A 55,616-nucleotide genomic window follows, 5' to 3' on the forward strand; every position below is an offset into this window, starting at 1 on the left:
TCGGGTGTGTAAGCGTAGCGATACGTTGAGCTAACCGATACTAATGAACCGTGAGGCTTAACCTTACAACGCCGAAGGTGTTTTGGCGGATTTGAGACGATTTTCAGCTTAGATTCAGAGTTGAGTACGCAATAATTTGCGCAGCAGCAAGGCGGCAAGCGAAGGAAAGGAAGGAGCATACTGAAGTATGTGACTGAGTTTACGAGCGCAGGCAACGCGGCTGATGCGATAAAGAATTGCGTACTGAGCACAAAGAATTTGCCTGGCGGCGACAGCGCGGTGGTCCCACCTGACCCCATGCCGAACTCAGAAGTGAAACGCCGTAGCGCCGATGGTAGTGTGGGGTCTCCCCATGTGAGAGTAGGGAACTGCCAGGCATCAAATTTGCAGTAAAACCGGGGCATTAAACCGGTAGATGTAGAAAAAATTCGGTGGAGCGGTAGTTCAGTCGGTTAGAATACCTGCCTGTCACGCAGGGGGTCGCGGGTTCGAGTCCCGTCCGTTCCGCCACTTATTTAAAGCCCTGAGCATTCGCTCAGGGCTTTTTTGTGTTCTCAATAACCAATTATTGCTAAATCAGCAAAAATCCTCTGCATTTATCGATCTTTTTCCCAACCCAACCTTCACCCATAATGGCCTCAGTTAAGCGAAACGAATAATTAACGAGGAACATCAATCATGACAATCCCTGCATTTGGTCTTGGCACTTTCCGTCTGCAAGACGACGTAGTCATCAACTCTGTAAAAATGGCGCTGGAGCTGGGCTATCGTACTATCGATACCGCACAGATCTATGAAAACGAAGCCGCTGTTGGCCAGGCTATCGCGGAAAGCGGCGTGCCGCGTGATGAACTGTTCATCACCACCAAAATCTGGATCGAAAACCTGAGTAAAGACAAGCTGATCGCCAGCCTGAAAGAGAGCCTGCAGAAGCTGCGCACCGATTATGTTGATCTGACGCTGATTCACTGGCCGTCGCCGAACGATGTGGTTGCTGTTGAAGAGTTTATGGCTGCGCTGATGGAAGCGAAGAAGCTGGGTCTGACCCGACAGATCGGTATCTCTAACTTCACTATTCCACTGATGGAACGTGCGATCGCTGCCGTTGGCGCTGAAAATATCGCGACCAACCAGGTTGAACTGTCTCCGTACCTGCAGAACCGTAAAGTGGTCGATTGGGCGCATGAACACGGTATCCACATCACCTCTTACATGACGCTGGCCTACGGTAAGGCGCTGAAAGATGAAGTGATTGCCCGTATCGCGGCGAAACATAATGCGACCCCGGCACAGGTTATTCTGGCGTGGGCGATGGGCGAAGGTTATGCGGTTATTCCATCTTCCACCAAGCGTGAAAATCTGGCGAGCAACCTGAAAGCGCTGGATCTGAAGCTGGATGATGAAGATCGTAAAGCGATTGCCGCGCTGGATTGCAATGACCGTCTGGTAAGCCCGGAAGGTCTGGCGCCGAAGTGGGATTAATCCACCGATTCCGGCAGGCGGTTGACGCCGCTGCCGGACGATAGTTTCTTACAGCTCCTTCGGGAGCTGTTTGACGTGCTCACTCAGAAAGTCAATAAATGCCCTGATACGCGTGCTGACGGCTCTGTCGCTGTAATACACCGCACTGAAAGGCATCTCCACCGGCAAGCGCTTGTCGGCAAGTAGCTCCACAAACTCCCCGCTGGCAATCTCTTTATCCACCATATAATCCGATAGACAGGCAATACCATTGCCGCCAAGACAGAGCTGTTTTAGCGTTTCGCCACTGTTAGAGGTAATTTCGCAACCGACTTCCAGTAATTGGCCATCGCTGGCGGCAATAGGCCAGGTATTTAACGAGACAGGCTCGGTGAACCCCAGGCAGAGATGATCCGCAAGATCTTCCGCATTCACCGGCGTGCCGTAGCGGGCGATATAATCAGGCGAGGCGATGATCTTGCGATAGCTGGTGAACAGCGGGCGGGCGCGCAGGCTGGAATCGGTTAGGGTACCCACGCGGATCGCGACGTCGACTTTACGTTCTATAAGATTAATGAAGGTTTCCGAGGAGACCAGCGAGAGCGTCATTTCTGGATAACGTTCGCGAAACGGTTTTACCAGCGGCATTAAAAAATGCAGCATCACCGGGGTGGCGGCATCAACGCGAAGCAATCCGCGAGGGGTGGTGCGCGTCTCCAGAAGCTCGTTCTCAGCAGCCGCCATCTCCTGCAACACCACCTGCATGCGGCGGAAATAACGCTCGCCTTCTTCTGTCAGGCTCAGCTGGCGCGTGGTCCGGTTTAACAAACTAACGCCTAGCTTTGATTCCAGCTTTTTGACTGCCCGGCTGACGGCAGAGTTTGCCTGCCCGAGCTGCTCGGCCGCCCGGCTAAAACTGCCGCTTTCCACTACGGCGACGAAGATAGCGATCTCTTCTGACGTGGCTCTCATTGTTGCACCTATAGCAAAATTCTATTGAGATTTTGATGGTTTTTGTTATTTAAACATCCCTTCATACTACGTGTCATCTTAATCCTGATGCTACGGAGTAAATTATGCCACTGGCGCTACTTGCATTAACCATCGGTGCCTTTGCTATTGGCACTACCGAATTTGTGATCGTCGGCCTGGTACCGACCATTGCTGAACAACTGGCTATCTCGCTGCCGTCTGCGGGCCTGCTGGTTTCCATCTATGCGCTAGGCGTGGCGATTGGCGCCCCGGTGCTGACCGCGCTAACCGGGCGCATGCCGCGTAAGCAGCTCCTGCTGGCGTTAATGGTGTTGTTTACCGCCGGTAACCTGCTAGCGTGGCAGGCTCCGGGTTATGGCACTTTGATTGTAGCCCGCCTGCTGACCGGACTGGCGCATGGCGTATTCTTTTCTATCGGCTCGACGATTGCCACCAGCCTGGTGCCAAAAGAGAAAGCCGCCTCGGCCATTGCTATCATGTTCGGCGGCCTGACGGTCGCGCTGGTAACCGGGGTGCCTTTCGGGACGTTCATCGGTCAGCATTTTGGCTGGCGGGAAACGTTTCTCGCGGTATCGATTCTGGGCGTCATTGCGCTTATCAGCAGCCTGATCCTGGTGCCAAATAATATTCCGGGCCGCGCCGGCGCCAGCCTGCGCGATCAGATGAAAGTCTTGACCCATCCGCGCCTGTTGATGATCTACGCGATTACCGCGCTGGGCTATGGCGGCGTGTTTACCGCATTTACTTTCCTCGCGCCGATGATGCAGGAGCTGGCTGGCTTTAGCCCGTCTGCGGTCAGTTGGATCCTGCTGGGTTACGGTATCTCTGTCGCTATCGGTAACGTGTGGGGCGGTAAGCTCGCCGATAAACATGGCGCTGTCGCCGCGTTGAAATTTATCTTCGCTGCGTTGGTGGTGCTGTTGCTGGTCTTCCAGTTCACGGCCAATCTGCACTACGCCGCTCTGGCAACGGTACTGGTGATGGGGATTTTCGCCTTCGGCAACGTTCCGGGTCTGCAGGTCTATGTGGTACAAAAGGCTGAACAATACACGCCGGGCGCCGTTGATGTTGCTTCTGGTTTGAACATCGCTGCCTTCAATATTGGTATTGCCCTCGGTTCGGTCATTGGTGGACAGACGGTCGAGCTGTACGGTCTGGCCCAGACGCCGTGGATCGGCGCGGTAATTGTGTTGGTCGCATTGCTGCTGGTCGTACTGAGCGGTCGTTTAGATAAATCTCCACGCCGTTCGGCAGCCGTTTCTGTCGAAGGATAAGGCTTTCTCGCAAATTGCATTGAAAGTGTATGGGAAAATCCCTATAACAGAAGAACCAGCCGCAGTCGGGCTGGTTTCCTGTTATCGAGGTTCAATGCCCAAATTGCGAAAGAATACCTATGCCATGCGCTATGTCGCCGGACAACCTGCGGAGAGAATCTTGCCTCCGGGGGCGTTTGCGGGCGTCAGTCCGGTTTATCCCGCCGGCGCGCCGTTAAGCAGCGATGAGAAAATTCGCGTGCTGGTGTGGAATATTTTTAAGCAGCAGCGTGCTGAATGGCAGTCGGTACTCAAAAATTTCGGCAAAGACGCGCATCTGGTCCTGTTGCAGGAGGCGCAAACTACCCCGGAACTGGTCAGGTTCGCGACTTCAAACTATCTGGCCGCCGATCAGGTGCCGGCCCTGGTATTGCCGCAGCATCCTTCCGGCGTGATGACGCTGGCCTCCGCTCACCCCATCTATTGCTGTCCGTTGCGCGAGCGCGAACCTATTTTACGTTTGCCTAAATCGGCGTTAGTGACCGTTTATCCGCTGCCCGATGCGCGGCTGTTGATGGTGGTGAATATTCACGCGGTTAATTTTAGTCTCGGCGTCGATGTTTACAGTAAACAGCTGCTGCCAATTGGCGATCAGATTGCTCACCACAGCGGGCCGGTAATCATGGCTGGTGATTTCAACGCCTGGAGCCGCCCGCGGATGAACGCGCTGTATCGCTTTGCGCGTGAGATGTCGTTACGCGAAGTTCGTTTCTCTGACGATCAGCGCCGCCGCGCGTTTGGTCGCCCGCTCGATTTTGTGTTCTACCGTGGATTAAGCGTGCACGATGCTTCCGTGCTGGTGACCCGCGCCTCCGATCACAACCCGCTACTAGTCGAATTCAGTCCCGGCAAGCCTGATTAATTAAGGTATGTCAGGCCTGCCATCGGGCAGGTCTGCGTTCAGCACGATGCTGCCCTTTATTACTCAAACCACCGAAGGACAACACAATGACAACACGCTCTCATCATGACAACGTCGAAAAGCAGTTTGGCTCACAGGCAAGCGCCTATCTGACCAGCGCCGTGCACGCCTCCGGGCGCGATCTGCAGCGTCTGGCGGAACGGCTGGCGAATTTCCCGCAGGCAACGTTGCTGGATATGGGATGCGGGGCAGGGCACGCCAGCTTTACCGCTGCCGGCCAGGTAGCGCAGGTTACCGCGTATGATTTATCGAGCCAGATGCTGGAGGTTGTCGCTCAGGCGGCAAAAGACAAAGGCTTTACCAACATTGTGACTCAGCAGGGGTATGCTGAAAAGCTGCCGTTTGCCGACGCCAGTTTTGATGTGGTGATTAGCCGCTACTCTGCTCACCATTGGCATGATGTCGGCCAGGCGCTGCGCGAGGTGAAACGCGTGCTGAAGCCGGGCGGGGTGATGATCATCATGGACGTGATGTCTCCGGGGCATCCGGTACGTGATGTCTGGCTGCAAACCGTAGAAGCCCTGCGCGACACTTCGCACGTGCGTAATTACTCCAGCGGCGAGTGGCTGGCGCTGGCCAACGACGCAGGTCTGGCGATTAATCATTTATTGACCGACCGTCTGCCGCTGGAGTTTAGCTCCTGGGTCGCGCGGATGCGCACGCCCGAGGCGCTGGCGGAGGCGATTCGCTTATATCAGCAGAGCGCATCGGCGGAGGTTAAAGCCTACTTCGAATTACAGCAGGACGGATCGTTTACCAGCGATACGATCATGTTTGAAGCGCATAAAGCAGTGTAACGCTGGCAATAAAAAAGGCACCGGGGAATCGGTGCCTTTCTCATTATCCTGACATCAGGATTCAGGTCTGTCGTTGTTCTTCACAAACAACGTCAGCTGATCCCCTGGCTTCAGGTTATCTGTATCGCTGTTCCAGCGCATAACGTCGCGGATATTGACGCCGTGGCGTTTTGCGATGCTCGACAGCGAGTCGCCCTTACGAACACGATAGGTGATGCTATCGCTGTTGTTCGCCAGACGTTGCGCGCTGCTGCCTGCACCGACAACCAGATTTTGCCCGACTTTAAGCCCAGAACCGCGCAGGTTGTTCCACTGCTGTAGATCCCTGGTGGTGACGCCGAGACGCGAAGCAATCCCGGAAATCGTATCGCCAGAACGTACCTTATAACTACGGCTGGTCAGCGGCGTATTGTCAGCAAGCAGCGTCGGCTGTACGGCGGCAATGTCGCCAGAGGCCAGAGATTCACGCAGTTGAGCCGCGTGCTTCTGAGGCACCATAACGTACTTTGGCCCGCTAGCGCCAAGCGTTGACCCCTTTACGCCGGCGTTAAAGGTTTTCAGCTTGCTGACCGGCATTCCTGCCATGTCCGCGAGCTGAGAAATCTCAACCGGACTATCGAGGCGAACGCGCGCCAGCGCACGGCTTTCATCAGCCGTTGGCAGCTTCACGCCGTAACGCTTGCTGTTTTTGAGAATATCGCTCAAAGCCAGCATTTTTGGCACGTAGACCTTGGTTTCACGCGGCAGCGAGAGCGACCAAAAATCGGTGGGTTTACCACGCGAACGGTTCGCCTTCACGGCCTTCATTACCCGGCCTTCGCCGCTGTTATATGCCGCGACGGTCAGTAACCAGTCGCCGTCGAACATTTTGTTCAGACGTTGCATCATGTCCAGCGCCGCGGTAGTAGACGCAACGACATCACGACGCGCATCGTAACTGCGGGTCTGTTTTAAACCATAATTGCGCCCTGTGCTCGGAATGATCTGCCAAATGCCTGCGGCATTGGCGCCAGACGTCGCGTGTGGGTCAAAAGCGCTCTCCACTATGGGTAGTAATACCAGTTCCATTGGCATGTTACGTTTCTTAACTTGCCCGGCTATCCAGTACATATACGGTTCAGCCCGTAAAGTTACATCGTGGAGATAGCTCTTATTACGTAAGTACTTCTGTTTCTGTTCGCGAATCCGGGGGTTTTCCGGAATTCCCATCTTTAGCTCGTCGCTTATGGAAGTCCACAGATCCTGGTCTTGCGCGTAGAGGGTTCCATCATCTAACCATCGCGCCTGACTTGTGAACTTGCCTGCTTCCCCTTGACCAGCTGCAGAAAGGCTCTGTGCTCGCTGTTCTACGGTGCCGTCGTGCTTCGACGCCTGGCACCCTACCAGCAGGACAGAGGCGAGTAATATCGCTCGTGCCTTCATGTGTGTGTCAATAGTTGCTTAAAAGACGAGCAAGGATAACGGTGAAGGCCGAGGATGACAAGCGTTAAATCTCAGAAGTCATCTTTCTTTGACCTTAACCATGCAAATCTCTGCGCTGAGTGTTGCAAATTTGTTTCTTTGGATATTTCTTTAATTAAATCATTGTCATCCGTACGTAAAAATAAATTTATACGGCGTTCATTTTTCAGAGTAACGGGTAGTGTCTTTAGGTTTTTTGCGCGTAACTCCTTAACTTTATGGTAGTAATCCTTTATATCCATATCATCTGGCAGGATACTCAATGCAAACTTCATGTTTGCTAAAGTGTACTCATGTGCGCAACAAATTAGGGTGTCAGCGGGAAGGGCATTTATTTTCATAAATGATTGATACATTTGATCTGCTGTACCTTCGAAGAGCCTGCCGCAGCCGCCGGAAAACATTGTATCGCCACAAAATAGATAAGGTTTGCTGTAGAAACAGATATGTCCTAATGTGTGACCTGGCGTGGCGAAAATAGAAAATTCGTGACCCAAAAGAGTAATGCTATCGCCATCAGATACAATATCCGTGCTTCCCTTATCCTGGGTTTCTGCCGGCCCGTAAACCACAAGTTGCGGAAATTTTTGCCGCAGTTCTTTCACGCCGCCAACATGATCATGGTGATGGTGGGTTAACAAAATCGCTTCTGGCTGCCAGTTGTTTTCTTCAATGGCCGCGAGTACCGGCGCGGCTTCACCGGGATCGACTATCACACAACGACGGCTATCGTCGCTAACAACCCAGATGTAGTTGTCCTGAAATGCAGGAATACTGATAAGATTCATAAATTACCTCTCAAAGCGTTGCGGAAGGTTGCGATGAAGCCGGCAAGGATACCTCATACAATTACAGCTCCAGAGCATTGGTCCAGTATGCCGTGGGGTGAATACTATCGCGAGTCGCTGGAACGACATATGAAACCGTGGCTGGCTAAATTATATGGCTTTCATCTACTTAAGATTGGCAATCTGAGCGCGGAAATCAATACCGAAGCCTGCGCGATCTCCCATCAGGTGAACGTTTCGCTGGGGGGAAGTCCGATCCAGGTCAAAGCCGACCCGCTGTCTCTTCCTTTCGCCGCCAAATCGGTGGATGCCTGTTTACTGGCGCATACTCTGCCATGGTGCAGCGATCCGCACCGGCTGTTGCGGGAAGCTGACCGCGTGCTGATTGACGATGGCTGGATGATTTTGACCGCCTTTAATCCGATGAGCCTCGTCGGATTGCGCAAAGTGACGCCGGTTCTGCGAAAAACTATCCCCTATAACAGCCGGATGTTTACCATGACGCGACAGCTTGACTGGCTGGCGCTGCTCAATTTTGAGGTGCTGCACTACGGTCGCTATCAGGTGCTGCCCTGGTCGAAGCAGGGGGGAAAAATGTTAAGTACACATCTGCCGGCTTTGGGGTGTTTGCAGATGATCGTCGCGCGGAAAAGAACCATTCCGCTGACGCTAAATCCGATGAAGTCCGGGAAGGCGAAGACGCAGCTGCGTCCGGCCGTTGGCGCCACCAGGCAGTGGCGCGACGGGGGAAATTAGCTTTCCGGCTGGTAGCCGACGTCGTCCAGCGTGGGGTTAGACGCCGCAGCGCGCGCGAGTTCGTCGCAGCGTTCATTTTCCGGGTGTCCGGCATGGCCTTTGACCCATTCCCATTTAATCTGATGCTGGCCTAGAGCGGCATCAAGGCGTTTCCACAGATCGACATTTTTAACCGGCTTTTTGTCCGCCGTTTTCCAGCCGCGTTTTTTCCAGTTATGGATCCACTGGGTTATCCCCTGGCGGACGTACTGGCTATCGGTACTTAGCACCACTTCGCAGTGCTCTTTAAGCGCTTCGAGAGCGACGATGGCAGCCATCAGTTCCATGCGGTTGTTAGTCGTCAGGCGGTAGCCCGCGCTGTAGGTTTTTTCATGCTGGCGATAGCGCATAATAGCGCCGTAGCCGCCAGGCCCTGGATTCCCCAGGCAAGAACCATCGGTGAAAATTTCTACCTGTTTGAGCATCTCTGGTAGACTTCCTGTAATTGAAATCGATATGTAAACGACAAGTCTGACATAAATGACCGCTATGAGCACTGCAATTACACGACAGATTGTTCTCGATACCGAAACCACCGGTATGAACCAGATCGGCGCCCACTATGAAGGGCATAAGATCATCGAGATCGGCGCCGTAGAGGTGATCAACCGTCGCCTCACCGGTAATAACTTCCATGTTTACCTGAAGCCCGACCGGCTGGTGGACCCTGAAGCCTTCGGCGTTCACGGTATTGCCGATGAATTCCTCATGGATAAGCCGACATTTGCCGACGTTGCCGATGAGTTCATGGAGTATATCCGTGGCGCGGAGCTGGTCATCCATAACGCATCGTTCGATATCGGCTTTATGGATTATGAATTCAAAAAGCTGAACCGCGGCATTGAGAAAACGGAAACCTTTTGTAAGGTCACCGATAGTCTGGCGCTGGCGCGTAAGATGTTCCCCGGCAAGCGTAACAGCCTCGATGCGCTCTGTTCACGTTATGAAATAGACAACAGCAAGCGTACGCTGCACGGCGCGTTGCTCGATGCCCAGATTCTGGCCGACGTCTATCTGATGATGACCGGTGGGCAGACCAGCATGGCGTTTTCGATGGAAGGAGAAGGCCAACAGCAGGCCGGCGATATTGGAATACAGCGCGTTGTCCGCGCCGCCAGTAAATTACGCGTGGTTTATGCCTCTGACAGTGAGCTGGCGGACCATGAATCGCGTCTCGACCTGGTGCAAAAAAAGGGCGGAAGCTGCCTGTGGCGCGCCTGATTGCCGACAATATGCGCTAAAAATAGGCGGGTGGGCTAATTTTGCAGCAAACGATTCAAAAGTGAAGAAAAAGCGTTGACGACGATGTAGGGAAACCGTAATATTCGCCTCGTTCCCAACGGAACAACAACGCGGAGCGGTAGTTCAGTCGGTTAGAATACCTGCCTGTCACGCAGGGGGTCGCGGGTTCGAGTCCCGTCCGTTCCGCCACTATTCAGAAGGCCTGAATCAGAAATGATTCAGGCCTTCGTCGTTTGGGGGAATTATCATTTAATCCGCCCCTAACGCCTCTTCAACACACTGCATAAATACCCGCATTGCCGGGCTAACTACTTTACCGGCGTGATGAGCGCATATCGCGTTAATAGTGAGCGGAACAGCGCTAAACGGTAGCTCAACCAGCGTACCGCGCTTAAGCTCTTCCTCAACGGCGAAACGCGGCAGATAGCTGACGCCAAGATTGCTCGCCACGCACTGCTTAATACTTTCGATACTCCAGAGCTCAATGGTATTTTCCAGGGTAATGGCGCGCTGGCGCAGCGTGCTTTCAAAAATTTGCCGAAATACGCACTGTGGCTCATTGATAACAAAGCTCAGCGGGATATGTTGCCCGCAGCGGGTAAAATCGACCGCCGGATGCTGCGGCGAGGCGACCAGCGTCAGCGGCTGCTGGCCAAAGCTTGTCATGGTTAACGCGTCATCGTTGCCAACCCGATAAAACACGCCCAAATCGGCGCTATCGTTGAGTAGCGCATCACGGATGACATAACAGTTAAGTGATTGCAATGATAAGCGTACCTGCGGCGCTCGTTGTTTAAAGCGCTGTAGCACCTGCGGCATTTTATAGGCCAGCAGGGTTTCCCCACAGGCAACGCGCAGCTCGCCAGCCGGTTCGCTATCCTCGCGAGCCGCCTCACGAATGGTTTCCATCACCCTCGCCAGTTCATGGACGTGCGGCAGCACCTTTTTACCGGATTCGGTCAGGCACATGCGGCGGCCTATTTTTTCAAACAGCTGAACGGCAAGTTCTTGCTCAAGCTGTTGAATATGAAAGGTCACGGTGGATTGCGTACAGCATAGTTTTTGCGCCGCGCGTAAAAACGAGCCTTCTTCCACTACCGTCTTGAGAGTAATAAAACGCCGCAGATCCATTTCGCCACCAACTATCGAAATTATCGAATTCAGAATCAGAAAACATTCATTTTTTTAAATGAATAGCTTCGGGTACTGTCTGCCAAAACGAAGGAGAAGACAAGTGACCCCAGCTTTGATTAGTGCTTTTTTGACTTATACCCTGATAACCGCGCTGACTCCCGGCCCCAATAATATTCTTGCCCTCAGCAGCGTCACCGCCCATGGCTTACGCCGCAGCCTGCGGGTGCTGGCGGGGATGAGCATTGGTTTTATTATCACTATGCTGATTTGCGCGGCTTTAACCTTTTCGCTGGTGGAACTCGACTCGCGATTTACCCGGATATTGGGATGGATTGGCGCGGCGTATATCCTGTGGCTGGCCTGGCAGATAGCCAAAAGCAAACCGGGGGCAGGTGCGCTGAGTACAGAGCCGGTGGGTTTCTGGGCGAGCCTGGGCCTGCAGTTCGTCAACGTAAAAATTATTCTGTATGGCATCACCGCGCTCTCTACCTTTGTCCTGCCCGTTACCCGCGAGCCGATTTGGCTCATTAGCGTGAGTCTGCTGCTGGCGGCGATTGGTGCGCTGGGAAATCTGTGCTGGGCGCTGGCGGGGCATCTGTTTCAGCGCCTGTTTTTGTTGTACGGGCGGCAACTGAACTGGGTATTGGCAGCGTTATTGGTCTACTGCGCTTTGCGGATCGTGGTGGAATAAAAAGGGAGCGCAGCGGCTCCCGAAAAGTGTTTAGCCGATCGTGAAAGGATCGGCATCCTGCCAGGCCGGAAATTTCTCGCGATACTCCTGCAGCGCGGCCAACGACAGATCGGCATCGAGCCGCGTCGCCTGATGCGGTTCGGCGGTGGCGATAATCTCTCCCTGCGGGCTGATGATACGGCTATCACCCCGATAGTGGTGGCCGTTGCCATCGGTGCCGACGCGGTTGCAGCCGGCGACGTAGGCCTGGTTTTCAATAGCTCTGGCGACCAGCAGCGATTGCCAGTGCAGCGAACGCGGGGCAGGCCAGTTAGCAACATACAGGGCCAGGTCGTAATCGTTGTGGTTACGCGACCATACCGGGAAGCGCAGGTCATAGCACACCAGCGGCAGAATCCGCCAGCCGCGCCATTCAAAGACCACTCGTTCGGTTCCTGCCTCATAATGGTGATGTTCATCCGCCATGCGGAACAGGTGACGCTTATCGTAAAAATGCGTTTTACCGCCGGGCTCTACCAGCAGAAAGCGGTTCACCGGGCCGCGTTCGGTCTGCAATGCCGCGCTACCGGCAATCAGCGCGTTGGTCTGCTCCGCTTTCGCCTGCATCCACTCAACGACCTCTTCCTGCGGCATCGACTGCTTCGCCGCTTCCATGGCAAAACCGGTAGTAAACATCTCAGGCAGTACAATGATGTCGCGCCCGCTCACTTCTTCCAGCTGACGATCGAAATGGCGCAGGTTGGCGGGACCATCCATCCACACCAGCGGTTGCTGCAACAGCGTAATTTTCAAGCCAGGCACAGTGGTGAACTCCATTATAAAGAGGGCGTTTAGATAATTTTAATACCATATCAGCAGCGGGAGGCGGCATGGAATATTTTGTTAAAAAAATGCTAACTTCGGCGAGTAACAATAAAAGAAAGGCGGGGAAATTCCCCGCCTTCGTCGTGATGTGGAGTATTGCAGCTATTATGCCGCTTCAATCTTGCGGATTTTTTCCGGCAGCTTTACCGGTTTGGTCGCCAGTTCATCCGCTGCGAAATCATCAACGTTAATACTGCGCAGACGGCTGGTTTCCGCACGGGTCAGAATCGAGGCTTCCTCCTGATTAATTAACCCTTTGGCCAGGGCATTAGTGGCCAGCTCATCCAGGCGGGTGAACGGCAGATTTTTACCCAGCTCTTTGCAGATGCGCTGGTGGATTGGGTCCGCCGCCATCACATCCAGCAGCGCTTCTTCCAGCAGGCCAACCGGGTTATGTTCGCTTGGCGTCAGGTACTGGCCGCGACCGATACGAGAGCGGGTCGCGCTCGGAACCTGCAGAATTTTCGCCACTTTATGATCCAGCTTGTCGGACGGCGCATCGTAGTGACGGCCGGTCGGGAAGATGGCGAGACGCAGCGCGCCGGCGACAAAGCGGTTCGGGAAATTTTTCAGCAGGTCATCGATAGCCTGCTCTGCCTGATACAGCGCATCCTGCACGCCCCAATGGACCAGCGGCAGATCCGCTTCATTACGGCCTTCATCGTCATAACGTTTCAGCACCGCCGATGCCAGGTAAAGCTGGCTCAGCACGTCGCCGAGACGCGCGGAGATACGTTCGCGACGCTTCAGGCTGCCGCCCAGTACCGCCATTGATACATCCGACAGCAGGGCCAGGTTGGCGCTCAGGCGATTCATGTGCTGATAGTAGCGGCGTGTAGTATCACGGGTCGGCGCGCTGCTGGTGCGGCCGCGAGTCAGGCCCAGCCAGAAGCTGCGTACTTTGTTGCTACCGACATGGCCGATATGTTTAAACAGCAGCTTATCGAAGGCGTTAACGTCATTGTTCTGCGCGGCGGCCATCTCATCCAGTACATACGGATGGCAACGAATCGCCCCCTGACCAAAGATCATCATGCTGCGGGTGAGGATATTCGCCCCTTCAACGGTAATGGCGATCGGCGCGCCCTGATAAGCGCGGGCAAGGAAGTTGCCTTCGCCCAGCATGATGCCTTTACCGCCGGTAATATCCATAGCGTCTATGATTGAACGCTGGCCGCGGTGGGTACAATGATATTTAACGATCGCCGACAGCACCGCCGGTTTCTCGCCAAGCATAATCCCGTAGGTAATCAGCGAAGCGGCGGCGTCCATTACGTAGGCGTTGCCTGCGATACGCGCCAGCGGCTCTTCGATCCCTTCCATTTTACCAATCGAGATTTTGAACTGACGGCGAATGTGGGCGTAGGCGCCGGTCGCCATAGCGACGGATTTCAGGCCGCCGGTGGCGTTGGACGGCAGAGTAATACCGCGACCCACGGACAGGCACTCAACCAGCATACGCCAGCCCTGGCCGGCCATGCTCGGGCCGCCGATGATGTAATCGATCGGTACGAAAATATCTTTACCACGAGTGGGGCCGTTCTGGAACGGTACGTTCAGCGGGAAGTGACGACGGCCAATTTCCACGCCCGGCGTTGAGGTAGGGATCAGCGCGCAGGTGATACCGAGTTCTTCCTCGCCGCCCAGCAGACGGTCCGGGTCTGAGAGTTTGAAAGCCAGGCCCAGTACGGTGGCGATTGGCGCGAGGGTGATATAGCGCTTGTTCCAGGTCAGGCGCATCCCCAGCACCTGCTGACCCTGCCAGTCGCCCATACAGACTACGCCGGTATCCGGGATCGCGCCGGCGTCGGAGCCCGCTTCCGGGCTGGTCAACGCGAAGCATGGGATCTCCTGACCACGCGCCAGGCGCGGCAGGTAGTGATTTTTCTGCTCTTCGGTACCGTAATGTTGCAGCAGTTCGCCCGGCCCTAAGGAGTTAGGCACGCCGACGGTGATCGCCAGGATCCCGGAAACGCCGGACAGCTTTTGCAGTACGCGAGACTGGGCATAGGCGGAAAACTCCAGGCCGCCGTACTCTTTCTTAATGATCATCGCAAAGAAGCGATGCTCTTTCAGGTACGCCCACAGCTCCGGCGGCAGATCAGCCATTTCATGGGTAATTTCGAAGTCGTTCGCCATGCGGCAGGCTTCTTCTACTGGGCCGTCGATGAAAGCCTGCTCTTCGGCGGTGAGGCGCGGCTGCGGATAGTTATGCAGCTTGTGCCAGTCCGGGTTGCCGCGGAACAGATCGCCTTCCCACCAGGTGGTGCCGGCATCGATGGCCTCTTTTTCCGTACGCGACATCGGCGGCATTACTTTGCGGAAGGCGCGGAATGCCGGGGCGGAGAAAAGGGATTTACGCATCGGCGCAAAGTTGAACGGCAGCAGGATAATCGCCAGCGGCAACAGCAGCCAGATATTCCACAGCCCCGCCACGCTGAGCGCCGCGGTCCAGGCGAGCAAAATCACGCTGCTGAGAAGCAGGCTGACTCGGTGATAGAAGAGCACGCCGAGTAACACTACGGTTGCAACAATACTCAAAATCATCATAGAGAAATGCTCCCTTATCTTGTAGGAGGTCTGACCACTTGTGATGTATTGGTTGTAGTGGATGTAATTTGTTTTAGCAATGTGTTTACAAAATAATTACAACCTTGCTCACATTGTTGGCTGGAAAAGCGGCACGTAAAATCAAAAGGACGAGGGATAACGTTGCCTGCTGCTTCTCGCTTCGGCGGCTATCCGGTACACTGCCAGGGTTATTCCAACCAATACTGAAGGATTATCCTCATGTACCAGGATCTTATTCGTAACGAACTGAACGAAGCCGCGGAAACGCTGGCCAACTTTCTGCAGGACGAGGCCAACATTCACGCTATTCAGCGCGCGGCGGTACTGCTGGCGGATAGCTTCAAAGCTGGCGGTAAAGTGCTTTCCTGCGGCAACGGCGGTTCTCATTGCGATGCGATGCATTTTGCGGAAGAGCTGACCGGGCGTTATCGCGAGAACCGCCCTGGTTATCCGGCGATCGCTATTTCTGACGTCAGCCATCTGTCCTGCGTGAGTAATGATTTTGGCTATGAATATGTCTTCTCCCGCTATGTTGAGTCGGTTGGCCGCGCAGGCGATGTTCTGCTGGGCATTTCCACCTCCGGCAACTCCGGCAACGTGATCAAAGCGATTGAAGCCGCGCGCGCGCAGGGAATGAAAGTGATCACCCTGACCGGTAAAGACGGCGGCAAAATGGCGGGTTCCGCCGATGTGGAAATTCGCGTACCGCATTTCGGTTACGCCGATCGCATTCAGGAGATTCACATTAAGGTGATTCATATTCTGATTATGTTGATCGAAAAAGAGATGGTTAAAGCTTAACTTGCCATGATGACGGCGCCGTGGCTTCCATGTTGAGGAGCCGCGGCGACAAGGCTTTAGCGGCAGGATATTTTGTGCAGTGGTATGAGGTGATCTATGTGCGAATTGCTCGGGATGAGCGCCAATGTGCCGACCGATATCTGTTTTAGCTTCTCCGGGCTGGTTCAGCGCGGGGGCGGCACCGGGCCGCATAAAGACGGCTGGGGTATTACCTTTTACGAAGGGAAAGGGTGTCGCACATTTAAAGATCCGCAGCCGAGCTTTCAGTCGCCAATAGCCAAACTGGTACAGGATTATCCCATTAAATCCTGTTCCGTCATTGCCCATATCCGTCAGGCCAACCGTGGCGAAGTGGCGCTGGAGAACACCCATCCGTTCACCCGCGAACTGTGGGGCCGCCACTGGACCTACGCCCATAACGGGCAGCTCAAGGGTTATAAATCGCTGAAGACGGGAAATTTCCGCCCGGTGGGCGAGACCGACAGCGAAACGGCTTTCTGCTGGCTGTTGCACCGTTTAACCGAGCGCTATCCGCGCACGCCTGGCAATATGGTCGGCGTGTTTAAATACATCGCGACGCTGGCGGGCGAAATGCGCGAGAAGGGCGTGTTTAATATGCTGTTATCGGACGGGCGCTATGTGATGGCGTACTGTTCAACCAACCTGTACTGGATCACCCGTCGGGCGCCGTTTGGCGTGGCGAAGCTACTGGATCAGGATGTGGAAATTGATTTTCAACGTGAGACCACACCAAACGATGTGGTCTCCGTTATCGCCACTCAGCCGCTGACCGGCAATGAGGCCTGGAATAAAATCATGCCAGGCGAGTGGGCGTTATTTTGCCTCGGGGAGCGTATAGTTTGAGGCCAGCTGCGGCTGGATAACCTCGTGGCTGAGCGGCTTGCTGACGATATAGCGGCCATCCATCACCGACACCACCGGCGGTTTGTGGGTCTGCTGGAAGTAGTCATAGCCTGGCTTCAGTTGCTTCCAGAAATCCGCATAGTACGAGAACTTATGTCGCGCCATGTTGGCGTCGGTCATGCGGAACGGGTAGATGCTGACCTGCACGCTTGGCTGGCCAAATACCAGCGCGCCGGTGACAAACTGGAAGATCTCGTCAATGCCGGTATCGGTCATCGCGTAGCAGCCGACGGAAACGCAGGCGCCGTGGATCATCAGGTATTTACCTTCATAGCCGTGCGCGCGATCGTAGGCATTCGGGAAGCCGATATTGATCGCTTTATAAAAGCGGCTGTCTGGTTTTAGCTGACTGCGCGAGACGTTATAAAATCCTTCCGGACTTTTGAAATCGCCCTGGCGTTGCTTCGGCCCGAGGCCGCCGGAGTAGTTACAGATCCGGTAGCTATCGAGAAGCTGGTAGGTTTCGCCCATTTTGACGTAGAGATCGAGCATCCGCTCTTCTTTGAAGATCTCGATATAAACGGGAGAGCCCATTAACTGCTGTTTATATTCTTTGCTAACCGGCGTTGTCGGGCTGTTACTGCTGAGTAACCCAGCAAATGACACGCACGGCAACAGAAGCATCGCAATAAAGAATGCGATTTTGCGCATACTGCTTGTTCCTTGATAAAACAAAAAACCACATGCCAGGACGGCAAGAGATACCCGAAATCAGAGTTTTCTGGATTTAGAGCGCTCACATTAGCATCACGGCAGTTTTTCGCAAGCACGGTGTGGCTGCGTTTACAATTTAATGTTCCTTTATAGCGAATATTGCCGCAAAGCGCAGTGAGAACTTTGCGCAATAGCTCGCATTTTAGAAGCACTTATTGGCGCTTTTCCTACTTCTGCCACTCACAAAATGTTACACTCCCGCCGTTTATGACCAGGGTAAGAAAGGATGCTTCTCTCCCGTCTTGTGCCCCCGTGGCACCGCTATTCCTTTCTTATTCTGATATTCCATCAATAATGCTGGCCTCGGCTTGAGCCGGGGTTTAGGTTACGGATACCTGCTAACGATATGATTAAAATCACGAAAGGGCTGGATTTGCCCATAGCTGGCATGCCATTACAGCAGATCTCGCCCCGGCCTGCGGTGAAACGCGTCGCGCTGCTCGGCGAGGAGTACGTCGGCATGCGCCCCTCGATGGCCGTGAGCGAAGGCGATCGGGTGCAAAAAGGCCAGGTGCTGTTCGAAGATAAAAAGAACGCCGGGGTACGTTTTACCGCGCCAGCCAGTGGGGTGGTCAGCGCCATTCATCGCGGCGAGCGCCGGGTGCTGCAATCGGTGGTGATTGATATCGACGGCAGCAATGAGGCGGTGTCGTTTACCCGCTATGCATTAGAAGATCTTAACGATTTGCCACGGGAAGCGGTGCAGCAACAGCTGCTGGAATCCGGGCAGTGGACGGCGTTTCGTACCCGTCCTTTCAGCAAAATTCCCGCGCCGGGTAGCGTTCCGGCGGCTATTTTCGTCACTGCTATCGATACCAACCCGCTGGCGGCTGAACCGCAGCCGATTATCCTCGCCCAGCGTGAAGCCTTTGATGCCGGTCTGACGGTGCTAACGCACCTGACGGACGGTAAAGTCCACGTCTGTCAGGCCAGCGGCGGCAAGCTGGGCGGCCATCCCGCCGGGCAGGTGACATTCAACCAGTTTAGTGGCCCGCATCCGGCAGGGCTTGCCGGTACGCACATTCACTTCCTTGAGCCGGTCAGCCTGACCAAACAGGTCTGGCATCTCAACTATCAGGAGGTCATCGCCATCGGCAGACTGTTCCTCGACGGCGAGCTGTACAGCGAACGCGTCATTGCCCTTGGCGGCCCGCAGGTAAAACAGCCGCGATTGCTGGAAACCTGTCTCGGCGCCAGCCTCGATGAGCTGCTGGCGGGCGAGCTGGTGGATGATGAAAACCGGGTTATTTCCGGTTCTGTCTTGAGCGGCACCCACGCCTGCGGCCCTCACGCCTTCCTCGGGCGCTACCATTTGCAGGTCAGCGTGGTACGAGAAGGCCGTGAAAAAGAGCTGTTTGGCTGGGTGATGCCGGGCAAAGAGAAGTTCTCGATTACCCGCACCACCCTTGGTCATTTCTTTAAGCGCAAGCGCTTTAATTTTTCCACTGATACTAACGGCGGCGAGCGGGCGATGGTACCGATCGGCAACTATGAGCGGGTAATGCCGCTGGATATTCTGCCGACCATATTGCTGCGCGATCTGCTTGCCGGCGATAGCGATAGCGCCCAGGCGCTGGGCTGTCTGGAGCTGGATGAAGAAGATCTGGCGCTTTGCACCTACGTTTGTCCGGGCAAATATGAATACGGCCCGGCGCTGCGCAGCGTGTTAACCCAGATTGAGCAGGAAGGATAAGAGATGGGCTTAAAGCACCTGATTGAGAAACTTGAGCCGCATTTCACGCACGGCGGCAAGTTAGCAAAATATTACCCGCTGTATGAAGCGGCGGCGACGATCTTCTACACCCCGGGTTTAGTCACCCGCGGCGCGGCGCACGTACGTGACTCCATCGACCTCAAGCGGATGATGATCCTCGTCTGGTTTGCGGTGTTCCCGGCGATGTTCTGGGGCATGTATAACGTCGGCTTGCAGACGATTCCGGCGTTGCACAAGCTATACGGCGCCGAACAGTTACAGCAGGTAATAGCCAACAACTGGCACTATAGCGTTGCCCAGTGGTTAGGGGTGAGCTTCAACGCCGATGCCGGGTGGCTCAGCATGATGACGCTGGGGGCGGTATTTTTCCTGCCTATCTACCTGACCGTATTCATCGTCGGCGGTTTTTGGGAAGTGCTGTTCGCGATTGTGCGCAAACATGAGATCAACGAAGGCTTTTTCGTTACCTCGATTCTCTTCGCGCTGATTGTGCCGCCAACGATGCCGCTATGGCAGGCGGCGCTGGGAATCTCCTTCGGCGTGGTGATTGCCAAAGAAATTTTCGGCGGCACCGGGCGCAATTTCCTCAACCCGGCGCTGGCGGGGCGCGCGTTTCTGTTCTTTGCCTACCCGGCGCAGATTTCTGGCGACCTGGTATGGACGGCGGCGGACGGTTTTTCCGGCGCGACGCCGCTCTCCCAGTGGGCCAGCGGCGGCGGTGAAGCGCTGGTTAACGTCGCCACCGGCATCCCGGTGAGCTGGATGGACGCCTTCCTCGGCAACATTCCCGGCTCGATTGGCGAAGTGTCGACGCTGATGATCCTCATCGGCGGCGCGTTCATTATCTTTGCCCGTATCGCTTCCTGGCGCATCGTCGCCGGGGTGATGGTCGGTATGATCGCTACCGCTACGCTGTTTAATTTCATCGGTTCTGATACCAACCCCATGTTCTCGATGCCGTGGTACTGGCATCTGGTGCTCGGCGGTTTCGCCTTCGGCATGATGTTTATGGCGACTGACCCGGTATCGGCTTCCTTTACCGATAAAGGTAAATGGAGCTACGGCCTGCTGATTGGCGTGATGTGCGTGCTGATTCGCGTCGTCAACCCGGCCTATCCGGAAGGGATGATGCTGGCGATTCTGTTCGCCAACCTCTTTGCGCCGCTGTTCGATTACCTGGTGGTGCAGGCCAATATCAAGCGGAGGAAGTCGCGTGGCTGATAAGAAAAGTAACGATAGCATCGGCAAAACGCTGCTGGTGGTGCTGGTGCTTTGTCTGGTGTGCTCCATTGTGGTTGCTGGTTCCGCCGTGGGCCTCAAGTCACGTCAGCAGGAACAACGCGCGCTGGATAAACAGCGCAATATCCTGGCCGTCGCCGGCCTGATGCAGCAGGGGATGGATGCTGACGCGGTGGCGGAAACCTTCGCCGCGCGCATTACCCCTCGGCTGGTCAATCTGGCGACCGGCGAACTGCTGGATAAAGACCCGGGCAAATTTAATCAGGCTCAGGCGCTGAAAGATCCGCAGCAGAGCATCGCGCTCGACGCCAGCCAGGATCCGGCCGGGATTAAACGCCGCAGCAACCTGGCGGAAATTTACCTGGTGCGTGACGCGCAGCAGCAGATTCAGGAAGTCGTGCTGCCTATCTATGGCAATGGCCTGTGGTCAATGATGTACGCCTTCGTGGCGCTGGACGTCGATGGGCGTACGGTGAAAGGCATTACTTACTACGATCAGGGCGAAACGCCGGGGTTGGGCGGCGAGGTGGAAAACCCGAACTGGCGTCAGCAGTTTGTCGGTAAGCAGGTGCTGGATGACAACGGCATGCCGTCGTTGAAGGTGGTAAAAGGCGGCGCGCGCGCAGGCGATCTCCACGCGGTTGACGGTTTATCCGGCGCCACGCTGACGTCAAACGGCGTGCAGCATAGCTTTGATTTCTGGATGGGCGAACTGGGCTTTGGTCCGTTCCTGAAAAAGGTTCGTGAGGGAGAGCTGAATAATGGCTGAACAGAGCGATATGAAAGAGGTGAAGCGCGTGCTGGTGGGGCCGCTTATCGCCAATAACCCCATCGCCCTGCAGGTGCTCGGCGTCTGCTCCGCGCTGGCGGTGACCACCAAACTGGAAACCGCCTTCGTGATGACCATTGCGGTGACGCTGGTGACGGCGTTTTCCAGCATGTTTATCTCTATGATTCGCCACCATATTCCCAATAGCGTGCGCATCATCGTGCAGATGGCGATCATCGCCTCGTTGGTTATCGTGGTGGATCAGCTGCTGCGGGCTTTCGCCTATGAGACCTCTAAGCAGCTGTCGGTGTTCGTCGGGCTTATCATCACGAACTGTATCGTGATGGGGCGTGCCGAAGCTTATGCCATGAAATCGCCGCCGCTGGCCAGCTTTATGGATGGTATCGGTAACGGTCTCGGTTACGGCGCGATCCTGATTATCGTCGGTTTCCTGCGCGAGCTTATCGGCAGCGGTAAGCTGTTCGGTATCACCGTACTGGAAACGGTGCAGAACGGCGGCTGGTATCAGCCGAACGGCCTGTTCCTGCTGGCGCCGAGCGCGTTCTTCATTATCGGTTTGCTGATTTGGGCCCTGCGTAGCTGGAAGCCTGAACAGCAGGAAAAGGAGTAACCGATCATGGCTCATTACATTAGCCTGTTTGTCCGCGCGGTGTTTGTTGAGAACATGGCGCTGGCCTTCTTCCTCGGGATGTGTACCTTCCTCGCGGTGTCGAAAAAGGTTTCCACCGCGTTTGGCCTCGGCGTTGCGGTCACGGTGGTGCTGGGTCTTGCCGTACCGATCAACAACCTGGTCTATAACCTGGTGCTGCGCGACGGCGCATTGATGGAAGGCGTAGACCTCAGCTTCCTTAACTTCATCACCTTTATCGGGGTGATTGCGGCGCTGGTGCAAATACTTGAGATGATCCTCGATAAGTACTTCCCGGCACTCTATAACGCGTTAGGGATCTTCCTGCCGCTTATCGCCGTTAACTGCGCTATTTTCGGCGGCGTGTCGTTTATGGTGCAGCGCGATTACAACTTCCCGGAATCGATTGTTTACGGCTTTGGTTCCGGCATCGGCTGGATGCTGGCGATTGTCGCGATGGCGGGAATCCGCGAAAAAATGAAGTACGCCAACGTGCCCGCCGGTCTGCGCGGGTTAGGGATCACCTTTATCACCACCGGACTGATGGCGCTGGGCTTTATGTCATTCTCCGGTGTGCAGCTATAAGGGCGGAAAAGTATGGAAATTATTCTTGGCGTGGTGATGTTCACGCTGATCGTGCTGGTCCTGTCGGGGCTTATCCTGGTGGCGCGCTCGAAGCTGGTGAACGCGGGCGACGTGGTTATTGAAATCAATAACGAAGCGGATAAACAGATCCGCACGCCGGCGGGCGACAAACTGCTGAACACGCTCTCCAGCAACGGTATCTTCGTCTCTTCCGCCTGCGGCGGCGGCGGCTCCTGCGGCCAGTGCCGGGTGACCATCAAAGAAGGCGGCGGCGATATTCTGCCGACAGAGCTTTCGCATATCACCAAACGCGAAGCCAAAGAAGGGTGCCGCCTGGCCTGCCAGGTGGCGGTGAAGCAGAATATGAAAATTGAGCTGCCGGAAGAGATTTTCGGCGTGAAAAAATGGGAGTGCGAGGTTATCTCTAATGATAACAAAGCGACCTTCATTAAAGAGCTCAAATTACGGGTGCCGGATGGTGAAGCGGTGCCGTTCCGCGCCGGCGGTTATATTCAGATCGAATGCCCGTCGCATAAAGTGGCCTATGCCGACTTTGATATTCCCGATGAATATCGCTCAGACTGGGATAAGTTCAACCTGTTCCGCTATGTCTCTGAGGTGAAAGAGCCGACCCTGCGCGCCTACTCGATGGCTAACTACCCGGAAGAGGAGGGCATCATTATGCTCAACGTGCGTATCGCCACGCCGCCGCCGAAGGTTCCGGATGCGCCGCCGGGGATTATGTCGTCCTATATCTGGTCGCTGAAGCCTGGCGATAAGGTGACGATTTCCGGGCCGTTTGGCGAGTTCTTTGCCAAAGAGACCGACGCCGAGATGGTGTTTATCGGCGGCGGAGCGGGCATGGCGCCGATGCGTTCACACATCTTTGACCAGCTTAAGCGCCTGCACAGCACGCGTAAAATCAGCTTCTGGTACGGCGCGCGTTCGCTGCGCGAAATGTTCTATGACGATGAGTTTGAACAGCTGGCGCGCGAAAACCCCAATTTTACCTTCCACGTCGCGCTCTCCGATCCGCTGCCGGAAGATAACTGGACCGGGCATACGGGCTTTATCCATAATGTTCTGTATGAAAACTATCTGCGCGACCATCCGGCGCCGGAAGATTGCGAGTTCTATATGTGCGGGCCGCCGGTGATGAACGCCGCGGTGATTAAAATGCTCAAAGATCTGGGCGTCGAAGATGAGAACATCATGCTCGACGACTTTGGAGGCTGATGATGTGGACGGTATTTGTCGCGACCTTTGTGATTTTTGCGCTGGTGATCCTCGGCATGTCCCTGGGCTACCTGGTGAAGCGTAAGAGTATTCAAGGCAGTTGCGGCGGGATCTCCTCGCTGGGGCTGGAGAAAGTCTGCGACTGTCCGGAACCGTGCGATGCGCGTAAGAAACGTCTCGCCCGCGAGGCGCAGCGCCAGCAGCAGCGCATTCTCTAATGCGCCGACGGCGCTACGCTTGCGTTTTTCAGGCCGCTTTCGCGGCCTTTTTTATCTTACTGCCAGTTTTTCGCCTGCGCCGGAGAATCCACCATCACGCCGTCGGCGCCTAATTCTTTCGCCGTTCGATAATCTTCCGCGCTATTGATGCCGAAGAAAATGATGTGGGCCTGGCCCTGCGAGCGGAAGCAATCCATCGCCTCTTTATCCCAGGTGAGCGTCGCCGGAGAAACGCCTTCACCAAGGGTAAACTTCTCGACTACCTCCACCTTGCGCTTTAGTTCCAGCCCGTACCACTTATCGCCATCGCGCTGGCTGTCTTGCTGGCACTGGTGGCTGAGCGAAACGTTTGCAAGCCTGGTTCGGGTTTCGCTGCGGCTAACAAAGCGGGGGATCGGTTGCGGCAGAGCGGCGATATAGCGGTCTTCGGTGGAATAAACCCGTACCCGGTCGAGGCTATGGGTATTTTTTAACACCTCCAGCAGGCGTTCGCCCATCACCGCCGGTTCGGCATCCGGTGATTTTATATCGATGTAGAAGAAGGTCTGCGGCCACTGCTGCAGCACGCTTTGTAAGGTCGGGATCGTGGCCTGCTTGCCGCGCCACGGATGGCTGTCATCGCCCCATTTCCAGCCGGCATCGACTTTTGCCAGCTCGGCGGCGGTTAAGCTTGAGACCTTGCCCTCGGCGTTGGTCAGGGCGGAGAGATCGCTTGAGCGATAGAGCACCGGTACGCCATCGCGGCTTAGCTGTACCGTAATCCAGATGGCCTGTGCGTGATTTTCCAGCGCCAGTTTGATGGCCGGTAGGGTGTTTTCCGGCGCATCGCCGGTACCGCCGCGGTGGGCAATCAGCTGCGGATTGGCGAAAACGCTGCCGGTCGCCAGCAGACAGAGTACCGTGAGTATTTTCTTCATGATTGTATCTTCCTGATTCATTATTTAAATGTATGAAAATAAAGGTTATTTGTTTCACTTTTATGTTGTAACAGCTTTTTTGGCGGTTGAATTAAAAAAAGAATAAAATTTGCGTGTAGTTTTGCTATGCTGTATGGGTATACAGTGTTGGGCAAGGCGATGCGTAAAATTATCCATGTCGATATGGACTGCTTCTTCGCAGCGGTGGAAATGCGTGACAACCCGGCGTTGCGCGATATCCCCATTGCAATCGGCGGCAGTCGGGTACAACGTGGCGTGATTAGTACCGCGAACTATCCTGCGCGTAAGTTTGGCGTGCGCAGCGCGATGCCGACGGCGACGGCGCTTAAACTGTGTCCGCACCTCACGCTGCTGCCGGGGCGCTTTGATGCCTACAAAGAAGCCTCGAACCACATCCGCGAAATTTTCTCCCGCTATACCTCGTTAATCGAGCCGCTGTCGCTGGATGAAGCCTACCTTGACGTGAGCGACAGCGTACACTGCCACGGCTCTGCCACGCTGATGGCCCAGGAGATCCGCCAGACCATCGAGCGTGAACTGAATCTCACCGCTTCTGCGGGCGTGGCGCCGGTAAAATTCCTCGCGAAAATTGCCTCAGATATGAACAAGCCGAATGGCCAGTTCGTCATTGCCCCGCATCAGGTGGCGGAGTTTGTGCGGTCTCTGCCGCTGGCGAAAATTCCCGGCGTCGGGAAGGTGTCGGCGGCGAAGCTGGAAAATATGGGGCTGCGTACCTGTGGCGACGTGCAAAACAGCGATCTGGCGATGCTGCTTAAACGTTTTGGTAAGTTTGGCCGTATCCTGTGGGAGCGCAGCCACGGCATTGACGAGCGCGAAATCCATAACGATCGTCAGCGTAAATCGGTCGGCGTCGAGCGCACTCTGGCGGAAGATATTCATGAGTGGTCAGACTGCGAAGCGATTATCGAAAATCTCTATCCCGAGCTGGAACGCCGTCTGGCGAAGGTAAAACCGGATCTACTGATCGCGCGTCAGGGCATCAAACTGAAGTTTAACGATTTCCAGCTCACTACTCAGGAGCACGTCTGGCCGCGGTTAAACAAAGAGGATTTAATCGCGACCGCGCGCAACGCCTGGCTTGAGCGTCGGGGCAGCCGCGGCGTGCGGCTGGTGGGGTTACACGTAACTCTGCTCGACCCACAGCTTGAACGACAACTGGTACTTGGACTATAACGATGTTAACGATCAGGGCGTATTTAGAAGATGATTTTCCGGCGCTGTGCGCCATTTTTTTGCGTGCGGTTAAAGAGACCGCCAGCCGGGATTATTCTCCCGCGCAAATTGCCGCCTGGGCGCAGGTTGATGAATCCCGCTGGCGGCAGAAACTTGCCGATTCGCAAGTGCTGGTGGCGGTTATTGATAATCAGCCGGTTGGATTTATCACTGTTGTTAATGATTATATCGACCTCTTTTTCGTCTCGCCGGATTATACCCGTCGTGGAATCGGTCATGCGCTCATCGGGGCGGTCTGCGCCAGCCTTCCGGGAAAGATATTGTCGGTTGATGCGAGCATAACGGCACGATCCAGTTTTCTTCGTCAGGGATTTCGTGTCGTCGCTGAGCAGCGAGTAGAATCGCGTGGAGAGAGGTTCACCAACTATCGAATGGAAAAACGCGGTTCGGGTAAGGCTGAATAGATACTGTTATCGGTTTGCGACTTTTTTGGTCCGGGAAAAACACGTGTTTTGTGTTAATTCAGAGCACATTGCGCTCCCGATATTTCTTCTGCGTTATGGCTTTCCTGGCGCAGGGAGCGCACAGGGGGCGGCCAGTCGCCGCCGCCCCCTGTACCCCCGGGCTCTGGCCGCCAAAATCGCCACTTCGTGGTACCTTCGACTTATCCCTGCAGGCTTCGGGTCGGGCCGAGGCAGCGTCCTTGCAAAACACGGCCCTCAGCCCGCATCCATGCGGGCTGCCCCGGCCTGCCGGGAACGTCTCAGCGATTTTGAGGCCACCAACACCGGCAGTTTCAGTAGCCACGGGTACAGGGTAGAGGCCACGAACCGTAGGCCGGATAAGGCGTAGCCGCCATCCGGCGCGAAAGTGGCTCTTTACCCGCGGTTATTGCCCGGCGGCGCGTTGCGCCTTATCCGGGCTACCAAACTGCACATTACTGTAGCCGGCGTAGGTCGGGTAAGGCGTTAGCCGCCACCCGACAAAACAGGTCATCACCGGGGCCGGAGGCACAACCGGCGGCATAGCGCCGCCGGTATAGGGCTTACTTAGCCGGAATAGCTTTCAGCAGTTCGGTCAGCAGCGTCCAGTACTGGCCGACGCTCTCGATATGAACCTGCTCATCCGGGGAGTGCGGGCCGGTAATGGTCGGGCCGATGGAAACCATGTCCATGTCCGGATACGGTTTTTTGAACAGACCGCATTCCAGGCCAGCGTGGATAATTTGAATGTTCGGCGTCTTGTTGAACAGACGCTGATAGGTCTCGCGCACCAGGTGCATAACCGGAGAGTTGGCATCCGGCTGCCAGCCTGGGTAAGCGCCTTTGGCTTCGGTTTTCGCCCCGGCCAGTTTGCCCAGCGAATCCAGCATGCTGACGACATAGTCTTTACCGCTGTCGATCAGCGAGCGAATCAGGCAGTGGATCTGTACGTTGTCGTCGGTCATGGTGACGACGCCGACGTTCAGCGAAGTTTCAACCACGCCTTTGGCGACGTCGGAGTTGCGGATCACGCCGTTCGGCGTCGCGTTCAGCAGGCGCACGAAACCGTCGCGGGAAGCCTGAGTCAGCGCCGCTTTATCGTTCGCGACCGCTTCCAGCAGGACGACCAGATTCTTCTCTTTGGCCGCCAGTTCGTTTTTCAGGATATCCTGGTAAGTATTCACCAGCGCTTTCAGCGCATCCGCTTTGTCCGCGGCGACGGCGACGGTCGCGAAGGCTTCACGCGGGATAGCGTTACGCAGCGTACCGCCGTTGAAATCGACCAGACGCAGATCCAGTTCATCGGCATGGCCCGCCAGGAAGCGCGCCAGCAGCTTGTTAGCGTTGCCCAGGCCGACGTGGATTTCACCGCCGGAGTGGCCGCCTTTTAAGCCTTTCAGGGTCAGTTTAAAGCTCTGGAAACCGGCTGGAATCGCTTCGCGAGTCAGCGCCAGGTTAGAGGTGAAATCGATACCGCCGGCGCAACCCATGTAGATTTCGCCTTCTTCTTCCGAATCGGTATTGATCAGGATATCCGCCTGCAGCCAGTTGGCCTGTAGACCGAACGCGCCATCCATACCGGCTTCTTCGGTCATGGTCAGCAGCACTTCCAGCGGGCCGTGGGCAACGCTATCGTCGGCCAGCACCGCCAGCGCGGAGGCCATACCAATGCCGTTATCCGCGCCCAGGGTGGTGCCGCGCGCTTTGACCCATTCGCCGTCGATGTACGGCTGGATCGGGTCTTTAGTGAAGTCGTGGACGGTATCGTTATTTTTCTGCGGCACCATATCGAGGTGCGCCTGCAGAACTACCGGCTTGCGGTTTTCCATACCGGCGGTCGCGCCTTTACGAATCAGAATGTTGCCAACCTGGTCGCGTTCCGCGTGTAAGCCTTTCTCTTTTGCCCAACCCATGATGTGCTCGGCGAGCTGTTCTTCGTGATAGGACGGGTGTGGGATGGAGCAAATTTTGGCAAAAATATCCCAAAGCGGTTGCGGGGATAATTGAGACAATTCAGACACGATGAGTCTCCTTACAGTCACCTGCAAAAGTCGTTTACAGGTCGAGGGTTAGCAATAAGATTCACTACAAGCTCGGGCTTGCGCGATGTGGTTGAGAATACCACTTTCCGCGCGCTCTGCTAGTGTAAAGCACGCAAAAAGCGTTGCCGGAGGCGCTTAATACTGGTTTTTAGCGCGTCAGGTCTCTATAATCTCGCGCAACCATTTTCCCCCTCGAACAATATTTAAGCCGTTATACACAGGCTGGGACAATTCACATGAGCGAAAAATACGTCGTCACCTGGGACATGTTGCAGATTCACGCCCGCAAACTGGCAAGCCGTCTGCTGCCGGTTGAACAATGGAAAGGCATCATTGCCGTTAGCCGTGGCGGTCTGGTACCGGGAGCTTTACTGGCGCGTGAACTGGGTATTCGTCATGTTGATACCGTATGTATCTCTAGCTACGATCACGACAACCAGCGCGAACTGAAAGTACTGAAGCGCGCTGAAGGCGATGGCGAAGGTTTCATCGTTATTGATGACCTGGTCGATACCGGCGGCACCGCCGTCGCTATCCGCGAAATGTATCCTAAAGCGCACTTTGTCACCATTTTCGCTAAGCCGGCGGGCCGTCCGCTGGTTGATGATTATGTGGTTGATATCCCGCAGGATACCTGGATTGAACAGCCGTGGGATATGGGCGTCGTCTTCGTCCCGCCAATCGCTGGCCGTTAATTCCCGCCAATCGTGAATAATTACCACGCCCGGTTATGCCGGGCGTGGTTTTTTTTACCCTGACGCGGGTTACAATAGCGAAAGCAGCAACATGATGGAGGCGGCACATGTCACAGGCTAACCTTAGCGAAACGTTGTTTAAACCCCGATTCAAATACCCGGAAACCTCAACGCTGGTCCGTCGGTTTTCATCCGGCCAGCATCAGGGCATGCAGACCGCGCTGAGCGGTAATCACGTCGATCACTGGTATCGCTTAATCAATCGCCTGATGTGGATCTGGCGCGGCGTCTCGCCGCAGGAGATATGGGATGTCCAGGCGCGCATCGTGATGAGCGATGCCGAGCGCTCTGACCCGGAGCTCTACGATACGGTGATTGGCTATCGCGGCGGCAACTGGGTGTATGAGTGGACTAAACAAGCGATGATGTGGCAGCAAAAAGCGACTCAGGAAGCCGATCCTTTGCAGAGCGGTCGCCACTGGTTGCACGCCTCCAACCTCTATAGCATCGCCGCCTACCCGCATATCAAGGGCGATGGGCTGGCCGATCAGGCGCAGACGCTGGCCAATCGCGCCTATGAAGAGGCGGCGCAACGTCTGCCGGGCGAGCTGCGGGAACTGGAATTCGCTATCCCCGGCGGCGCCCCGGTGACGGGCTTCCTGCATATGCCGAAAGGCGAAGGCCCGTTTCCGACGGTGCTGATGTGCGGCGGTCTGGATTCGCTGCAAACCGATTATTACAGCCTGTATGAGAAGTATTTTGCTCCGCTGGGGATCGCCATGCTGACGCTGGACATGCCGTCCATCGGTTTCTCAACCAAGTGGACGTTGAGCCAGGACACCAGCATGCTGCATCAGTACGTGCTACAGCATCTGCAGAATGTCCCCTGGGTTGACCATACCCGGGTGGCGGCATTTGGTTTCCGCTTCGGCGCCAATATTGCGGTTCGTCTGGGGTATCTGGAGTCGCAGCGGCTGAAGGCGGTAGCCTGTCTGGGGCCGGTGGTGCATAACCTGCTGGTGGATCCGCAGCTGATGGCGCGGGTGCCGGAGATGTTCCTCGATGTGCTGGCATCGCGTCTTGGCATGCACGATGCTTCCGACGAAGCGCTGCGCGTCGAACTTAACCGTTATTCATTAAAAACTCAGGGCTTGCTGGGCCGCCGTTGCCCTACGCCGATGCTCTCCGGCTACTGGAAAGATGATCCCTTTAGCCCCGAAGAGGAGTCGCGGTTAATCACCTCCTCCTCGGCGGATGGCAAGCTGCTGGAGATACCGTTTAAGCCGGTTTACCGTAATTTCGATCACGCATTGCGTCAGATTGCCCGCTGGATCAATCATAGATTTAGTTAATATATTGCTAAATTTTATTGGTTTGGTAAAACAGTTGCATCACTAAAGGAGATCGCAATGACGTTACCGAGTGGACACCTGAAGAGTAAGCTGATTAAAAAATTCACGGCGCTAGGCCCCTATATCCGTGAAGGGCAGTGTGAAGAGAACCGCTTTTTTTTCGACTGCCTGGCAGTTTGCGTCAACGTTAAACCAGCGCCGGAGAAGCGGGAATTCTGGGGCTGGTGGATGGAAATGGAAGCACAGGAATCTCGTTTCACTTATAGCTACCAGTTCGGCCTGTTTGATAAAGAGGGTGACTGGCAAGCGGTCGACATCGACGATCCCGAGGTTCGTGAAAGACTCGAAAAAACGCTGCGTGAGTTCCACGAGCGCGCTGCGGCGCTGCTGGCAACGTTCAATCTGAAACTCGAACCGGCTGACGATTTCAGCGAACCGGTTCGCCTGCGCGCGTAATTTCTCCCCGGTGCCTGTTGCCGCAGGCACCGTCCGATAAAAATCGATACCAATTGTAAATAACCGCCGCACCAATCCGCCTCTCGTTATACGAGGCGGCAATATAGTAGGTAGTTAAACGAAAATATTATTTACCCCTTCCTGGGGGGCTAATGCTGTGGTTTTACGTTCTGTTTACCATGTAATGATATTTGGGTGACATATTACAGCCTGAATCAATGCTTTAAGTGAATATAACTATTTGTTTGTTAATGGATAATTTGTGTTTGATTAATGCTGGACGCTATTCGAATTATAATTCTACTTCTTTTTTATTATTTATCCGCTTACCGTTACTCCATGGTGGGAATCAGCACATCAGAAACGCTGTGTTAATAAAGAGCGATTGAAAATAACGCTGATGTATTCTGATGACTAATAATACCCGAGGCCTGAAACAATACGCCGGAGCCGCCGGCGGATGGGGGGCCGTTAAAGCTTGTACCACCCACGTTTTGGGGCAAAAAACGCCGCTGCGCGATACCATCGCGCTATTTAAAATGAACCAGGTTAAAGGGTTTGACTGCCCTGGCTGCGCCTGGCCGGACCCAGAACACCGCTCGCCGATGGAGCTGTGCGAAAACGGCGTCAAGGCCGTGTCGTGGGAGACAACGGCAAAGAAAGCGACGCCTGAATTCTTTGCTCATCATACGCTTGCGGAACTGTGGCAGCGCAGTGATTATGAGCTGGAAAATTACGGTCGTCTCACTCATCCGATGAAGTACGACATCATCAGCGATACCTATCAACCGGTCGCCTGGGAACAGGCCTTTGCCGAAATCGGCGAGATCATGCGTGGTTTTGCGCCGGACGAGATGGAGTTTTATACCTCGGGGCGCACCTCCAACGAAGCGGCGTTTCTCTATCAACTGTATGCCCGGGAATATGGCAGCAACAATTTCCCTGACTGCTCCAACATGTGCCATAGTCCCACCGGCACGGGGCTGGGCTCGTCTATTGGTATTGGTAAAGGAACCGTTGAACTTAGCGATTTCGAGGCGGCCGATCTGGTGATTTGCGTGGGTCATAACCCCGGTACAAACCATCCGCGAATGCTCTCTACGCTACGGGAAGTGGCGCAGCGCGGCGGTAAAATCATCTCAGTTAATCCGCTACGCGAGCGTGGTCTGGAACGCTTTAGTTTTCCGCAGTCGCCGTCCGATATGTTGTTAGGTCAGCATACCGACCTTTCCAGCGACTATTTCCAGATCCGCGTTGGCGGCGACGCCTGGTTCTTCCGCGGGGCGATGAAAGCGCTGCTGGCCTTAGATGCGCAGCATCCGGTCATTCATCACGACTTTATTGCCGGGCACACTTCGGGCTATCCGGCGCTGTTGGCCGATCTTGAAGCGCTATCGTGGGACGATATCGAGCGCGGTGCGGGGGTTAAACGCGAAGTGGTCGAATACTTCGCCGGGATCTACAGCCGTCATCAGCGGGTGATCATTAGCTACGGTCTGGGTATCACTCAACATCGCAACGGCACGCAGAACGTACAACAACTGGTTAATCTACTGTTGATGCGCGGTAATATGGGGCGCAAAGGGGCGGGCATCTGTCCGTTGCGCGGTCACTCCAACGTGCAGGGCGACAGAAGCGTCGGCATTAACGAAGCCCCGAGTGAAGAGTTTAATCTGCGACTGGAGAGCTACTTTGGCATCAAGGCGCCGCGCCAGCATGGCCGTTCCTCGGTCGAAAGTATCAAAGCGATTGAGGATAAACGCGCGCGCGGGCTGATCTGCATGGGCGGTAATCTGGCGGTAGCGATGCCGGATCCGCTGCGTACGTTCCCGGCTATGCGCCGCCTGGAACTGCAGGTCCATATCGCCACCAAGCTGAATCGCTCGCATCTGTTGGCGGGCAAAGATACCTTTTTATTCCCGGCGCTTGGCCGCAGCGAACGCGATCTGCAAATCTCGGGCGTACAGTCGATCACCGTCGAAGATTCAATGAGCATGGTACATGCCTCTACCGGTTCGCTGAAACCTGCTTCTCCGCATCTGCTTTCCGAACCGGCCATTGTCGCCGGACTGGCCCGCGCGACGCTGCCGGATAGCCCAGTCTCCTGGGAGCGGTTGGTGGGTGATTACCGTCTGATCCGTGACGCGATTGAAGCGGTGATCCCGGAATTCCATCAGTTTAATGCGCGCATTGCCGCGCCGGGCGGCTTCCGCCTTGATAACCCGGCTTCGCGTGGCGAATACCGTACCGAATCGGGTAAAGCGACGTTCCACGTCTGCAATCTGGCCGCCGTTGATGATGCGCTACCGGTGGATAGTCTGGTATTGACTACCATCCGCAGCCACGATCAATACAACACCACCATCTACGGCATGGATGACCGCTATCGCGGCGTAACCGGCCGTCGCGATATTATCTTCCTCAGTGAGGAAGAGGCGCGTAAGCGTCAGTTGAGGCAGGGGGATCGGGTCAATATCATGGCGCTGGATGCGCGGGGCGAACCGGACGGCGAGAAAGCGCTGTTGAATCAGACGGTGTTTATCGTACCGATGGCGGCGTCGTCGATTGCCGCTTATCTACCGGAGGCCAATATTTTGCTGTCGTTGGATGCGGTCGATAAAGAGAGCCTGACGCCGGCTTATAAGAGCGCACCGGTACTTATAATCCGGGCGTAAGGAATAACGGAGCCGAAAGTTGGCCCCGGTTCTGGGATATCATTTTTTATGAATTCCTGCCAGGAATACAGAAGTAATTACTTATCTAACACAGCGCTCATCGTCACTTTATTCCCCATATGGGCGCTGGTGATTTTATAATCAGTCGCATTCAGCTCTTTCGCTTTTTTGGCAATCACCGCTTCAGCGGAGTCAAGGGTATTACCGGTTGCAGTCACGCTATGCGCGGAAGCGGTAAAGGCAAAAAGTGAAAGTGCAGCTGCGGAAAAAATAGTCGATACGGTTTTCATGTTCATAATCCTGTTAAGTTGTTTCGTTAACGTTGCCCGTTGCAACGTGATGGCGTAAAGGATATGTCCCGCCCGTTGTCTGAAAAAGAGGGCAACGGGCAATAGACTTTTCTTCTTTTGTTCATAAAAGGAATGGCCCGGCCATTCCTGGCAACAATCAGGCGCTAAAGTTATTTTTCAACGCCTGCAGGCCGTCGCGATAAATACCGCTAAACAGCGCTTCGGCATCCGCGTCGCTGACGTTAACCGGCGTGAAGCTGCCGGACCACTCAACGCGGGTGATATTGCTATCGGCAGTTGCCACTACCGCGATAGTGGAGAGGTAATCCACGACCGGGAACGGCGCCTGGATGATCGAGTAGCTATAGCTGCGCTGGCGGTTATCAAACGCTTCCAGACGTTCAATGACCGTGCCGCCATCGGATGTGGTCAGCGTACGCACGCGTCCCCCTTCGCTCACCACGCTTTTCGGGATGAACGGCAGCCAGTCGGGCAGCGAGTCAAAGCCGCCCATCAGTTGCCAAACCTGGTCGACAGAAGCCGGGATTTCGATAGATACAGTGGTAGTAGCCATTTTATTTCTCTCTTTATTTCAGATAATTAGAATTACATTGCCAGGGTGTCGACGACGCCGCCATCGACGCGCAGCGCCGCGCCAGTGGTGGCCGACGAGAGCGGCGAGGCGAGATATACCGCCAGGTTCGCCACTTCGTCGACGTCCGCCGCCCGCTGGATAATCGAGCTTGGGCGTGCGGTCTTCACAAATTCATCAGCCTGCTCACGCGGGCTGCGGCCAGATTGCGTAGCGGCCTCCGCCAGCATCTCCTGCAAACCTTCAGTGAAGGTGGGGCCAGGTAGAATGGCGTTAACGGTGACGCCGGTACCGGCGAGCCGTTTCGCCAGTCCGTGGGAGACCGCGAGGTTGGCGCTTTTGGTCACGCCGTAGTTGATCATGTCGGCAGGAATCGCGACGCCGGATTCCGAGGAGACGAAAATAATGCGTCCCCAGCCGTTATCGATCATCCCCTGCGCGTAGTGGCGCGACAGGCGCACGCCGGAAAGCACGTTGACGTTATAAAAGTGCAGCCACTCGCTATCCGGCACGCTAAAGAAATCTTTATCGTTAAAGATGCCGAGGTTGTTAACCACCACATCAGCATGCGCCTCGGCGGCGAGCAGGGCGCTGACGCCTTCTTCAGTGCTGAGGTCGGCGACCACTCCGCGCAGTTGCGCATCGGGGTATTCGGCATTAATCGCCGCTATGGCGGTATCAACACCGCGCCGTTGACGGCCGACGATGACCACGGTCGCGCCCGCCTGAGCAAGGCCTTTAGCGATGCCAAGCCCGATGCCGGAAGTGGAGCCGCTCACCACGGCGACTTTATGAGTTAGATCCAGTTTCATGGTGTCTCTCTTGTTTTAAGAGGGGCCCTGCGGCCCCGCTAAAATTAACGAATCGGCAGCGGCGCGTTATCAGCCACCAGATTCTGGCTGCGCATCTCATCCCAGAAAGCGGCTGGGATGGTCGCTTTCAGCGCGGCCAGATCTTCCGCCATACGGCCCGGACGGCTGGAGCCTGGGATTACGGCGGCCACCGCCGGATGAGCCAGGGCAAACTGCAGCGCAGCGGCTTTCACATCCACCTGATGACGGGCGGCAATGGCCTTGATCTGCGCCACCTGCTGGTGGATCGCCGCAGAGGCTTTCTGGTATTCGAAGTGTTCACCGCCGGCGAGAACGCCCGAGCTGTAAGGGCCGCCGACGACAATATCGACATTCTGTTCCAGCGCTTCCGGCATCAGGCGCTGCAGGGCGCGTTTGTGGTCCAGCAGCGAGTAGCGGCCAGCCAGCAGGAACGCATCCGGCTTCGGCTCGTCGAGCGCTAAGGTCAATTCGCAAGGTTCGACGCGGTTCACGCCCAGCCCCCATGCCTTAATTACGCCTTCTTCACGCAGGCGGGTCAGCGCGCGGAAGGCGCCGGTACGGGCGATGTTGAACTGCTCCAGCCAGCTGTCGCCGTAGAAATCTTGCGCCGGATCGTGGATCCATACGATGTCGAGATGGTCGGTTTTCAGCCGTTTTAAACTGTCTTCAATAGAACGCAGGGTGGCGTCGGCCGAGTAGTCGTTGAGGATTTTGTTCTTCAGGCCGTATTCGAAAAGACCGCCTTTCTCACCAAAATCACGCGTCGCCGGGTCTTCCATTTCATCAAGCATGATGCGGCCGACTTTGCTGCTCAGAACGAACTGGTCTCGAGGGTATTGCGAGAGCGCTTCGCCCATCCGGATTTCAGAAAGACCGGACCCGTACAGCGGTGCGGTATCGAAGTAACGAACGCCCAGATCCCAGGCGGCGGCGACGGTGGCGTGCGCCTCGTCTTCCGGGATGTTACGGAACATGTTACCCAGCGGCGCGCCGCCTAAACCAATGTTGCCTGGCAGAATATGTTTGATGCTCATCTAAGATGTCCTCGATATTGGGTTCCCGTCTGGGAAGGGTTCTGTGCGGGCGATTTGTGCTGTCGCCCTGTGACGGAGATCACAATACCTTGCGGTGTTATGACTTGATAGGACATAATTCTTCTGACTTAAGTCCTTTGAGGTCTCACATGATTGATTTACGCCAGTTGAAGTACTTTGTGGTGGTAGCGGAAGAGGAGCATGTTGGCCGTGCCGCCGAACGCTTACATATTTCACAGTCGCCGCTCAGCCGCCAGATAGCCCAGCTGGAGGAGCGCCTAGGGCTGATGCTGTTTGAACGTAACCAGCAGCGTATTCGCCTGACGGCGGACGGGCAGACGTTTCTGGCTGAAACGCGCTCGTTGTTGACCCATGCCAACCGTCTCGAATCATTAGGTAAACGACTGGGGCGCGGCGAAGATGGCGGGTTGTGTATCGGTTATATCGAAAACGCCATGCACTCCGGCGTGCTTTCTACCGCGCTGCGCACCCTGCGAACGTCGCGCCCGGACGTGCATATTGCGCTGTATAGCCAGCCGCCCGCCACGCAGATTGAGGGCCTGCGCCAGCGCAGCCTGGACTTCTCGCTGGTGGACATGCCGCCTTCGGCGGGCGAACAGGATCTGGAGTATACCCAGGTGCTTGATGACCGGATGCTGCTGGCTTTGCCGCAGAATCATCCGCTGGCCGCGGCGGAAAACTTGCAGCCAGCGCAGCTGGCCGATCAGCAGTGGATCGCGGTTATCCATAACGACGATGCCCATTCGCGCGATGATTTCGTCGCCGCCTGCGTGCGTGCGGGCTTTAATCCGGATATTCGTCTGGAAGCCGGAGAGCCATTAACGGCCCTGGGGCTGGTGGCGGCGGGACTGGGCGTGGCGCTGATCCAGCACAGCCTGCGGCATAACGCCCCTGAGGGGGTCGTGCTGCGGGAACTTCCATGGATGAGCTATTCGACCCAGCTGTGGGCGGTATGGCACAAAGCCAACCAGCGCCCGCTGGTGATGCACTTTCGCGAGGTGCTACGCGGCGAGAATAATTAGGAATACTCCTGGAATAGGGCGCGGCGGCAAGAAAATCCGCCGCGATCCCTGCCTGCGCAGGAAAATCATGTTACCGTCAAATATTGACCCTAAAATTATAAGACCTTCATGAAATTTCTATTATCTATCAGTTTATTAAGCTTCTTTCTTTCTCCGGCTTTCGCCGGCACAGCGGTAAAATTGTCCTGCTCTTTACGCAAAAATGTGACCATCTCGCGTTTCCATTACCAGCTATCGACCATGAAGTGGGGCGACCATTTCCAGGTCGCTTCCGGCATGCGTCAGGCGCAGACCAAAAATCATATTCCCTATCGGGTAACCAGCTTTCGCAACGGCGACGATCTGGTCTTTTTCCCGGACAGTCAGGAGTACTTTTTCTTCTACTCGGGAATGGCGACGCCGGACCGTTGCGTGGTGGAGGAACACTACGAGTATCCGGTCACGCAGCTGCCGTATTATAAAAAGCCCGCTGCCTGAATCAGGATTGCTGCGACAGCAGTTTGCCGGCCATCGCCTGTTGGATAATCGGGATGGGGGTAAGTAAGTGCTCGCGCATGAGCGCGCTGGCTCGTTCGGCATCGCGCGCCAGAATGGCTTCCAGCAGCGTCTGGTGCTGGACATGTTTATCTTCCAGCATTTCTACCGACAGCACGGTAGTGCGCAGCCAGATGAAGCGGTAGCGTGCCGCCAGATCGAAGAGCCGCTCGCGCATCTGCAGTAAATACTGCGAACCACAGCCGGCGACAATGGCGGTATGAAACGCCTGATGGCGCTGATCCCATTCATCGAGTAAGCGCTCACTTGCTTCGCTGGATTCAAGCTTATTAAGCAGATGCGCGCGGGCCAGCAGCTCGGCTTCCCACTCATCGCCGCCGCGCTCAATGGCGAGGCGCACCAGCATGGCTTCCATGTTGGCGCGGGCATCGAAGATATCGAGGAGTTCCGCCTCGGACATCGAGGCGACGCGATAGCCTTTTTGATTGACCACCGTCACCAGCCGCTCGGCCACCAGCTGCGAGAGCGCTTCCCGCAGCGGACCGACGCCAAGCTCATAGCGCGACGTCAGCAGGCTCATACGCAGTTTTTCATCAGGCTGATAAACGCCGCGGATGATGTCGTTCTTCAACCAGCGGTATCCATCAATGGCCGTCGCTTGGGGAATGGCGGTCATAGTCTTGCTCCTGAATACATTTCCCGGCCTGCGCCGGGAACAGGGTTAACGCGTATTTTGTAGCGGCAGTTTTTGCCACAATAGCAGCTTTTTCCAGCGCGACATAATCGGCACCGTACAGATGATAGCGATCGCCAGCGCGCCGGTGGAAATGACCTCCAGCTGCTGCGCCGGACGGAACAGCATCACCACCAGTACGAAGGTGATAAAGGCGATAACCAGCCAGGTGAGCCACGGATAGAGCCACATCTTAAGGCGAATTTCACCGCCTTTCGCCAGCAGGATTTTGCGCATCCGCAACTGAGATACGGCAATGACCAGATAGACCAGCAGGGCGATGGCGCCGGAGCTATCGATGAGGAATTTAAATACCTTCGCCGGGGCATAGTAGTTCACCACTACGGTTAAGAAGGCCGCGCCGGTGGAGAGCAGCACCGCCACATACGGCGTTTTACTGCGGTTGGTTTTGCCCATTATGGCTGGCGCATCGCCGCGGCGGCTCAGGGAATAGAGCATTCGCGAAGCGGTATACAGCGCCGAGTTCAGGCAACTGGTCACCGACAGCAGGATCACCCCGTCCATAATCAGTTTGGCGTAGGGGATATGCAGTAACTCCAGTACCGAACGGTATGAACCGACGTTCTTCAGCCCCGGCATGTTCCACGGAATCAACGAGACGACCACGAAAATGGAGCACAGGTAGAAGATAGAGATGCGCCAGATAACGGAATTTGTGGCGCGAACGATATGTTTATCCGGGGTATCCGATTCGGCGGCGGCAATGGTGACGATCTCCGCGCCCATAAATGAGAACATGGTAATGAGCATCGCGCTGAGCACCGCGCCGAAGCCGTTAGGCATAAAGCCGCCGTGATCCCACAGGCGCGAAATCCCGCTCACTTCGGCATAGGGATAGAAGCCGGTGATGGCCACCGCGCCCAGCACGATAAAGGCCAGAATGGCGATAACCTTACAGATAGCCAGCCAGAACTCGAATTCGCCGTAGTTCTTGACGCTCAGCAGATTACTGCCGGTGAGGGCGAGGGTGATGACCAGCGAGAATAGCCATACCGGTACGCCGGGGATCCATGAGTTGAGAATAATAGCGGCGATATTGGCTTCCAGGGGGATAACCAGGACCCAAAACCACCAGTACAGCCAGCCGATGGTATAACCCGCCCAGCGGCCGATCGCTTTGTCGGCGTAGGTCGAAAAGGAGCCCGTATCCGGGGTGGCGACGGCCATTTCGGCCAGCATACGCATAATCATCACCACCAATAGCCCGGCGAACAGGTAGGAGAGCAGCACCGCCGGGCCCGCTTCGGCAATGGCGACGCTGGAACCGACAAACAAACTTGCGCCGATAACGCCGGCAATAGATAACATGGTGACGTGGCGTGATTTCAGCCCGCCCCCTAAATCATGTGATTGCGACAGTTGCCCCATCATTAACCCCTTTTATTGTTTTTTGGCACCGTTTGCCGGATGGCGGTTGCGCCCAATCCGGCCGACAGGCAACCGGACGGGGCGCGTGAGCGTCGCCATCCGGTGCAGGAGTGTTAGCCTTGTTTAGCTTCGTTAAAACAGTCGGCGATAATCTTCAGTCCCTGCGCGATCTGCGCATCTTCGATAGTCAGCGGCACCAGAATACGCAGCACGTTGTAGTACGGCCCGCAGGAGAGCAGGATCAGGCCTTTATCCCGCGCGCGGGCGACGATATCCGCCGTCAGTTTGGCGTTGGGTTTGCTGTGATCGCCCTCTTCAAAGAGCTCAATGGCGATCATCGCCCCCAGGCCGCGGACGTCGCCGATTTCGCGATGTGTTTCGGCGATATTGAGCAGGCCTTTACGCAGCTTGTCGCCGAGCTGATTGGCTTTTTCCAACAGGTTTTCCTGTTCGAAAACCTTGAGTACCGCCAGCGCGGCGGCGCAGGCAATTGGGTTGCCGGCATAGGTGCCGCCCAATCCGCCCGGTGCGATGGCGTCCATGACTTCCGCCCGTCCGGTGACGCCCGCCAGCGGGAAACCGCCGGCGATGGATTTGGCAAAGGTGGTGATATCCGGCGCCACGCCCATCTGCTCCATTGCGAACAGCGTGCCGGTACGGCCCGCGCCGCTCTGGACTTCATCGGCGATCAGCATGATGCCGTGCTCATCACACAGCGCGCGCAGGCGCTGCATAAAGGCCGGGGAGGCGGCGTAGAAACCGCCTTCGCCCTGGACGGGTTCAATGATGATAGCGGCGATATCTTCCGGCGCGGCGTCATTTTTGAAGATGCGATGGATGCTGGCGATCGCGTCATCATCGCTGATGCCGTGCAGCGCGCACGGGTAGAGCGCGCGATAAACGTGGCCCGGCATTAACCCCATGCCCGCGGAGTAAGGGTTCACTTTACCGGTTAACGACAGGGTGTAATGGGTACGGCCATGATAGGCGCCGGTAAAGGCGATAGTGCCGCTACGCCCGGTCGCCGCGCGGGCGATTTTGACCGCGTTTTCCACCGCTTCCGAACCGGTGGTCACCAGCAGGGTTTTCTTGGCGAAATCGCCGGGCACTTTCTGGTTCATCATTTCGCAAAGCTGCAGGTAGGGCTCGTAGGCCAGCACCTGGAAGCAGGTGTGGGTCAGCTTCTTCAGCTGGCCTTCCACCGCGGCGATCACCTCAGGATGCAGGTGGCCGGTATTTAACACCGCGATACCGCCGGCGAAATCGAGATATTCACGGCCTTCAACGTCCCATACCCGGCAGTTCTCCGCACGGTCGGCAAAGATAGGGTGAATTTGTCCGACGCCGCGCGGCACCGCGTCGCTACGGCGCTGCATTAACGCTTTATTGCTGGTCATGTCCTGCTCTCCTGTTAAAGGCCGATACACATATATTTGATTTCTAAATAATCTTCGATGCCGTACTTCGAACCTTCGCGGCCCAGACCGGAGGCTTTAATACCGCCGAACGGCGCGACTTCGTTGGAGATAATGCCGGTATTGATGCCAACGATGCCGTACTCCAGCGCTTCGCCGACGCGGAAGACGCGGCTCAGGTCGCGGGCGTAGAAATAGGCGGCGAGGCCGAATTCGGTATCGTTGGCCTGGGCAATGACATCGGCTTCATCTTTAAAGCGGAACAGCGGCGCCAGCGGGCCGAAGGTCTCTTCTTTCGCCACTTTGGCGCTGCTCGGGACGTTGACCAGGATGGTGGGCTGGAAGAAGTTGCCGCCCAGCGCGTGCGGTTTGCCGCCGGTGACGATGCGCGCGCCTTTCGCAAGGGCGTCGGCAATATGTTCTTCGACCTTAGCTACCGCTTTATCATCGATCAGCGGGCCGGTGGTGACCCCGTCCTGCAGGCCGTCGCCGATACGCAGCTTTTCCACCGCCTGCTGCAGTTTCTCGGCAAAACGGTCATAGACGCCGTCCTGTACATACAGACGGTTGGCGCAGACGCAGGTCTGTCCGGCGTTGCGGAACTTCGACGCCAGCGCCCCTTCGACGGCTTTATCAAGGTCGGCATCGTCAAAGACGATAAACGGCGCGTTGCCGCCAAGTTCTAACGACACTTTTTTGATGTCTTTCGCACACTGCTCCATCAGCTGGCGGCCAATTTCGGTCGAGCCGGTGAAGGAGAGCTTGCGTACCAGCGGGTTGCTGGTCAGTTCGTTGCCGACAGCCCCGGCAGAGCCGGTGACCACGTTAAATACCCCGGCGGGAATACCGGCGCGATTCGCCAGTTCGGCCAGCGCCAGCGCGGAAAACGGCGTCTGGCTCGCCGGTTTCAGAACCATAGTGCAGCCGGCGGCCAGCGCCGGGCCCGCTTTACGGGTGATCATCGCCGCCGGGAAGTTCCACGGGGTGATGGCGGCGGTAACGCCGATGGGCTGCTTGATGACGATCAGGCGCTTGTCGGCCTGATGGCCGGGAATGGTATCGCCGTAAATGCGCTTACCTTCTTCGGCGAACCACTCAATAAAGGAGGCGGCGTAGCTGATTTCGCCTTTGGCTTCCGCCAGCGGTTTCCCCTGTTCGAGGGTCATCAGACGGGCGAGATCGTCCTGGTTCTCCATCATCAGATCGAACCAGCGGCGCAGAAGCGTGGCGCGCTCTTTGGCGGTCAGGGCACGCCAGGCTGGCAGGGCGCGGTTGGCGGCTTCAATCGCTTCGCGGGTTTCGTCGGCGCCCATTTTCGGCACGCTACCCAGCTGCTGGCCGTTGGCGGGGTTGGTCACAGCAATCACGTCGCCGTTTTGCGCATCGCGCCACTGGCCATCAATTAGCGCCTGCTGGCGAAACAGAGTTGCATCTTTAAGTTGCATAATCGCTTCCTGTCTTAAGGGGTTAACGAGTAAAAGCGGCGTGTAGTGTCTCCACGCTACGTGCCGCACGCAGCGTGCGTCCGGGATTGCTCTGGCTTGCCAGCAGGGTTTGCACCTTGCTGACGATGTGCGCGCCGATCGGGATAGCCGACGTGGCCGCCGGCGACGGCGCGTTACAGGTGTGGATGGAACGCGCGGTAGTGACAAAGAGGAAATCGTCGATCAGCTTGCCCTGCGGCGATACCGCCTGTGCCCGCACGCCGGCAGGCCACGGGCGCAAATCGCTTAATGTCAGGCTCAGGCAGTATTTCTGCACCAGCCGCAGATAGCCGCTTCTGCACAGCGAATTCTTCATTTCGCCAAGCCCGGAGCGTAGGTTGTTTTGCAGTACCCGGCGAATGCCGGGCGAGGTCAGGATCTCAAGGGTATCGGTCAGCGAGATATCGCGCTTGCGATAGCCTTCGCGCTTCAGCGCCAGCACCGCGTTAGGGCCGACGGTGACGCTACCGTCGATCATGCGGGTCAGGTGGACGCCGAGGAACGGCATCGCCGGATCGGGGATCGGATAGATCAGATGATTAACGATCTGGTTGTGCTGCGGCGCCAGTTGGAAATATTCGCCGCGGAACGGGCAGATGATAAAGCCGGGATCGACGCCGATCATTTTCACCAGCCGGTCGGCCATCAGCCCGGAGCAGGTGATCAGCGTCGATGCCTCATATTCACCGCCCTGGCGGGTGTGGACGACCACGCCGCTGGCGTGCTCTTTCAGGGCGCTAACTTCGGCATCGTAAACGATCGTTCCGCCTTTGGATTCGAAGATCTTCGCCATTGCCGCCGCTACTTCACGATAGCTGACAATGCCGCTCGAAGGAACGAAGATCCCGCCCAGTCCGCTGATGTTCGGCTCGCGTTCGCGCAGCTCGCTCGCGCTCAGCCATTCGCGCTGCAGGCCGTTAGCGGCGGTGCGATCCCACAGCGCGCGCATCCGCTCCATCTCCAGCGGCGAGGTGGCAACCAGCATCTTGCCGCAGACGTCGTAGCGAATCGCATTCTGCTCGCAAAAGGCTTTAGTGGCGCGGTTGCCGGCGAGGCAAAACTGCGCCTTGAGGCTGCCGGGAGTATAGTAAACGCCGGCGTGGATCACTCCGCTGTTGTGACCGGTCTGATGGCAGGCCGGAGCGGACTCTTTTTCCAGCAGGGCAATGCGGGCGTCCGGGTAAATCTCAATTAACTGCATGGCGGTCGACATGCCGATAATGCCGCCGCCGATAATCACGAAATCATACATCCGCTCAATTCCTTCGCCTGAGAATCTTTATTGATGAGTCTGGTAATGATTCGTGGAATACGCAAAGTAGCCGCGCTGGCGCATCAGTTCGCGACGTAAATCCGGATGCGGCGTAAAGCGGTCGCGACCGTGCAGCCAGAACAGGTTGTTTATCAACAGGAATTTCCCCACCGGCACCGGTACGGAAAGAATGTTTTTACTGGTTTCCAGCGCATCGGAGAGGCGGCTCAGCCAGGTGCCTTCTTCGAAATCTTTCGGCTGCACAAACTGGTCGATATAGCGCATTACTGGGCGGCCCTGCTGGTCGACGTCGAAAACCGGATGATAGACATCTTTGCTGACGTTTTTGCTCGGCGGCGCGGCCCAGCGCATAGGACGGCGGGCCAGCGGATCGCGGAAGAATTCGTCGAGATGTTCCCAGTCATCCAGATGCAGCAGCAGTGAATTGCCGCCCTGCATGTTCTGTTCATCGATCTTCATCATCAGCACGTAGTCGGTAATTTCTTCGACATAGGTACCATCATTGTGCAGCTCCATCACGCGGTGCGGTTGGCGCAGATAGCTGTCTGAGTTATCGACGTTTTTCACCACGAAACGGGCGTAATACTGGCCGCTCATGGCATCAAAGTTGGAGCGTCCGATCAAATGCGCCACGGCGGTGGCCAGCTTGACCATCTCATCGGCCTGGGCGACGTTGTCAATGCCGATACCGTTGATCAGCAGCGCGCCCTCCGCGCGATTGAGCAGCGTCTTGATCAGCAGCGGCTGCAGCTGGTTGCCGCACAGATCGTCGAGGATCTTGCCGACCTGAAAGCGCAAGAAGGATTTATATTCCAGCGCCTGTACCGGCCACTGCGCGACCTGTTGAAGAAATTGCGCGGTCGTTTCGGCGGTGAACGTTAGCTCCAGCAGACGCGGCGATTGCGCAGAGGGAGCGAAGGAAAAACCGGTGTAGCTGTGGGCCAAATCATCAGCATGAGGTTTTACGGCGGTCAGTGCATTCATCAGAATCATTCCTCGGGTAGAGTCAGAGAGTCGGGGTGATGCTCATTTCGTAGCCATAAATTAAAAATATCTACATTTTTGAAAAATGCGTATGAAATAGCCATATTGTTTAATTTTTGTGATCACTAGCAACAATAAGTTAACAATATGAGAGGCGAGGACAGACGAGGTAGGAAAAGAAAAATGCCAGAAAATGAATAAGTTGAAGAGAGAACGGACAGCCCGGATAGCGGGGGAGTGGATATCCGGGGAAAAGCGGGGGTTATTTCTCGACGCTGGCCACCAGGGCTTCAATGGTTTGTTCCCGCCAGAGAAGCCCCTGCAGGGCAAACCACGGCATGTTTTCCAGCCACTGAAGATGGGCTTCGGTTTCAATACCTTCGACGATCACCTGATACTGATTCGCCTGAAAATAGTGCAGCAGCGAGTCCATCAGCTGCTGGCCGTTTTTCTTTTCCAGCAGGCTCCATAACAGGTTCTTGTCGGTCTTGATAAAACGAAAGGGTTGCGCCGTCAGGGCGGCGAACCCGGCGTAACCGGCGCCAAAATCATCCAGCCAGAAGGAGTATTTGTCCGTCAGGGCGTCGATGGTCGGGGTGCGTTTCACCAGCGTGTTGGAAAATTCATTAACCTCAAAATGCAGGCAGCCGATGGTTTTCACACACTCGGCGATAAAATCATCATGCAGCATATGCAACGTCGACTCGTCGACGTTGAGCGTGACCATGACGTCGTTCTGGCGGAACCACTGCTGATGCTGCCTGACCAGCTCAATTTGTTCGAGCAGGATGCGGGCGCGCAGTGATTCCGATGCCTCACTGAAAAACCGTTCTATATCTTGCGGACTAGCAGGCTCGTGATGAGCAAACCGGGTCAAACATTCTACCGCGATCATTTTGCCTTCGCGGTTGAACATCGGCTGAAATACATAGCGTAACCCGGTCGGTTCGGTGTTGGTCAGCGGCATTTTGCTTCACTATTTAAAGGTAACGTCGATATTGGCCGTCGCATTAAAGGTGCCGATTTTGGGCTTAACGCTTAGCCATTTCAGGCTGGCCAGGAAGTTGCTTTCTACCACGCTGCCGTTAATCATGCCCAACTGCGTCGGGGTATTCATGGAAAGCCAGGTTGTCGGCGCATCGGCGCGCGAGAGCAGGATGCCAAAACCGCTATCGTTGGATGGCAGAATGGTGTTGGTGTCCTGAGTCGGCTGTTGGGTACTGAAGCTGGCCATTAAGGTCTGACCCTGGCAATCCTGGCCGGCGCCGGTCAGGTCGGCGCGGACGCTGAACGGAACCTGTTTCTCAATGGCGCCGACCACGGCATTGCGCGCCGGGATGCTGCCGAAGTTGACCGTTGAACCATTGTTCGCCGAGACGGTGATTTTCGGGTTGCAGGCGATAAAGCGAATATTACCAAGCCCGGTGACCCACGCGCGGAAGTTACTATTCGGGCGGCTGTTGAGGCCGCCAACACCGTCAACCTGGAAGATAGCGTAGCGGTTGGTGTCGTTAATCACGCCGTTTGACGGTGGCGGATTGCCGGTGGCTTTAATATAAACCGAGTAGGTCACCGTGACGGTCTGCGGGGTCGCCGGAGACTGGCATGCACCGCCGGGACGGTTGCGGCGGCAGAGCGTACCTGGCCCGATATCCGTTTTCTGACCTTTTACCGGTTTAATATCGGTGCTGAGATAGGTAACGCCGACTTCCAGCGAGTTGTGGATATTCTGCATCCGGGTTTCCGGATCCCAGTACAGATACGCATCTTCACCATTGGGCATGTGATCCGTATCGGTACAGGTAAAGGTGGAGGTAAATGTCGGCGAACGCCACAGCAGGGTACCCGGCTTCAGGTTAGCGGTCGAAACGTTAATCTGATCGGTGAGCGCGATGGTCTGCGATACTTCGGTACCGTTCTTCTTACAGCTCAGCGCGAAGCTGCTGGTGGAGAACAGCGCGCTCGAGAGTACCAGCAGCGTCAGCCCGGTGCGGGATAAGAGGTTAAACTTCGACATAACTAATTGTCCTTTCATGTTATTTACAGGTCAGGGAGACGACCTGATAACCACCGGGTTGATCGGCTTGAATAGCAGGTAACTCTGGCACCGTCAGGCTGCAGGAGGCGTCGGCATCGTCGCCCCATTTCATCTGCAGGCGGTCGCCGCTCTGAACGCCGGAAACGTAGGCTTCGCCGCGGGTACCGACCACACCGACATGTTCGCCGTTCTGGCCGAAGATATTGGCGCCAATCACCGGCACGCTGCCGTCCGCCAGTTTGGCGTGGATAAGCAGGCTCTGGCCGAGATGCGTTTCAAAGGTCACGCGGCCGATGGCGCGCTCGGTCGGCACGATATCTTTCGCCGCCAGCGGAATTTCAAGGCCGTTGCCGATATCCGAAGTACGCAGCGCGACGCGGTTGTGGCGATACGGCATCGCAGAAGTGAGCACCGCGTAGCCGAAGCGGTCAATCGCTACCCCTGGCTGGTTTTCCAGACGCACGCCCTGCGCCCCTTTCGCTTTCACCACCACGAAGGTGTTCTGCAGCGGCTGCGACAGGGTGACGCCGCCGGAGTGCGCGACCACGCCGCCGGAGACGTTCAGCGAAGTCTGCTGATAGTTGTTGTTGTAGCTGTAGCCCAGATCGACGTTACCCATGCTGCCCAGATAACCCAGGTTGACCAGGCTGGTATCGCCGCCGTGCTGGGTGTGGCCGCTCTGTACGAAGTAATTCATACGGTTGTCATCAAGCAGCGTGCCGCTCATCCCGGCGCTGTAGCCGCTACCGCTCTGCTTGCTGTTAGAGGCGTTAAAGTTAACCGTGCTTTCGTGGTCCGGGCCAAAGATGTTGATTGGCACCGAGACGTTCAGGTTAACGCTGTTGTCGCTATAGCCGTAGTTACTGCGGCTGTTCTGGTAAAACACGCCGACGCTGACGCGATTCCAGGTGGTGTTGAAACCGGTCTGGATGGTGCGGTCGTATGCGGAGGTGTTCCAGTAGTTCTGACGGATAAAGGTCGCGTACAGCGAAGCGCCGGCGATGTGCTGGTTGACCGTCATCTCGACGCGCTGGCGTTTGTTGTTGTACTGCTGCGAGTCGTAGTAACGACGGCGCTGGTTTTGCGTCGCCCAATCCGGCGCGCCGGTTTTATCGTCGCTCTGATCGTAATACTGGGTGTGGTAGAAACCGTTCTGCCAGTTGTTACGTTCAGCTACCGCGTCGGAGAAGTCATAGAAGCCCGACGTCGAATAACGGTAGCCGGCGATCTGCACGTCGGTACCGAGGGTGTTGAGCGATTTGGAATAGAGGAAGCGTACGCTGGCGCCGCGTTTGTTCTCGCCGGAAGCCAGATCGGTATCAGACCATGAGGCGTCAACGGAGGCCGCCCCGTATTCGCCCATGTTTTTACCCAGCCCGACCACGCCGGAGCGATAGTGCTCGGCCATGATAATCCCGCCGTATGGCGTATAGTCGGAGCCGGCGCCGTGGGCCACGGTGCCTTGGATAAATTGCGGCTGATAATTATTGGTGCCGTCGTGGTATTTACCCGCGGTCACCTGATACTCCCAGATCCCGTCGCGCAGCATATTCGGCACGGAGGAGTAAGGCAGGGTGAAGCTATGGCGTGAGCCATCCGCCTCGATAACCGTCACGGCTAAGTCGCCGCTGAGGGTGCTTGGCGAAATATCGGTCAGCGCGAACGGTCCCGGCGGCACCACGGTGCTGTATACGGTATAGCCGTTCTGGCGCACTTCGACGCGGGCGTTGGTATTGGCGACGCCGCGTACGACCGGCGCGTAGCCGCGACGGCTGTCCGGCAGCATTTCCGGGACGCTGGAAATCTGCGCGCCGCGGAACTGGAAGCTATCGAACACGTTATTATTGGTGTTGCTCTGGCCAATCTGAATACGGCTGCGCCACGAGGCGATATCGGTTTCCGCCCAGGTGGAAATCGGGTTCCACTGCTCTTTTTGCCCGGTCTGTTTTGACAGGGAAGAGTTGTTGCGAAAACGCCACGCGCCGACGTTAAGGCCGTTATTGAGGGTCAGGAAGTAGTAGTCGCTGTCCTGTTTGCCGCTGCCGCTGGAAAAACGGGAGTGGCTGCCGCTGAAGGCATAGTTAACGAAACCGGCGTTAATACCGTCGTCATAGACCAGCGGCGAAATCTCGCCCTGTGGTCGCGCTTCGAGTTCGGTTTGCGGTACGGAGATGTTCAGTTCCTGCAGCGCGGCGTTCCAGCTCACGCTACTGCCAGGAATATTTTTTACCAGATCGTAGCAGGCGCTACTGCCGGCGGTGTCCGGTACCAGAACGCCGTATGAACGGTAACTGTCGGCATCTAAACAGAAATAGCCCGGGGTGTTAGGCGTATCTTTTTTAAATTCGATTTCCCGGTGATCGACGCGATTTTTATTCAGGTAAATATCGAAGGCATATTTACCTGGTAAAATATCGTCGCCGGTAGAGAGGTTTTGCACCAGCGAGGCGTTATTCGCCCCGCGGATGAAAGAGGTATTGAATTGCTCTTCGGCATTGACAAATGGTGTCGCCAGTAATGACATTGTCGAGGCGTAAACAGCAAAGCGAACGTGCTGCGCCAGACATCCAGGGATCGTCCTTATTTTATTATGGCTAGCCATTGTATTGCTCTCTTACTGAATGCGGATATCTTTAATTTCCGTATGTCCGCCAAAATCATTGATAAAAGTGAATGACATCTGATCCGCTGCCGCCGCGCCGGCTGGCAATTTGATGTTCAGAGAGTCCATGGGTTTAACCATGTCAGCATTCACTTTCCAGGTCTTCGCGCCGCTCTTCAGCGTCAGTACGCCGAAAGTCACGTGCAGCGGACCTTTGTTAGTCACGACCAGATCGTTACCTTGCTTACGCCAGGTCAGGGCCTGCGCTTCCTTTTGCAAGGTGGTTTTCAGCGTGGTAGGGCGGTAGAACAGCTTCACGCGGGTACGGATCGCAATCTGCAGTACGTTTTCTTGTTTCGCCGAAGGCGGAATTTCCTGCACGTTAATCCAGTACACGGTTTCGCGGTCGGTCGGTAATCCGCTGCCGGAATAAACAAAGCGCAAAATAGCGTCTTTATTGCCCGCCAGTTTTAAAATCGGCGGAATAGCCTGCATCGGTAAATTGGTTGGCGTTGCGGTGGCGTCACCGGTATCAAGCCAGGTCTGAACCATCCATGTTTCATCGGTATCATTGTGAATGGATAACGCCGCAGATTTTTCCCCGCCGTTATAAATAACCCGAGTCTGATCGACCTGAATACCCGCAAAAGTATCCAGCGAGACAAATAACAATAAAGCGGTTAATAACTTTTTCATTTCACGTTCCAAATAATGGTACCGGCCATCCATGGCCAAAAACATTTATCCGTAATTATTTGTACTCGATGGTAAAGGTGGCGTTTGCGTTAGCAGAGCCAGCTTCCACGGTTTTCAGGAAAGATTTGTAGCGAGCTTTCAGATTGAATACCGCAGTGCCGCTGTTGTCGTCAGACGCTGCAACGTTAACCCACGGGGAGTTGTCGTCTGCGCTCTGGTTGATCGGGACGATTTTTTCGTCGTTGGTCAGGATTTCGATACCTACGCCTTTCGCGTTATCAACGGACAGCAGGTTCGGGTTACCAGCAACGGTCGCACCGTCGAAGCGCAGGGAGTAATCACCGGCTTCACATTTTTCCAGGTTGATGGTGAACGCTTTAGAAGCGGTAACATCGCCAACAGCGTTGAACGCGGTAGTCGGGTATTTACCGATGAAAACGTCTTTGTTCTGGTCGGTAGAAGTCACAGTACAGGTTGACTGGATGATTTCACCGGTGAAGTTGACCTTGCCGTTAACTGCGTAAGCACTGGTGGCGGACGCGGACAGGATCAGTGCTACAACAGGCAGTAATTTCTTATTCATTTTAACTCCATGTACTTAAGGGGATAACCATAGTGGTAATCAAACACGGCAAGCGAATACCGTGCAGATGGGTATCCAGATAACCTATGTTGGCGTGTTGATCGCGATGAAATATACAGCAACAGTTTTCGCGTTTTGATTGCTTCGGTGACTTAATTACAGAAAATTAATAGACATAAACGATGCACTTGATCGGACTTATCTGATATTGGCAACCATAATAATTTTATGGTCAGCGGGTGGCTGGAGAGGATGTCATGGGGACGGGTAATTAATTAAAATGTTGTTTTTAAAGTTTTTTATTGTTTTTGTTTATCAGGGGGAAAACGTTTCTGCGCAGGCAAGGGCAAATTAAAAACGCTGCATAATCCAGCGCTATGCATAATGTGTAAGCGTTATTTCCAAATGTTTCCTATTTCCTTCGGGAGCTCTTCTGATGGCGCATTACTCCGCCGAATTAACCCCCTTTTAAGGCCTCCGCCAGCCAGCGGGAAAAATGCAACATTGCCGGCGTTTCCGGACGCGATTGCAAACGTGTCAGCCAGTAGTTGCCGAGATCGATATGAATCTTAAACGGCTGCACAATGCGTTTTTCTTCCAGCAGATGGCTGAACATTTTTACCGGGGCAATAGCCACGCCTAAGCCTGCCTGCGCCGCTTCCAGCATGGTCACGGATGAGTCGAAGACAATAACCCGATGGGTTGGCGAAGGCGGCAATTCTCCCGCTGCCTGCATCCACGCCGACCATTCGTCTCGGCGATAAGAACGCAGCAGCGTGAACTGCAAAATATCCTTCGGTGTATTTAGCCGGGCAGCTAACGACGGGGCGCACAGAGCGGAGAGTGGGGCGGCGCACAGATACTGCGCGGCGGTATCATGCCAGGCGCCGCCGCCAAAGCGAATCACATAATCCAGCCCCTCGGCGGCGGGGTCGACGCGATTATTATGGGTGGATATCTGCAAATCGATATGCGGACACTCGCGCCAGAAGGCTGGCAGCAGCGGGAACAGCACACCCGTGGCGAAAGTGCCGACTACGCCGATCTTGAGCTTCTCCTGCGCCTGGTGACCGGTGAAACGGTCTAGCATCCCGGCAATCCTTTCAAACGACTCATTGAGTACCGGTAACAGGCCTTCTCCTTCGGTGGTGAGCTTGAGGCCGCGCGACACGCGAACGAACAGCTGACAGTTAAGATGTTCCTCCAGCGTCTTCACATGCTGGCTGATGGCGGAGTGGGTGACGTTGAGCTCAATCGCCGCGCGGGTAAAACTGAGATGCCGGGCGGCCGCTTCAAAGGCCCGTAGTGAATTGAGAGGAAGATAGCTGCGTGTCATAACATTATCCGTTAGAAAAATTAAAGCCTGCTGCTAAATTTAACAGTTTGTCAGCGCAGTGCAAAACACCGACACTGAGCGCGTCTGAAGGGCCCGGACGAGAGTGGATATTGAGCGAGAACCGATAATGGAAAAATACTTCATGATGAAAACATCCCTTACAGGCGTACTGCTGCTGGGCGCCTCATTTTCGACTTTTGCCGCGCCGCAAACGGCGGAGCAGCTTCGCGAACTGGTCAATCAGACCATCACGCCGTTAATGAAAGAACAGGCGATACCGGGCATGGCGGTGGCGGTGATCTATCACGGCAAACCCTATTATTTCACCTGGGGCCAGGCCGATGTTGCCGGGCAGCGTCCGGTGACGCGACAGACGTTGTTTGAGCTGGGCTCTGTTAGTAAGACTTTCACCGGCGTGCTGGGCGGCGATGCGGTGGCGCGCGGTGAAATTAAGCTCAGCGATCCGGCGCAGAAGTACTGGCCGCAGCTCACCGGCCAGCAGTGGCAGGGGATCTCGCTGCTGCATCTCGCCACCTATACCGCAGGCGGTCTGCCGCTGCAGGTGCCGGACGAGGTGACGGATGAAGCGGCATTACTGCGTTACTATCAGAACTGGCAACCGCAGTGGGCGCCGGGTAGTAAACGGCTGTACGCCAATGCCAGCATTGGCCTGTTCGGCGCGCTGGCGGTGAAACCTTCCGGCATGAGCTTTGAACAGGCGATGAGCCAGCGGGTATTGCAGCCGTTAAAACTGAGCCACACCTGGATTAACGTACCGCCCGCCCAGAGCAAGGACTACGCCTGGGGTTATCGTGACGGTAAAGCGGTACATGTTTCGCCGGGGCAGCTGGACGCTGAGGCTTACGGCGTGAAGTCGAGCATTGAGGATATGGCGCACTGGGTGCTGGCGAATATGAACCGCGAGACGGTGCAGGATAAAAACCTGCGGCAGGGGATCCAGCTGGCGCAGTCGCGCTACTGGCGGGCTGGGGAGATGTATCAGGGGCTCGGCTGGGAGATGCTGAACTGGCCGGTGTCGCCCGAGGTGCTGATTAACGGCAGTGATAATAAGGTAGCGCTTGCCGCGACGCCGGTAACGGCGGTCAATCCGCCCGCGCCGCCGGTGAAAGCCTCCTGGGTACATAAAACCGGCTCCACCGGCGGTTTCGGCAGCTACGTGGCTTTTATCCCGCAACAGGATCTCGGTATCGTGATGCTGGCGAATAAAAGCTACCCCATCCCGGAGCGGGTGAAGGCGGCGTATCATATTCTTGAGGCGCTGCAGTAAGGACGTTTGCGCTGCGTTTACCTGGGCTACGGGTTGGCACTAACCGGTAGCCCGGATAAGGCGCAGCGCGCCGCTATCCGGGACAGGGCCACTTTATTTTCAAACAACTAACGATACAGCCATCTCCCAGCCTGTGCTGACGCAATGAGCATCGCGAGTGTTAACGGCTCCGGTGTGCGCGGAGAAATGCGTTTGGATTTCGGTAATAGGAAATTAGGGAGGAAACCCTGTTCGGGAGGCCAATAATTAAATAAATCAAATGCATCTTGCTTTACATTAAACTGACGGAAATACGATTGCATGATGTCATCGCCACTTTCTCTGGCCCAGGGATAATCGCCCGTATTGAGTGATAAATCCGCATTCACCTGCTGCTTTTTGCCGGTAAGTGTCGGCTTGTTCCATTGTGTTTCATACCATGCCAGAACGGCTGCTGCGATATTATCTTGATCTACCATAATTTATCGTCACCTCTGGCAATGGCGTTGTATCTAGTGGTTGCTTTTATTGATACATAAATTACATCCCCTGTCAGGTAAATAATCCCGAGGATGGGTATCCAGCGTCCAACGAATGCTCCCAGATTGGTGACATAGCTCCATCTAAGATTACGGATGGATTGGTTGGTTAACGTCGGGAGCCTGACTTTTAAATCATTGTGGAAAACCTTCCGTAACTCATGGCTCAAAATGCTCGTCCCTTTAGTCGCTCCGCCTGGTTTTGTCCGGGTATTTTTTATAGGTTGACCAAGCATGATTAACGCAATGGTCATGATGTCATCTACTCCAAAATGAATGGCTGCAGTATCGAGAAAAATCCAAAAAAGAAGTTCATGGGACGAGAGGTTTGACTTGCCATTGTAATAATATGTTCCATTAACTTGTTCTGTTGTGTCCATTTTTATATCCCAGTAATGCTATTTTTACGCAATGTAGCTGCCTGGTTTATTGGAAACAATAACTGTTGATATAAACGTTTTCTGAAAAATAGCTCTTATTAAATGTTCTGTTAAATCATTTAATCAATTAATAAAAATTTCTTTTCTCATCTATTTTTATTTGTTCAGCTAATATTCCCTGGTGAAGTTAGTGCATGATGATTTAAAGCGAACTGCTACTTGCGAATGGACGCAATCTGCTGAAAACTAACAGCGAGATGGCGAACCACAGGGAACGGCAATGGCTGGACGTATCGACTACCAGATTGAAAAATTTCAGTTCATCGAGCGCAACGAATCTCCGCGTATTACCCGCCAGTGGGCGGAAGTTATTGCTGAATGTCAGCAGGAAAAGGCGAACAGTGAAACGCGTTTGCGTACTGCATTGCTGAATGTCGACTACGCCACCAGCTTCGAACTGCCGTTTCGTTTATTGCTTATCCGCGCCCCGCAGCTGGTGGATCGCTTACGCCATGCGCTGGCGCTGAATCAAAAGAACGTGGTGATTAATGGTAAGAAGCGCGGCTGCGTTTACAGCCTGAAAGCCGATCTCAGCGCCGTTCCGGATGAATTTCGTTATCGCTTTGTGAGCCGGATTATTCGCAGCGGGCCGGATGCGGTTTCCGCCGCGCCCTATCAACAGCTGGCAAAAGAGATAAAGGCGCCGCGCGAGCGGTTACGTCTGGCGCTGGAAAGCGGCTTGCAGGTCAATGCGCTGGATGGGCTGTTCTGGTTTGGCATCCAGCGTATCGCCGCGGATATTTCGGCGCTGCGTTCTGCGGGAATGGCGATTACGACTGCGGAAGTGGAGGTGGCGGATAGTCTGACCAGAACCACACGAATGATAGCGGTGTAT

55 protein-coding genes, 2 tRNA genes and 1 rRNA gene (1 of these 58 running past the window's edge) are annotated in these 55,616 nt (G+C 55.5%); 29 read left to right on the top strand and 29 right to left on the bottom strand.

The features are described 5' to 3' along the window. Positions 1 to 261 precede the first annotated feature (261 nt). The 3 genes from rrf (at position 262) to dkgB (ending at position 1,482) form a co-directional block, all read left to right on the top strand. A 5S ribosomal RNA gene (gene rrf, locus AC2CGP_RS09490) occupies positions 262 to 377 on the top strand. A 56-nt stretch (positions 378 to 433) separates the two neighbouring features. Then, positions 434 to 510, top strand: a tRNA-Asp gene (locus AC2CGP_RS09495). A 168-nt stretch (positions 511 to 678) separates the two neighbouring features. Next, positions 679 to 1,482 carry a 2,5-didehydrogluconate reductase DkgB gene (gene dkgB, locus AC2CGP_RS09500; protein WP_063445242.1) on the top strand — a complete coding sequence of 268 codons (804 nt, stop codon included), beginning with the start codon at positions 679 to 681 and terminating at the stop codon, positions 1,480 to 1,482. A gap of 48 nt (positions 1,483 to 1,530) precedes the next feature. Here dkgB and yafC read toward each other — a convergent pair whose 3' ends face one another. Beyond that, positions 1,531 to 2,433 carry a DNA-binding transcriptional regulator YafC gene (gene yafC / locus AC2CGP_RS09505; RefSeq protein ID WP_015368133.1) on the bottom strand — a complete coding sequence of 301 codons (903 nt, stop codon included), beginning with the start codon at positions 2,431 to 2,433 and terminating at the stop codon, positions 1,531 to 1,533. Positions 2,434 to 2,537: 104 nt separating this feature from the next. On the opposite strand from yafC, the gene AC2CGP_RS09510 reads away from it, so the two are divergent. The 3 genes from AC2CGP_RS09510 to AC2CGP_RS09520 all read left to right on the top strand — a co-directional run bounded on the left by AC2CGP_RS09510 (position 2,538) and on the right by AC2CGP_RS09520 (position 5,486). Continuing rightward, entirely contained in the window at positions 2,538 to 3,728 is a 1,191-nt protein-coding gene (locus tag AC2CGP_RS09510; RefSeq protein ID WP_072382736.1) for an MFS transporter, read from the top strand. A 103-nt stretch (positions 3,729 to 3,831) separates the two neighbouring features. Then, on the top strand, positions 3,832 to 4,629 hold the full coding sequence (locus AC2CGP_RS09515; RefSeq protein WP_015704463.1) for an endonuclease/exonuclease/phosphatase family protein: 798 nt from the start codon (positions 3,832 to 3,834) through the stop codon (positions 4,627 to 4,629). Positions 4,630 to 4,715: 86 nt separating this feature from the next. Beyond that, positions 4,716 to 5,486 carry a class I SAM-dependent methyltransferase gene (locus AC2CGP_RS09520; RefSeq protein ID WP_072382735.1) on the top strand — a complete coding sequence of 257 codons (771 nt, stop codon included), beginning with the start codon at positions 4,716 to 4,718 and terminating at the stop codon, positions 5,484 to 5,486. A 54-nt stretch (positions 5,487 to 5,540) separates the two neighbouring features. Here AC2CGP_RS09520 and mltD read toward each other — a convergent pair whose 3' ends face one another. Together mltD and gloB are read right to left on the bottom strand one after the other, a co-directional pair. After that, positions 5,541 to 6,908 (bottom strand): murein transglycosylase D, encoded by a 1,368-nt coding sequence (gene mltD, locus AC2CGP_RS09525; RefSeq protein WP_072382733.1) that lies wholly within the window; start codon positions 6,906 to 6,908, stop codon positions 5,541 to 5,543. Between the two features lie 71 nt (positions 6,909 to 6,979). Next, positions 6,980 to 7,735: a hydroxyacylglutathione hydrolase gene (gene gloB, locus AC2CGP_RS09530; RefSeq protein WP_484502329.1), complete on the bottom strand. Its 756-nt coding sequence runs from the start codon at positions 7,733 to 7,735 to the stop codon at positions 6,980 to 6,982. A 33-nt stretch (positions 7,736 to 7,768) separates the two neighbouring features. Between gloB and AC2CGP_RS09535 the strand changes: the two genes are divergently transcribed. Continuing rightward, positions 7,769 to 8,491 (top strand): class I SAM-dependent methyltransferase, encoded by a 723-nt coding sequence (locus AC2CGP_RS09535; protein WP_032707485.1) that lies wholly within the window; start codon positions 7,769 to 7,771, stop codon positions 8,489 to 8,491. On the opposite strand, the gene rnhA is transcribed toward AC2CGP_RS09535, so the two are convergent. After that, a complete protein-coding gene (gene rnhA, locus AC2CGP_RS09540) occupies positions 8,488 to 8,955 on the bottom strand; it encodes a ribonuclease HI (RefSeq protein ID WP_015368126.1) in 468 nt (155 codons plus the stop codon). The two genes, AC2CGP_RS09535 and rnhA, sit on opposite strands and share 4 nt — an antisense overlap. A 64-nt stretch (positions 8,956 to 9,019) precedes the next feature. On the opposite strand from rnhA, the gene dnaQ reads away from it, so the two are divergent. Together dnaQ and AC2CGP_RS09550 are read left to right on the top strand one after the other, a co-directional pair. Further along, entirely contained in the window at positions 9,020 to 9,751 is a 732-nt protein-coding gene (gene dnaQ / locus AC2CGP_RS09545; protein WP_015368125.1) for a DNA polymerase III subunit epsilon, read from the top strand. A 133-nt stretch (positions 9,752 to 9,884) separates the two neighbouring features. Then, positions 9,885 to 9,961 (top strand) — tRNA-Asp (locus AC2CGP_RS09550). A gap of 60 nt (positions 9,962 to 10,021) precedes the next feature. Here the strand turns inward: AC2CGP_RS09550 and AC2CGP_RS09555 are convergent. Further along, positions 10,022 to 10,903 carry a LysR family transcriptional regulator gene (locus AC2CGP_RS09555; protein ID WP_015704467.1) on the bottom strand — a complete coding sequence of 294 codons (882 nt, stop codon included), beginning with the start codon at positions 10,901 to 10,903 and terminating at the stop codon, positions 10,022 to 10,024. A 103-nt stretch (positions 10,904 to 11,006) separates the two neighbouring features. On the opposite strand from AC2CGP_RS09555, the gene eamB reads away from it, so the two are divergent. Next, positions 11,007 to 11,597: a cysteine/O-acetylserine transporter gene (gene eamB, locus AC2CGP_RS09560; RefSeq protein WP_032707488.1), complete on the top strand. Its 591-nt coding sequence runs from the start codon at positions 11,007 to 11,009 to the stop codon at positions 11,595 to 11,597. A gap of 30 nt (positions 11,598 to 11,627) precedes the next feature. Here eamB and AC2CGP_RS09565 read toward each other — a convergent pair whose 3' ends face one another. Together AC2CGP_RS09565 and fadE are read right to left on the bottom strand one after the other, a co-directional pair. After that, positions 11,628 to 12,398 (bottom strand): amidohydrolase, encoded by a 771-nt coding sequence (locus tag AC2CGP_RS09565; protein WP_042895758.1) that lies wholly within the window; start codon positions 12,396 to 12,398, stop codon positions 11,628 to 11,630. Between the two features lie 168 nt (positions 12,399 to 12,566). After that, positions 12,567 to 15,011, bottom strand: a complete 2,445-nt coding sequence (gene fadE / locus AC2CGP_RS09570; RefSeq protein WP_015368121.1) for an acyl-CoA dehydrogenase FadE — start codon at positions 15,009 to 15,011, stop codon at positions 12,567 to 12,569. 240 nt (positions 15,012 to 15,251) lie between these two features. Here fadE and lpcA point away from each other — a divergent pair, with 240 nt between their 5' ends. After that, a complete protein-coding gene (lpcA, locus tag AC2CGP_RS09575; RefSeq protein WP_004099149.1) occupies positions 15,252 to 15,833 on the top strand; it encodes a D-sedoheptulose 7-phosphate isomerase in 582 nt (193 codons plus the stop codon). A 96-nt stretch (positions 15,834 to 15,929) separates the two neighbouring features. Beyond that, entirely contained in the window at positions 15,930 to 16,697 is a 768-nt protein-coding gene (locus AC2CGP_RS09580; RefSeq protein ID WP_015368120.1) for a class II glutamine amidotransferase, read from the top strand. Here the strand turns inward: AC2CGP_RS09580 and dpaA are convergent. Beyond that, complete coding sequence (dpaA, locus tag AC2CGP_RS09585) at positions 16,668 to 17,408, bottom strand: peptidoglycan meso-diaminopimelic acid protein amidase (protein ID WP_015704469.1); 741 nt, start codon at positions 17,406 to 17,408, stop codon at positions 16,668 to 16,670. The genes AC2CGP_RS09580 and dpaA overlap by 30 nt on opposite strands. A 409-nt stretch (positions 17,409 to 17,817) precedes the next feature. Here dpaA and AC2CGP_RS09590 point away from each other — a divergent pair, with 409 nt between their 5' ends. From AC2CGP_RS09590 to nqrM, 7 genes are read left to right on the top strand one after another with little or no spacing between them, the layout of a single operon-like run. Next, positions 17,818 to 19,164 carry a Na(+)-translocating NADH-quinone reductase subunit A gene (locus tag AC2CGP_RS09590; RefSeq protein ID WP_015368118.1) on the top strand — a complete coding sequence of 449 codons (1,347 nt, stop codon included), beginning with the start codon at positions 17,818 to 17,820 and terminating at the stop codon, positions 19,162 to 19,164. A gap of 3 nt (positions 19,165 to 19,167) precedes the next feature. Next, a complete protein-coding gene (locus AC2CGP_RS09595; RefSeq protein WP_484502330.1) occupies positions 19,168 to 20,406 on the top strand; it encodes an NADH:ubiquinone reductase (Na(+)-transporting) subunit B in 1,239 nt (412 codons plus the stop codon). Beyond that, positions 20,399 to 21,193: a Na(+)-translocating NADH-quinone reductase subunit C gene (locus AC2CGP_RS09600; RefSeq protein ID WP_032713922.1), complete on the top strand. Its 795-nt coding sequence runs from the start codon at positions 20,399 to 20,401 to the stop codon at positions 21,191 to 21,193. Before AC2CGP_RS09595 ends, AC2CGP_RS09600 begins: the two co-directional genes overlap by 8 nt. Then, positions 21,186 to 21,824, top strand: a complete 639-nt coding sequence (locus AC2CGP_RS09605) for an NADH:ubiquinone reductase (Na(+)-transporting) subunit D (protein WP_002889716.1) — start codon at positions 21,186 to 21,188, stop codon at positions 21,822 to 21,824. The genes AC2CGP_RS09600 and AC2CGP_RS09605 overlap by 8 nt, the downstream gene beginning before the upstream one ends. 6 nt (positions 21,825 to 21,830) lie before the next feature. Further along, the gene (gene nqrE, locus AC2CGP_RS09610) at positions 21,831 to 22,427 is read left to right on the top strand and encodes an NADH:ubiquinone reductase (Na(+)-transporting) subunit E (RefSeq protein WP_015368115.1); all 597 of its coding nucleotides are present in this window, start codon (positions 21,831 to 21,833) and stop codon (positions 22,425 to 22,427) included. A 12-nt stretch (positions 22,428 to 22,439) separates the two neighbouring features. Next, positions 22,440 to 23,663 (top strand): NADH:ubiquinone reductase (Na(+)-transporting) subunit F, encoded by a 1,224-nt coding sequence (gene nqrF, locus AC2CGP_RS09615; protein ID WP_015368114.1) that lies wholly within the window; start codon positions 22,440 to 22,442, stop codon positions 23,661 to 23,663. 2 nt (positions 23,664 to 23,665) lie between these two features. Further along, entirely contained in the window at positions 23,666 to 23,881 is a 216-nt protein-coding gene (gene nqrM, locus AC2CGP_RS09620; RefSeq protein WP_015368113.1) for a (Na+)-NQR maturation NqrM, read from the top strand. A gap of 56 nt (positions 23,882 to 23,937) precedes the next feature. Here the strand turns inward: nqrM and AC2CGP_RS09625 are convergent, their stop codons facing one another. Next, on the bottom strand, positions 23,938 to 24,798 hold the full coding sequence (locus AC2CGP_RS09625; RefSeq protein WP_015368112.1) for a glycerophosphodiester phosphodiesterase family protein: 861 nt from the start codon (positions 24,796 to 24,798) through the stop codon (positions 23,938 to 23,940). A 159-nt stretch (positions 24,799 to 24,957) separates the two neighbouring features. On the opposite strand from AC2CGP_RS09625, the gene dinB reads away from it, so the two are divergent. Beyond that, positions 24,958 to 26,013: a DNA polymerase IV gene (gene dinB / locus AC2CGP_RS09630; protein WP_015704475.1), complete on the top strand. Its 1,056-nt coding sequence runs from the start codon at positions 24,958 to 24,960 to the stop codon at positions 26,011 to 26,013. A 2-nt stretch (positions 26,014 to 26,015) separates the two neighbouring features. Continuing rightward, positions 26,016 to 26,477: a GNAT family N-acetyltransferase gene (locus AC2CGP_RS09635; RefSeq protein ID WP_032713925.1), complete on the top strand. Its 462-nt coding sequence runs from the start codon at positions 26,016 to 26,018 to the stop codon at positions 26,475 to 26,477. A gap of 424 nt (positions 26,478 to 26,901) precedes the next feature. Here AC2CGP_RS09635 and AC2CGP_RS09640 read toward each other — a convergent pair whose 3' ends face one another. Then, positions 26,902 to 27,039, bottom strand: coding sequence for a hypothetical protein (locus tag AC2CGP_RS09640; protein ID WP_015368039.1), 138 nt, complete (start codon positions 27,037 to 27,039; stop codon positions 26,902 to 26,904). 19 nt (positions 27,040 to 27,058) lie between these two features. Then, a complete protein-coding gene (gene pepD, locus AC2CGP_RS09645; protein ID WP_015368040.1) occupies positions 27,059 to 28,516 on the bottom strand; it encodes a cytosol nonspecific dipeptidase in 1,458 nt (485 codons plus the stop codon). A gap of 257 nt (positions 28,517 to 28,773) precedes the next feature. On the opposite strand from pepD, the gene gpt reads away from it, so the two are divergent. The 4 genes from gpt (at position 28,774) to AC2CGP_RS09665 (ending at position 33,715) form a co-directional block, all read left to right on the top strand. After that, complete coding sequence (gene gpt / locus AC2CGP_RS09650) at positions 28,774 to 29,232, top strand: xanthine phosphoribosyltransferase (RefSeq protein WP_002889733.1); 459 nt, start codon at positions 28,774 to 28,776, stop codon at positions 29,230 to 29,232. Positions 29,233 to 29,339: 107 nt separating this feature from the next. After that, entirely contained in the window at positions 29,340 to 30,584 is a 1,245-nt protein-coding gene (frsA, locus tag AC2CGP_RS09655; RefSeq protein WP_063443786.1) for an esterase FrsA, read from the top strand. A gap of 57 nt (positions 30,585 to 30,641) precedes the next feature. Continuing rightward, on the top strand, positions 30,642 to 31,040 hold the full coding sequence (gene crl, locus AC2CGP_RS09660) for a sigma factor-binding protein Crl (protein ID WP_015368042.1): 399 nt from the start codon (positions 30,642 to 30,644) through the stop codon (positions 31,038 to 31,040). Positions 31,041 to 31,450: 410 nt separating this feature from the next. Next, positions 31,451 to 33,715 (top strand): FdhF/YdeP family oxidoreductase, encoded by a 2,265-nt coding sequence (locus AC2CGP_RS09665; RefSeq protein WP_047076154.1) that lies wholly within the window; start codon positions 31,451 to 31,453, stop codon positions 33,713 to 33,715. Between the two features lie 77 nt (positions 33,716 to 33,792). Here the strand turns inward: AC2CGP_RS09665 and AC2CGP_RS09670 are convergent, their stop codons facing one another. The 4 genes from AC2CGP_RS09670 to AC2CGP_RS09685 all read right to left on the bottom strand — a co-directional run bounded on the left by AC2CGP_RS09670 (position 33,793) and on the right by AC2CGP_RS09685 (position 36,464). Beyond that, positions 33,793 to 34,005, bottom strand: a complete 213-nt coding sequence (locus AC2CGP_RS09670) for a YdgH/BhsA/McbA family protein (RefSeq protein ID WP_045388411.1) — start codon at positions 34,003 to 34,005, stop codon at positions 33,793 to 33,795. Between the two features lie 157 nt (positions 34,006 to 34,162). After that, positions 34,163 to 34,579, bottom strand: coding sequence for an SRPBCC family protein (locus AC2CGP_RS09675; protein ID WP_015368056.1), 417 nt, complete (start codon positions 34,577 to 34,579; stop codon positions 34,163 to 34,165). Positions 34,580 to 34,611: 32 nt separating this feature from the next. After that, complete coding sequence (locus AC2CGP_RS09680) at positions 34,612 to 35,409, bottom strand: SDR family NAD(P)-dependent oxidoreductase (protein WP_032713939.1); 798 nt, start codon at positions 35,407 to 35,409, stop codon at positions 34,612 to 34,614. Positions 35,410 to 35,453: 44 nt separating this feature from the next. Next, positions 35,454 to 36,464 carry an aldo/keto reductase gene (locus AC2CGP_RS09685; protein ID WP_015704493.1) on the bottom strand — a complete coding sequence of 337 codons (1,011 nt, stop codon included), beginning with the start codon at positions 36,462 to 36,464 and terminating at the stop codon, positions 35,454 to 35,456. A gap of 149 nt (positions 36,465 to 36,613) precedes the next feature. On the opposite strand from AC2CGP_RS09685, the gene AC2CGP_RS09690 reads away from it, so the two are divergent. Then, positions 36,614 to 37,507 carry a LysR substrate-binding domain-containing protein gene (locus AC2CGP_RS09690; protein ID WP_032707502.1) on the top strand — a complete coding sequence of 298 codons (894 nt, stop codon included), beginning with the start codon at positions 36,614 to 36,616 and terminating at the stop codon, positions 37,505 to 37,507. Between the two features lie 108 nt (positions 37,508 to 37,615). Then, positions 37,616 to 37,984 (top strand): hypothetical protein, encoded by a 369-nt coding sequence (locus AC2CGP_RS09695; protein WP_023325096.1) that lies wholly within the window; start codon positions 37,616 to 37,618, stop codon positions 37,982 to 37,984. Position 37,985: 1 nt separating this feature from the next. On the opposite strand, the gene csiR is transcribed toward AC2CGP_RS09695, so the two are convergent. The 12 genes from csiR to ampR all read right to left on the bottom strand — a co-directional run bounded on the left by csiR (position 37,986) and on the right by ampR (position 52,535). Next, entirely contained in the window at positions 37,986 to 38,678 is a 693-nt protein-coding gene (csiR, locus tag AC2CGP_RS09700) for a DNA-binding transcriptional regulator CsiR (protein ID WP_015368060.1), read from the bottom strand. Positions 38,679 to 38,723: 45 nt separating this feature from the next. Continuing rightward, positions 38,724 to 40,124: a GABA permease gene (gene gabP / locus AC2CGP_RS09705; protein WP_015704496.1), complete on the bottom strand. Its 1,401-nt coding sequence runs from the start codon at positions 40,122 to 40,124 to the stop codon at positions 38,724 to 38,726. Between the two features lie 113 nt (positions 40,125 to 40,237). Then, complete coding sequence (gene gabT, locus AC2CGP_RS09710) at positions 40,238 to 41,521, bottom strand: 4-aminobutyrate--2-oxoglutarate transaminase (RefSeq protein ID WP_049033469.1); 1,284 nt, start codon at positions 41,519 to 41,521, stop codon at positions 40,238 to 40,240. Between the two features lie 14 nt (positions 41,522 to 41,535). Then, on the bottom strand, positions 41,536 to 42,984 hold the full coding sequence (gabD, locus tag AC2CGP_RS09715; protein WP_015368063.1) for an NADP-dependent succinate-semialdehyde dehydrogenase: 1,449 nt from the start codon (positions 42,982 to 42,984) through the stop codon (positions 41,536 to 41,538). 22 nt (positions 42,985 to 43,006) lie between these two features. Further along, positions 43,007 to 44,275, bottom strand: a complete 1,269-nt coding sequence (lhgO, locus tag AC2CGP_RS09720; RefSeq protein WP_484502331.1) for an L-2-hydroxyglutarate oxidase — start codon at positions 44,273 to 44,275, stop codon at positions 43,007 to 43,009. Positions 44,276 to 44,302: 27 nt separating this feature from the next. Further along, positions 44,303 to 45,280 (bottom strand): glutarate dioxygenase GlaH, encoded by a 978-nt coding sequence (gene glaH, locus AC2CGP_RS09725; protein WP_032707504.1) that lies wholly within the window; start codon positions 45,278 to 45,280, stop codon positions 44,303 to 44,305. Between the two features lie 262 nt (positions 45,281 to 45,542). Then, complete coding sequence (locus AC2CGP_RS09730) at positions 45,543 to 46,247, bottom strand: EAL domain-containing protein (RefSeq protein WP_015704499.1); 705 nt, start codon at positions 46,245 to 46,247, stop codon at positions 45,543 to 45,545. A gap of 9 nt (positions 46,248 to 46,256) precedes the next feature. Beyond that, entirely contained in the window at positions 46,257 to 47,297 is a 1,041-nt protein-coding gene (locus tag AC2CGP_RS09735) for a fimbrial protein (protein WP_015368067.1), read from the bottom strand. A 19-nt stretch (positions 47,298 to 47,316) separates the two neighbouring features. Next, positions 47,317 to 49,842: a fimbria/pilus outer membrane usher protein gene (locus tag AC2CGP_RS09740; RefSeq protein WP_045366693.1), complete on the bottom strand. Its 2,526-nt coding sequence runs from the start codon at positions 49,840 to 49,842 to the stop codon at positions 47,317 to 47,319. A gap of 90 nt (positions 49,843 to 49,932) precedes the next feature. Beyond that, positions 49,933 to 50,616: a fimbrial biogenesis chaperone gene (locus AC2CGP_RS09745; RefSeq protein WP_026612391.1), complete on the bottom strand. Its 684-nt coding sequence runs from the start codon at positions 50,614 to 50,616 to the stop codon at positions 49,933 to 49,935. Positions 50,617 to 50,671: 55 nt separating this feature from the next. Beyond that, positions 50,672 to 51,199, bottom strand: coding sequence for a fimbrial protein (locus AC2CGP_RS09750; RefSeq protein WP_015368070.1), 528 nt, complete (start codon positions 51,197 to 51,199; stop codon positions 50,672 to 50,674). A gap of 457 nt (positions 51,200 to 51,656) precedes the next feature. Continuing rightward, positions 51,657 to 52,535, bottom strand: a complete 879-nt coding sequence (gene ampR, locus AC2CGP_RS09755; protein ID WP_015704503.1) for a LysR family transcriptional regulator AmpR — start codon at positions 52,533 to 52,535, stop codon at positions 51,657 to 51,659. 142 nt (positions 52,536 to 52,677) lie between these two features. Between ampR and ampC-Kaer the strand changes: the two genes are divergently transcribed. After that, positions 52,678 to 53,823 carry an AmpC-Kaer family extended-spectrum class C beta-lactamase gene (gene ampC-Kaer, locus AC2CGP_RS09760; protein WP_213759333.1) on the top strand — a complete coding sequence of 382 codons (1,146 nt, stop codon included), beginning with the start codon at positions 52,678 to 52,680 and terminating at the stop codon, positions 53,821 to 53,823. A gap of 107 nt (positions 53,824 to 53,930) precedes the next feature. Here the strand turns inward: ampC-Kaer and AC2CGP_RS09765 are convergent, their stop codons facing one another. Continuing rightward, complete coding sequence (locus AC2CGP_RS09765; RefSeq protein WP_047078690.1) at positions 53,931 to 54,281, bottom strand: DUF1493 family protein; 351 nt, start codon at positions 54,279 to 54,281, stop codon at positions 53,931 to 53,933. Continuing rightward, entirely contained in the window at positions 54,275 to 54,721 is a 447-nt protein-coding gene (locus AC2CGP_RS09770; RefSeq protein WP_047046046.1) for an STM2901 family protein, read from the bottom strand. Before AC2CGP_RS09770 ends, AC2CGP_RS09765 begins: the two co-directional genes overlap by 7 nt. A gap of 280 nt (positions 54,722 to 55,001) precedes the next feature. Between AC2CGP_RS09770 and AC2CGP_RS09775 the strand changes: the two genes are divergently transcribed. Continuing rightward, on the top strand, positions 55,002 to 55,616 hold the 5' portion of the coding sequence (locus tag AC2CGP_RS09775; protein ID WP_171830077.1) for an ECs1377 family protein. The gene runs 12 nt beyond the window's last position; the window shows 615 of its 627 coding nt (coding positions 1-615); it begins with the start codon at positions 55,002 to 55,004; the stop codon falls past the right edge of the window.

This window comes from Klebsiella sp. SYXHC3, assembly GCF_057196925.1.

What these genes read in the sequence shown, in the direction of transcription:
- AC2CGP_RS09745 (WP_026612391.1), bottom strand. Translation starts at nt 50,616, where the DNA reads ATGAAAAAGTTATTAACCGCTTTATTGTTATTTGTCTCGCTGGATACT.
- nqrF (WP_015368114.1), top strand. Translation starts at nt 22,440, where the DNA reads ATGGAAATTATTCTTGGCGTGGTGATGTTCACGCTGATCGTGCTGGTC.
- AC2CGP_RS09555 (WP_015704467.1), bottom strand. Translation starts at nt 10,903, where the DNA reads ATGGATCTGCGGCGTTTTATTACTCTCAAGACGGTAGTGGAAGAAGGC.
- lhgO (WP_484502331.1), bottom strand. Translation starts at nt 44,275, where the DNA reads ATGTATGATTTCGTGATTATCGGCGGCGGCATTATCGGCATGTCGACC.
- AC2CGP_RS09675 (WP_015368056.1), bottom strand. Translation starts at nt 34,579, where the DNA reads ATGGCTACTACCACTGTATCTATCGAAATCCCGGCTTCTGTCGACCAG.
- AC2CGP_RS09605 (WP_002889716.1), top strand. Translation starts at nt 21,186, where the DNA reads ATGGCTGAACAGAGCGATATGAAAGAGGTGAAGCGCGTGCTGGTGGGG.
- AC2CGP_RS09535 (WP_032707485.1), top strand. Translation starts at nt 7,769, where the DNA reads ATGAAGCCGGCAAGGATACCTCATACAATTACAGCTCCAGAGCATTGG.
- AC2CGP_RS09580 (WP_015368120.1), top strand. Translation starts at nt 15,930, where the DNA reads ATGTGCGAATTGCTCGGGATGAGCGCCAATGTGCCGACCGATATCTGT.
- gabD (WP_015368063.1), bottom strand. Translation starts at nt 42,984, where the DNA reads ATGCAACTTAAAGATGCAACTCTGTTTCGCCAGCAGGCGCTAATTGAT.
- AC2CGP_RS09690 (WP_032707502.1), top strand. Translation starts at nt 36,614, where the DNA reads ATGATTGATTTACGCCAGTTGAAGTACTTTGTGGTGGTAGCGGAAGAG.
- glaH (WP_032707504.1), bottom strand. Translation starts at nt 45,280, where the DNA reads ATGAATGCACTGACCGCCGTAAAACCTCATGCTGATGATTTGGCCCAC.
- crl (WP_015368042.1), top strand. Translation starts at nt 30,642, where the DNA reads ATGACGTTACCGAGTGGACACCTGAAGAGTAAGCTGATTAAAAAATTC.
- nqrM (WP_015368113.1), top strand. Translation starts at nt 23,666, where the DNA reads ATGTGGACGGTATTTGTCGCGACCTTTGTGATTTTTGCGCTGGTGATC.
- gabP (WP_015704496.1), bottom strand. Translation starts at nt 40,124, where the DNA reads ATGGGGCAACTGTCGCAATCACATGATTTAGGGGGCGGGCTGAAATCA.
- AC2CGP_RS09665 (WP_047076154.1), top strand. Translation starts at nt 31,451, where the DNA reads ATGACTAATAATACCCGAGGCCTGAAACAATACGCCGGAGCCGCCGGC.
- ampR (WP_015704503.1), bottom strand. Translation starts at nt 52,535, where the DNA reads ATGACACGCAGCTATCTTCCTCTCAATTCACTACGGGCCTTTGAAGCG.
- AC2CGP_RS09590 (WP_015368118.1), top strand. Translation starts at nt 17,818, where the DNA reads ATGATTAAAATCACGAAAGGGCTGGATTTGCCCATAGCTGGCATGCCA.
- AC2CGP_RS09735 (WP_015368067.1), bottom strand. Translation starts at nt 47,297, where the DNA reads ATGTCGAAGTTTAACCTCTTATCCCGCACCGGGCTGACGCTGCTGGTA.
- rnhA (WP_015368126.1), bottom strand. Translation starts at nt 8,955, where the DNA reads ATGCTCAAACAGGTAGAAATTTTCACCGATGGTTCTTGCCTGGGGAAT.
- lpcA (WP_004099149.1), top strand. Translation starts at nt 15,252, where the DNA reads ATGTACCAGGATCTTATTCGTAACGAACTGAACGAAGCCGCGGAAACG.
- AC2CGP_RS09625 (WP_015368112.1), bottom strand. Translation starts at nt 24,798, where the DNA reads ATGAAGAAAATACTCACGGTACTCTGTCTGCTGGCGACCGGCAGCGTT.
- dinB (WP_015704475.1), top strand. Translation starts at nt 24,958, where the DNA reads ATGCGTAAAATTATCCATGTCGATATGGACTGCTTCTTCGCAGCGGTG.
- mltD (WP_072382733.1), bottom strand. Translation starts at nt 6,908, where the DNA reads ATGAAGGCACGAGCGATATTACTCGCCTCTGTCCTGCTGGTAGGGTGC.
- yafC (WP_015368133.1), bottom strand. Translation starts at nt 2,433, where the DNA reads ATGAGAGCCACGTCAGAAGAGATCGCTATCTTCGTCGCCGTAGTGGAA.
- AC2CGP_RS09765 (WP_047078690.1), bottom strand. Translation starts at nt 54,281, where the DNA reads ATGGTAGATCAAGATAATATCGCAGCAGCCGTTCTGGCATGGTATGAA.
- ampC-Kaer (WP_213759333.1), top strand. Translation starts at nt 52,678, where the DNA reads ATGATGAAAACATCCCTTACAGGCGTACTGCTGCTGGGCGCCTCATTT.
- AC2CGP_RS09770 (WP_047046046.1), bottom strand. Translation starts at nt 54,721, where the DNA reads ATGGACACAACAGAACAAGTTAATGGAACATATTATTACAATGGCAAG.
- AC2CGP_RS09520 (WP_072382735.1), top strand. Translation starts at nt 4,716, where the DNA reads ATGACAACACGCTCTCATCATGACAACGTCGAAAAGCAGTTTGGCTCA.
- frsA (WP_063443786.1), top strand. Translation starts at nt 29,340, where the DNA reads ATGTCACAGGCTAACCTTAGCGAAACGTTGTTTAAACCCCGATTCAAA.
- gloB (WP_484502329.1), bottom strand. Translation starts at nt 7,735, where the DNA reads ATGAATCTTATCAGTATTCCTGCATTTCAGGACAACTACATCTGGGTT.
- fadE (WP_015368121.1), bottom strand. Translation starts at nt 15,011, where the DNA reads ATGATGATTTTGAGTATTGTTGCAACCGTAGTGTTACTCGGCGTGCTC.
- AC2CGP_RS09730 (WP_015704499.1), bottom strand. Translation starts at nt 46,247, where the DNA reads ATGCCGCTGACCAACACCGAACCGACCGGGTTACGCTATGTATTTCAG.
- AC2CGP_RS09750 (WP_015368070.1), bottom strand. Translation starts at nt 51,199, where the DNA reads ATGAATAAGAAATTACTGCCTGTTGTAGCACTGATCCTGTCCGCGTCC.
- dnaQ (WP_015368125.1), top strand. Translation starts at nt 9,020, where the DNA reads ATGAGCACTGCAATTACACGACAGATTGTTCTCGATACCGAAACCACC.
- dpaA (WP_015704469.1), bottom strand. Translation starts at nt 17,408, where the DNA reads ATGCGCAAAATCGCATTCTTTATTGCGATGCTTCTGTTGCCGTGCGTG.
- gpt (WP_002889733.1), top strand. Translation starts at nt 28,774, where the DNA reads ATGAGCGAAAAATACGTCGTCACCTGGGACATGTTGCAGATTCACGCC.
- AC2CGP_RS09680 (WP_032713939.1), bottom strand. Translation starts at nt 35,409, where the DNA reads ATGAAACTGGATCTAACTCATAAAGTCGCCGTGGTGAGCGGCTCCACT.
- AC2CGP_RS09695 (WP_023325096.1), top strand. Translation starts at nt 37,616, where the DNA reads ATGAAATTTCTATTATCTATCAGTTTATTAAGCTTCTTTCTTTCTCCG.
- csiR (WP_015368060.1), bottom strand. Translation starts at nt 38,678, where the DNA reads ATGACCGCCATTCCCCAAGCGACGGCCATTGATGGATACCGCTGGTTG.
- AC2CGP_RS09685 (WP_015704493.1), bottom strand. Translation starts at nt 36,464, where the DNA reads ATGAGCATCAAACATATTCTGCCAGGCAACATTGGTTTAGGCGGCGCG.
- dkgB (WP_063445242.1), top strand. Translation starts at nt 679, where the DNA reads ATGACAATCCCTGCATTTGGTCTTGGCACTTTCCGTCTGCAAGACGAC.
- AC2CGP_RS09740 (WP_045366693.1), bottom strand. Translation starts at nt 49,842, where the DNA reads ATGTCATTACTGGCGACACCATTTGTCAATGCCGAAGAGCAATTCAAT.
- nqrE (WP_015368115.1), top strand. Translation starts at nt 21,831, where the DNA reads ATGGCTCATTACATTAGCCTGTTTGTCCGCGCGGTGTTTGTTGAGAAC.
- AC2CGP_RS09635 (WP_032713925.1), top strand. Translation starts at nt 26,016, where the DNA reads ATGTTAACGATCAGGGCGTATTTAGAAGATGATTTTCCGGCGCTGTGC.
- AC2CGP_RS09670 (WP_045388411.1), bottom strand. Translation starts at nt 34,005, where the DNA reads ATGAAAACCGTATCGACTATTTTTTCCGCAGCTGCACTTTCACTTTTT.
- AC2CGP_RS09595 (WP_484502330.1), top strand. Translation starts at nt 19,168, where the DNA reads ATGGGCTTAAAGCACCTGATTGAGAAACTTGAGCCGCATTTCACGCAC.
- gabT (WP_049033469.1), bottom strand. Translation starts at nt 41,521, where the DNA reads ATGACCAGCAATAAAGCGTTAATGCAGCGCCGTAGCGACGCGGTGCCG.
- AC2CGP_RS09510 (WP_072382736.1), top strand. Translation starts at nt 2,538, where the DNA reads ATGCCACTGGCGCTACTTGCATTAACCATCGGTGCCTTTGCTATTGGC.
- AC2CGP_RS09640 (WP_015368039.1), bottom strand. Translation starts at nt 27,039, where the DNA reads ATGCCGCCGGTTGTGCCTCCGGCCCCGGTGATGACCTGTTTTGTCGGG.